The 55,203-nt window shown below is 63.7% G+C and carries 57 protein-coding genes (1 of these 57 only partly in view); 14 read left to right on the forward strand and 43 right to left on the reverse strand.

Annotation, left to right across the window (positions count from 1 at the left end; all coding sequences use genetic code 11):
- Positions 1–123: 123 nt before the first annotated feature.
- The 5 genes from NKH89_RS24125 to NKH89_RS24145 all read right to left on the reverse strand — a co-directional run bounded on the left by NKH89_RS24125 (position 124) and on the right by NKH89_RS24145 (position 5,845).
- Complete coding sequence (locus tag NKH89_RS24125) at positions 124–1,062, reverse strand: ABC transporter substrate-binding protein (RefSeq protein ID WP_023721388.1); 939 nt, start codon at positions 1,060–1,062, stop codon at positions 124–126.
- Between the two features lie 85 nt (positions 1,063–1,147).
- Positions 1,148–2,125, reverse strand: a complete 978-nt coding sequence (locus NKH89_RS24130) for an ABC transporter permease subunit (protein ID WP_502896313.1) — start codon at positions 2,123–2,125, stop codon at positions 1,148–1,150.
- 20 nt (positions 2,126–2,145) lie between these two features.
- A complete protein-coding gene (locus NKH89_RS24135) occupies positions 2,146–3,690 on the reverse strand; it encodes a sugar ABC transporter ATP-binding protein (RefSeq protein WP_352643719.1) in 1,545 nt (514 codons plus the stop codon).
- Positions 3,687–5,066 carry an FGGY-family carbohydrate kinase gene (locus NKH89_RS24140; protein ID WP_352910315.1) on the reverse strand — a complete coding sequence of 460 codons (1,380 nt, stop codon included), beginning with the start codon at positions 5,064–5,066 and terminating at the stop codon, positions 3,687–3,689. Before NKH89_RS24140 ends, NKH89_RS24135 begins: the two co-directional genes overlap by 4 nt.
- Positions 5,063–5,845 (reverse strand): DeoR/GlpR family DNA-binding transcription regulator, encoded by a 783-nt coding sequence (locus NKH89_RS24145; protein ID WP_023721392.1) that lies wholly within the window; start codon positions 5,843–5,845, stop codon positions 5,063–5,065. Before NKH89_RS24145 ends, NKH89_RS24140 begins: the two co-directional genes overlap by 4 nt.
- Before the next feature lie 229 nt (positions 5,846–6,074).
- On the opposite strand from NKH89_RS24145, the gene NKH89_RS24150 reads away from it, so the two are divergent.
- From NKH89_RS24150 to NKH89_RS24160, 3 genes are read left to right on the forward strand one after another with little or no spacing between them, the layout of a single operon-like run.
- Complete coding sequence (locus tag NKH89_RS24150; protein WP_352910317.1) at positions 6,075–7,118, forward strand: class II aldolase/adducin family protein; 1,044 nt, start codon at positions 6,075–6,077, stop codon at positions 7,116–7,118.
- A gap of 1 nt (position 7,119) precedes the next feature.
- The gene (locus NKH89_RS24155; RefSeq protein ID WP_352910320.1) at positions 7,120–8,421 is read left to right on the forward strand and encodes an FGGY-family carbohydrate kinase; all 1,302 of its coding nucleotides are present in this window, start codon (positions 7,120–7,122) and stop codon (positions 8,419–8,421) included.
- The gene (locus tag NKH89_RS24160; RefSeq protein ID WP_352910323.1) at positions 8,418–9,269 is read left to right on the forward strand and encodes a TIGR01459 family HAD-type hydrolase; all 852 of its coding nucleotides are present in this window, start codon (positions 8,418–8,420) and stop codon (positions 9,267–9,269) included. The genes NKH89_RS24155 and NKH89_RS24160 overlap by 4 nt, the downstream gene beginning before the upstream one ends.
- A 20-nt stretch (positions 9,270–9,289) precedes the next feature.
- Here NKH89_RS24160 and NKH89_RS24165 read toward each other — a convergent pair whose 3' ends face one another.
- From NKH89_RS24165 to NKH89_RS24175, 3 genes are all read right to left on the reverse strand, one after another.
- Positions 9,290–10,096, reverse strand: a complete 807-nt coding sequence (locus NKH89_RS24165; RefSeq protein ID WP_023721396.1) for an exodeoxyribonuclease III — start codon at positions 10,094–10,096, stop codon at positions 9,290–9,292.
- Between the two features lie 385 nt (positions 10,097–10,481).
- Positions 10,482–11,165, reverse strand: coding sequence for an outer membrane lipoprotein carrier protein LolA (locus tag NKH89_RS24170; protein ID WP_352481025.1), 684 nt, complete (start codon positions 11,163–11,165; stop codon positions 10,482–10,484).
- A gap of 133 nt (positions 11,166–11,298) precedes the next feature.
- On the reverse strand, positions 11,299–13,959 hold the full coding sequence (locus NKH89_RS24175; protein ID WP_352910326.1) for an FtsK/SpoIIIE family DNA translocase: 2,661 nt from the start codon (positions 13,957–13,959) through the stop codon (positions 11,299–11,301).
- A gap of 136 nt (positions 13,960–14,095) precedes the next feature.
- Here NKH89_RS24175 and NKH89_RS24180 point away from each other — a divergent pair, with 136 nt between their 5' ends.
- Entirely contained in the window at positions 14,096–14,311 is a 216-nt protein-coding gene (locus tag NKH89_RS24180; protein WP_352481027.1) for a hypothetical protein, read from the forward strand.
- A 65-nt stretch (positions 14,312–14,376) separates the two neighbouring features.
- Here NKH89_RS24180 and NKH89_RS24185 read toward each other — a convergent pair whose 3' ends face one another.
- The 3 genes from NKH89_RS24185 to tesB form a co-directional block, all read right to left on the reverse strand.
- The gene (locus tag NKH89_RS24185) at positions 14,377–15,798 is read right to left on the reverse strand and encodes an ammonium transporter (RefSeq protein WP_352481028.1); all 1,422 of its coding nucleotides are present in this window, start codon (positions 15,796–15,798) and stop codon (positions 14,377–14,379) included.
- Between the two features lie 31 nt (positions 15,799–15,829).
- A complete protein-coding gene (locus tag NKH89_RS24190) occupies positions 15,830–16,168 on the reverse strand; it encodes a P-II family nitrogen regulator (protein WP_023679755.1) in 339 nt (112 codons plus the stop codon).
- A 219-nt stretch (positions 16,169–16,387) separates the two neighbouring features.
- On the reverse strand, positions 16,388–17,263 hold the full coding sequence (gene tesB / locus NKH89_RS24195) for an acyl-CoA thioesterase II (RefSeq protein WP_023722686.1): 876 nt from the start codon (positions 17,261–17,263) through the stop codon (positions 16,388–16,390).
- Between the two features lie 100 nt (positions 17,264–17,363).
- Here tesB and NKH89_RS24200 point away from each other — a divergent pair, with 100 nt between their 5' ends.
- Entirely contained in the window at positions 17,364–18,608 is a 1,245-nt protein-coding gene (locus NKH89_RS24200; RefSeq protein WP_352910409.1) for a ubiquinone biosynthesis hydroxylase, read from the forward strand.
- A 187-nt stretch (positions 18,609–18,795) separates the two neighbouring features.
- On the opposite strand, the gene NKH89_RS24205 is transcribed toward NKH89_RS24200, so the two are convergent.
- From NKH89_RS24205 to NKH89_RS24215, 3 genes are all read right to left on the reverse strand, one after another.
- Positions 18,796–19,323 (reverse strand): hypothetical protein, encoded by a 528-nt coding sequence (locus NKH89_RS24205; RefSeq protein WP_352481029.1) that lies wholly within the window; start codon positions 19,321–19,323, stop codon positions 18,796–18,798.
- Positions 19,324–19,441: 118 nt separating this feature from the next.
- A complete protein-coding gene (locus tag NKH89_RS24210; RefSeq protein ID WP_031195230.1) occupies positions 19,442–19,798 on the reverse strand; it encodes a YciI family protein in 357 nt (118 codons plus the stop codon).
- A gap of 2 nt (positions 19,799–19,800) precedes the next feature.
- On the reverse strand, positions 19,801–20,037 hold the full coding sequence (locus tag NKH89_RS24215) for a hypothetical protein (RefSeq protein ID WP_352481030.1): 237 nt from the start codon (positions 20,035–20,037) through the stop codon (positions 19,801–19,803).
- 236 nt (positions 20,038–20,273) lie between these two features.
- Between NKH89_RS24215 and NKH89_RS24220 the strand changes: the two genes are divergently transcribed.
- Positions 20,274–20,699: an OsmC family protein gene (locus NKH89_RS24220; protein ID WP_031195232.1), complete on the forward strand. Its 426-nt coding sequence runs from the start codon at positions 20,274–20,276 to the stop codon at positions 20,697–20,699.
- 299 nt (positions 20,700–20,998) lie between these two features.
- On the opposite strand, the gene NKH89_RS24225 is transcribed toward NKH89_RS24220, so the two are convergent.
- The gene (locus NKH89_RS24225) at positions 20,999–21,958 is read right to left on the reverse strand and encodes a helix-turn-helix transcriptional regulator (RefSeq protein WP_352481031.1); all 960 of its coding nucleotides are present in this window, start codon (positions 21,956–21,958) and stop codon (positions 20,999–21,001) included.
- Positions 21,959–22,117: 159 nt separating this feature from the next.
- Here NKH89_RS24225 and NKH89_RS24230 point away from each other — a divergent pair, with 159 nt between their 5' ends.
- The 3 genes from NKH89_RS24230 to NKH89_RS24240 all read left to right on the forward strand — a co-directional run bounded on the left by NKH89_RS24230 (position 22,118) and on the right by NKH89_RS24240 (position 23,188).
- Complete coding sequence (locus NKH89_RS24230) at positions 22,118–22,288, forward strand: hypothetical protein (protein ID WP_352481032.1); 171 nt, start codon at positions 22,118–22,120, stop codon at positions 22,286–22,288.
- Entirely contained in the window at positions 22,285–22,638 is a 354-nt protein-coding gene (locus NKH89_RS24235; RefSeq protein ID WP_352481033.1) for a hypothetical protein, read from the forward strand. Before NKH89_RS24230 ends, NKH89_RS24235 begins: the two co-directional genes overlap by 4 nt.
- A 151-nt stretch (positions 22,639–22,789) precedes the next feature.
- Entirely contained in the window at positions 22,790–23,188 is a 399-nt protein-coding gene (locus NKH89_RS24240; RefSeq protein WP_352910331.1) for a hypothetical protein, read from the forward strand.
- A 9-nt stretch (positions 23,189–23,197) separates the two neighbouring features.
- On the opposite strand, the gene NKH89_RS24245 is transcribed toward NKH89_RS24240, so the two are convergent.
- From NKH89_RS24245 to NKH89_RS24280, 8 genes are all read right to left on the reverse strand, one after another.
- Positions 23,198–23,833, reverse strand: coding sequence for a YceH family protein (locus NKH89_RS24245; RefSeq protein WP_352481035.1), 636 nt, complete (start codon positions 23,831–23,833; stop codon positions 23,198–23,200).
- The gene (locus tag NKH89_RS24250) at positions 23,830–24,642 is read right to left on the reverse strand and encodes a nucleotidyltransferase domain-containing protein (protein WP_023722698.1); all 813 of its coding nucleotides are present in this window, start codon (positions 24,640–24,642) and stop codon (positions 23,830–23,832) included. The genes NKH89_RS24245 and NKH89_RS24250 overlap by 4 nt, the downstream gene beginning before the upstream one ends.
- A 6-nt stretch (positions 24,643–24,648) precedes the next feature.
- Complete coding sequence (locus NKH89_RS24255; protein ID WP_023722699.1) at positions 24,649–25,428, reverse strand: succinate dehydrogenase iron-sulfur subunit; 780 nt, start codon at positions 25,426–25,428, stop codon at positions 24,649–24,651.
- Positions 25,428–25,865 carry a DUF3052 family protein gene (locus tag NKH89_RS24260; RefSeq protein ID WP_352481036.1) on the reverse strand — a complete coding sequence of 146 codons (438 nt, stop codon included), beginning with the start codon at positions 25,863–25,865 and terminating at the stop codon, positions 25,428–25,430. The genes NKH89_RS24255 and NKH89_RS24260 overlap by 1 nt, the downstream gene beginning before the upstream one ends.
- Positions 25,866–25,867: 2 nt before the next feature.
- Positions 25,868–27,706: a succinate dehydrogenase flavoprotein subunit gene (sdhA, locus tag NKH89_RS24265; protein WP_352481037.1), complete on the reverse strand. Its 1,839-nt coding sequence runs from the start codon at positions 27,704–27,706 to the stop codon at positions 25,868–25,870.
- A gap of 3 nt (positions 27,707–27,709) precedes the next feature.
- Complete coding sequence (gene sdhD / locus NKH89_RS24270) at positions 27,710–28,105, reverse strand: succinate dehydrogenase, hydrophobic membrane anchor protein (RefSeq protein WP_352481038.1); 396 nt, start codon at positions 28,103–28,105, stop codon at positions 27,710–27,712.
- On the reverse strand, positions 28,102–28,527 hold the full coding sequence (gene sdhC / locus NKH89_RS24275; RefSeq protein WP_023722703.1) for a succinate dehydrogenase, cytochrome b556 subunit: 426 nt from the start codon (positions 28,525–28,527) through the stop codon (positions 28,102–28,104). Before sdhC ends, sdhD begins: the two co-directional genes overlap by 4 nt.
- Before the next feature lie 242 nt (positions 28,528–28,769).
- Positions 28,770–29,141, reverse strand: a complete 372-nt coding sequence (locus tag NKH89_RS24280) for a hypothetical protein (RefSeq protein WP_352481039.1) — start codon at positions 29,139–29,141, stop codon at positions 28,770–28,772.
- A gap of 251 nt (positions 29,142–29,392) precedes the next feature.
- Between NKH89_RS24280 and NKH89_RS24285 the strand changes: the two genes are divergently transcribed.
- Complete coding sequence (locus NKH89_RS24285) at positions 29,393–29,752, forward strand: hypothetical protein (RefSeq protein WP_031195239.1); 360 nt, start codon at positions 29,393–29,395, stop codon at positions 29,750–29,752.
- Here the strand turns inward: NKH89_RS24285 and NKH89_RS24290 are convergent.
- Both NKH89_RS24290 and NKH89_RS24295 read right to left on the reverse strand, forming a co-directional pair.
- Positions 29,736–30,956: a GGDEF domain-containing protein gene (locus tag NKH89_RS24290; RefSeq protein WP_352588038.1), complete on the reverse strand. Its 1,221-nt coding sequence runs from the start codon at positions 30,954–30,956 to the stop codon at positions 29,736–29,738. The genes NKH89_RS24285 and NKH89_RS24290 overlap by 17 nt on opposite strands.
- Positions 30,957–31,034: 78 nt before the next feature.
- Positions 31,035–32,231 carry a GGDEF domain-containing protein gene (locus NKH89_RS24295; protein WP_352494059.1) on the reverse strand — a complete coding sequence of 399 codons (1,197 nt, stop codon included), beginning with the start codon at positions 32,229–32,231 and terminating at the stop codon, positions 31,035–31,037.
- 161 nt (positions 32,232–32,392) lie between these two features.
- Between NKH89_RS24295 and NKH89_RS24300 the strand changes: the two genes are divergently transcribed.
- Positions 32,393–32,704, forward strand: a complete 312-nt coding sequence (locus tag NKH89_RS24300; RefSeq protein WP_023722708.1) for a hypothetical protein — start codon at positions 32,393–32,395, stop codon at positions 32,702–32,704.
- Positions 32,705–32,762: 58 nt separating this feature from the next.
- Here the strand turns inward: NKH89_RS24300 and leuC are convergent, their stop codons facing one another.
- The 5 genes from leuC to rplS form a co-directional block, all read right to left on the reverse strand.
- Entirely contained in the window at positions 32,763–34,172 is a 1,410-nt protein-coding gene (gene leuC / locus NKH89_RS24305) for a 3-isopropylmalate dehydratase large subunit (protein WP_023722709.1), read from the reverse strand.
- Between the two features lie 237 nt (positions 34,173–34,409).
- Positions 34,410–35,045 carry a class I SAM-dependent DNA methyltransferase gene (locus tag NKH89_RS24310; RefSeq protein ID WP_023722711.1) on the reverse strand — a complete coding sequence of 212 codons (636 nt, stop codon included), beginning with the start codon at positions 35,043–35,045 and terminating at the stop codon, positions 34,410–34,412.
- Positions 35,046–35,096: 51 nt separating this feature from the next.
- A complete protein-coding gene (locus NKH89_RS24315; RefSeq protein WP_023722712.1) occupies positions 35,097–35,912 on the reverse strand; it encodes an amino acid ABC transporter permease in 816 nt (271 codons plus the stop codon).
- Positions 35,913–35,988: 76 nt separating this feature from the next.
- On the reverse strand, positions 35,989–36,786 hold the full coding sequence (locus NKH89_RS24320; RefSeq protein ID WP_031195240.1) for a transporter substrate-binding domain-containing protein: 798 nt from the start codon (positions 36,784–36,786) through the stop codon (positions 35,989–35,991).
- Between the two features lie 258 nt (positions 36,787–37,044).
- The gene (gene rplS / locus NKH89_RS24325) at positions 37,045–37,584 is read right to left on the reverse strand and encodes a 50S ribosomal protein L19 (RefSeq protein ID WP_023722714.1); all 540 of its coding nucleotides are present in this window, start codon (positions 37,582–37,584) and stop codon (positions 37,045–37,047) included.
- A 367-nt stretch (positions 37,585–37,951) separates the two neighbouring features.
- Here rplS and NKH89_RS24330 point away from each other — a divergent pair, with 367 nt between their 5' ends.
- Positions 37,952–38,704 carry a sulfite exporter TauE/SafE family protein gene (locus NKH89_RS24330; RefSeq protein WP_023722715.1) on the forward strand — a complete coding sequence of 251 codons (753 nt, stop codon included), beginning with the start codon at positions 37,952–37,954 and terminating at the stop codon, positions 38,702–38,704.
- Here NKH89_RS24330 and trmD read toward each other — a convergent pair.
- A complete protein-coding gene (gene trmD / locus NKH89_RS24335; protein ID WP_031195242.1) occupies positions 38,686–39,384 on the reverse strand; it encodes a tRNA (guanosine(37)-N1)-methyltransferase TrmD in 699 nt (232 codons plus the stop codon). The two genes, NKH89_RS24330 and trmD, sit on opposite strands and share 19 nt — an antisense overlap.
- A complete protein-coding gene (rimM, locus tag NKH89_RS24340; protein WP_023722717.1) occupies positions 39,381–39,980 on the reverse strand; it encodes a ribosome maturation factor RimM in 600 nt (199 codons plus the stop codon). The genes trmD and rimM overlap by 4 nt, the downstream gene beginning before the upstream one ends.
- A 115-nt stretch (positions 39,981–40,095) precedes the next feature.
- On the opposite strand from rimM, the gene NKH89_RS24345 reads away from it, so the two are divergent.
- Together NKH89_RS24345 and NKH89_RS24350 are read left to right on the forward strand one after the other, a co-directional pair.
- Positions 40,096–41,034, forward strand: coding sequence for a tyrosine recombinase XerC (locus NKH89_RS24345; protein ID WP_036245843.1), 939 nt, complete (start codon positions 40,096–40,098; stop codon positions 41,032–41,034).
- 84 nt (positions 41,035–41,118) lie between these two features.
- Complete coding sequence (locus tag NKH89_RS24350) at positions 41,119–42,186, forward strand: TraB/GumN family protein (RefSeq protein ID WP_352910338.1); 1,068 nt, start codon at positions 41,119–41,121, stop codon at positions 42,184–42,186.
- A 1,029-nt stretch (positions 42,187–43,215) separates the two neighbouring features.
- Here the strand turns inward: NKH89_RS24350 and NKH89_RS24355 are convergent.
- The 11 genes from NKH89_RS24355 to sucC all read right to left on the reverse strand — a co-directional run.
- Complete coding sequence (locus NKH89_RS24355; protein ID WP_352910341.1) at positions 43,216–44,415, reverse strand: IS256 family transposase; 1,200 nt, start codon at positions 44,413–44,415, stop codon at positions 43,216–43,218.
- A 144-nt stretch (positions 44,416–44,559) separates the two neighbouring features.
- Positions 44,560–45,966: a dihydrolipoyl dehydrogenase gene (lpdA, locus tag NKH89_RS24360; RefSeq protein WP_352910344.1), complete on the reverse strand. Its 1,407-nt coding sequence runs from the start codon at positions 45,964–45,966 to the stop codon at positions 44,560–44,562.
- Between the two features lie 17 nt (positions 45,967–45,983).
- The gene (locus tag NKH89_RS24365) at positions 45,984–46,733 is read right to left on the reverse strand and encodes an SDR family oxidoreductase (protein ID WP_502896936.1); all 750 of its coding nucleotides are present in this window, start codon (positions 46,731–46,733) and stop codon (positions 45,984–45,986) included.
- Positions 46,730–47,257 (reverse strand): hypothetical protein, encoded by a 528-nt coding sequence (locus NKH89_RS24370; RefSeq protein WP_352910349.1) that lies wholly within the window; start codon positions 47,255–47,257, stop codon positions 46,730–46,732. The genes NKH89_RS24365 and NKH89_RS24370 overlap by 4 nt, the downstream gene beginning before the upstream one ends.
- A 22-nt stretch (positions 47,258–47,279) precedes the next feature.
- Positions 47,280–48,581, reverse strand: a complete 1,302-nt coding sequence (gene odhB / locus NKH89_RS24375) for a 2-oxoglutarate dehydrogenase complex dihydrolipoyllysine-residue succinyltransferase (RefSeq protein ID WP_352548534.1) — start codon at positions 48,579–48,581, stop codon at positions 47,280–47,282.
- A 48-nt stretch (positions 48,582–48,629) separates the two neighbouring features.
- Entirely contained in the window at positions 48,630–51,617 is a 2,988-nt protein-coding gene (locus NKH89_RS24380) for a 2-oxoglutarate dehydrogenase E1 component (protein WP_352910351.1), read from the reverse strand.
- A gap of 36 nt (positions 51,618–51,653) precedes the next feature.
- Positions 51,654–52,400 carry a hypothetical protein gene (locus tag NKH89_RS24385; RefSeq protein ID WP_023723112.1) on the reverse strand — a complete coding sequence of 249 codons (747 nt, stop codon included), beginning with the start codon at positions 52,398–52,400 and terminating at the stop codon, positions 51,654–51,656.
- Between the two features lie 41 nt (positions 52,401–52,441).
- Entirely contained in the window at positions 52,442–53,344 is a 903-nt protein-coding gene (sucD, locus tag NKH89_RS24390; protein WP_023723111.1) for a succinate--CoA ligase subunit alpha, read from the reverse strand.
- Between the two features lie 49 nt (positions 53,345–53,393).
- On the reverse strand, positions 53,394–53,765 hold the full coding sequence (locus NKH89_RS24395) for a cupin domain-containing protein (RefSeq protein ID WP_023723110.1): 372 nt from the start codon (positions 53,763–53,765) through the stop codon (positions 53,394–53,396).
- 18 nt (positions 53,766–53,783) lie between these two features.
- A complete protein-coding gene (locus tag NKH89_RS24400; protein WP_023723109.1) occupies positions 53,784–54,167 on the reverse strand; it encodes a hypothetical protein in 384 nt (127 codons plus the stop codon).
- Between the two features lie 18 nt (positions 54,168–54,185).
- Positions 54,186–55,203, reverse strand: the 3' portion of a protein-coding gene (gene sucC, locus NKH89_RS24405) for an ADP-forming succinate--CoA ligase subunit beta (protein ID WP_023723108.1). 176 nt of this gene lie beyond the right edge of the window; only the last 1,018 of its 1,194 coding nucleotides appear in the window; its start codon lies beyond the right edge, outside the window; the stop codon is at positions 54,186–54,188.

Consider the following 55,203-nt stretch of genomic DNA (forward strand, 5'->3'; position numbering starts at 1 on the left):
GTCCTGTTTTCTGGCGGTTTCTCCGACCTCACCCGCCCCAACTACCAAGGCTTTTTTCTAAACCCCTTCTCCACTACAACTCCGGGGGGGGGGGCCCGCCCGGCCCCACCAGGCTTGGGAGGTTTAGCGAGCTGCGGTCCAGCCCTTGTAATCCTTCAAATTGTCGGCCGTGATCAGCTTCGGGTCGAGCAGCACCGTCGGCTCGGCCGGCTTCTTGCCGGCAAGCAGGTCAGCCGCCATCGTCAGCGACTGGCCGGCCATCACATAGGGATCCTGCGAGGCCGAGGCCTTGATCATCGACGTGCCGGAAGCGAGTTCCTTCTCGATATCGGGCGCGCCGTCGACCGCCGTGAAGATGAACTCCGAGCGGTTGAGCTGCTTGGCCGCAAGCTGGGCGCCGATCGCCGTCGGATCGTTGATGGCGAACACCGCGTCGATCTTGTCGAAACGGGTCAGCAGCGACTGAAACACTTTCAAGCCGCCGTCACGTGAGCCTTCGGCGTTCTGGTCGTCTGAAAGGACCTTGATGTCGGGGTGTTTTGCCAGCACGTCCTTGCAGCCCTTGACCCTCTCCAGGATCGACGACGAGGCCGGGCCGTTGAGGATGACGTAGTCGCCCTTGCCGCCGGTATGGTCGACCAGATACTGGCACGCCTCTTCGCCGGCCTTGACATTGTTGGTCATCACGGTGACGTCGGCGCCCGGCGCCGAAACGTCAAAAGCGGCAACGACGATGCCGGCCGCCTGTGCCTTCTTCACCGCCGGTGCGATCGCCTTGGCATCGACGGCATTGAGCATGATGACGTCGACGCCGGCGGCGATGAAGGAATCGACCTGCGAGACCTGCTTGTTGAGATCGTAGTCGGCCGATACCGATGTCACCTGCACATTCGGGTTGATTTTCTTGGCCGCGTCCTCGATGCCCTTGATGGTGGCGACGAAGAACGGGTTGCCGAGCAGGCCGACCGAGATGCCGACCTTGTTCAGGTCCTTGGCCGATGCCGGCGCGATGACGGCGGCTGCAAGGGCGACGCCGCAGAGCAGTTTAGCGATGATCTTCATAGTTTTATTTTCCTCCTGATGCCCGCGCCTCTCACGGTGCGTTACACATGAAACCGGCTCGATGGACGCCGGCGACTAAGGGCCATCACGTTCTTGCTCCTGCCTGGAGCCGGTAACGGTCGAGGGCGACCGCCACGATGATGACCAATCCCTTGATGATGTACTGCCAGATGTCGGAAACACCGGCGAGGATGAGCCCATTTGACAGCACGGCGATGATCAGGCCGCCGATCAGCGTGCCCCAGATCGAGCCGACGCCGCCGACGAAGCTGGTGCCGCCGAGGATGACCGCGGCAATGGCGTCGAGTTCGTAGGACTGGCCGAGCTGCAGCCCGTTGGCGGCATAGAGCCGGGCCGCCGACATGGCGCCGCCAAGGCCGGCCAGAAGGCCGGAAACGCCGTAGACGAAGAGCAGCACCAGCGGCACCTTGATGCCGGTCAGTCTGGCGGCCTCGGCGTTGCCGCCGACGGCGTAGATCCAGGTGCCAAGCACGGTGCGCTTGAGCACCAGCCAGGACAGCACCACGACCGCCAGCGCGATGATGACCAGCCATGGAACGCCGAACAGCGAACCGTTGCCGATGAAGTCGAACGGCAGGTCCGAGTTGAACACCGTCGTGTCCTGGCCAAGCAACCGGGCGACGCCGCGCACGGCGGTCAGTGATCCCAGCGTGACGATGAAGGGCGGCAGCTTGATGTAGGCGATCAGCAGGCCGTTGATGACGCCGAAGCCGAGCCCGACGAGAATGGCCGCCGGCACGCCCAGCAGTCCCCAATCGGGCACCAGCGACACCATCACCGCCACCATCGCCGAGGCGGCAAGGATCGAGCCGACGGACAGGTCGATGCCGCCGGTCAGGATGACGAAGGTCATGCCGGCCGCCAACACGATGTTGATCGACGATTGCTGCATGACGATCAGCAGATTGGTCTGGGTGAAAAAGCGCGGGTTGATGAACTGGAAGCCGACCGCCAGCAGAATCAGGATCGGCAGCATGCCGAGCGCAGCGATGGCGGTGCGCCACCTTGTGCTCCTGCCCACCGCCCGGTCGTCCGCTTTCATCGTGTCGGCCACCTTGTCGGTCATCGCTGAGCCGCTCCCGTTGCAAGTTCCATGATCGCTTCCTGCCGCAGTGGCTCGCCCTCCGACGCCGTTACCTCGCCGGCAATGGTGCCGTCGCGCATCACCAGCACGCGGTCGGCGATGCCGATCACCTCCGGCAGTTCGCTGGAGATCATCAGGATGGCGATGCCTTTCTTGGCCAGATTGTCGATCAGCCGGTAGATTTCCGACTTCGCCCCGACGTCGACGCCGCGGGTCGGCTCATCGAGGATGACGACCTGCGGCTCTGTTTCCAGCAGGCGGGCGAGCAGCACCTTCTGCTGGTTGCCACCCGACAGCGAGCCGGCATTGGCCTGCACCGAGCTGGTGCGGATGGAGAGCTCGGACACCGCCTTGGCGGCGCGCTTTTCGGCAGCCGCGAAGTCGCGCAGACCGCCGGCCTTCGCGTCCCTTGCCAGCACGCCCATGCTGATGTTGTCGGAGATCGACATGTCGAGGAACAGGCCAAGTTGCTTGCGGTCCTCGGTCAGGTAGGCGATGCCGGCATCCAGCGCCTCGCTTGGCGAACCGATGGATATCGGTTTGCCGCCGAGCTCCAGCGTGCCCGATATGTGCCTGTCGGCGCCGAAGATCAGTCGTGCCAGTTCGGTGCGGCCCGAGCCGACCAGGCCGGCCAGCGCCAGCACCTCGCCTTTGTGGAGGTCGAAGGAGCAATTCCTTATGAAATTGCCGTCCGACATGCCGCGCACCGACAGCGCGACGGCGCGCTTGCTGTCCGGCGGGCGGTGATCCTTCTTGTAGAACGTCGACAGATCGCGTCCGACCATCATCGATACCAGGCGCGAGGCGTTCAGATCGGCGCGGTCGAGCGTGCCGACATAGCCGCTGTCGCGCAGCACGCTGACGCGGTCGGCGAGCTGGTAGACCTCTTCCATGCGGTGGCTGATGTAGATGATGGCGATACCTTGCGACTTCAGCGTCGCGATCACCTCGAACAGCCGGTCGGTCTCACGCGAGGTCAGCGAGGTGGTCGGCTCGTCCATGACGATGATGCGCGCATTGGTCGACAGCGCGCGGGCGATTTCGACCAACTGGCGTTCGCCGAGCGACAGGCTGCTGACCGGGGTGCGCGCTGAAAAAGTCACGCCGAGCCGCGCGATGATGTCGCTGGCGCGCCGGTTACACTGCTCGCGATCGACGATGCCGAACCGTCGCGGCTCGTTGCCGAGGAAAATGTTCTGCGCCACCGACAGATTGGGCGCCAGCGACAGCTCCTGGTAGATGACCGCAATGCCGGCGGCGCGTGCCTTGATCGGGTCGCCGGTGGCGGCCGGCATGCCGTCGATCAGGATTTCGCCGCCGGGATCCGGCCGGTAGGCACCGGACAGCACCTTCATCAGCGTCGACTTGCCGGCACCGTTCTCACCCATCAGCGCGTGCAGCTCGCCGGCATGGACGGTCAGCGACACATCGTGCAGGGCGCGGATCGGGCCGAATGTCTTCGAGATGTGGCGCATCTCCAGCACCGGCTGGCGCACCGTCTCGATCCGGGCGATGGCGCTCATCGCGCACCTCCCGCAGCTGCTCTGGGGGCACCCCGATCGGCGGCAAGGCCGCGCCAGTCGTTGCGGTAGCCGGCAAGGCCGCTGAAGCTTGCCGCATGCACCGCCTCCAGCGCCTCGGTGGCAAACTCGCGTCCGACGCTTTCGAAGGCAAGTGCTGCGGCACCGGTGGCGCTGCCCTCCAGCGTTGCGCCCTGCAGGAAGGCCTGCCCGGGACGCACTTGCGCCAGCAGCGCGGCAAGCAGCCCGCCATTGTTCAGGCCGCCGTCGACGATGACGGTATTATCGGAATGGATCAGCTCGAGGCACAAATCGACCATCAGCGCGACATAGAGCAGCGCCATGGCCGCGCGTTCGTCGGCGTTGGGCGTGCGCCCGACCAGTTCGCCGCGCCGGTGTGCCATCGGGCCGCCGGGCGCGAAGCTCGGCAGCGCCATGATGCCGGCGTCGATCACCCGCTGTATCGATGACGGCGCGATGGCGCCCTGCCAGCCGGCGCTGATCGTCGCGAATTCGCGGCCGCCCATGAAGCGGATGGTTGGCACCGGGCCGCCATCGACATCGACGTTGACCAGCATGTCGCGCTCGCCGTCGAGTGCGTCGAGAGGACAGTCCGGATTGAGAACGACGACCCAGGTGCCGGTCGAGACCACGGTCACCGGCCCGAGCTGCTGCCGGCGGTAGGCATGGAGCGCGGCATTGCTGTCGTGGACGCCATTATGGATGGCGACCGGCTTCGCGGCTCGGCCGAAGCGCTGCTCGCCGATCACCGCGCCGGCACGCTCGAAGGCGGGCATCTGGCCGCGCCAGCCCCCGCCATCGACCAGCGAGCTGAAATCGCGTTTGCGCGGCGCCCATAAATGCGAGTGGCAGCCGAGATAGGACACTTCCGATACCGGCCGGCCACCAAGGCGCCAGCTCCAGTATTGGGGGTAGCCGAGGATCGATTTCGCTGCGGCGAAGGCACCGGGCTCCACCTCCTTCAGCCACAACATGTGGCGGCCGTAGTTGAAGCCAAGCGGCAGGCGCGGCGAAAAGGTCTCGGCAAAATCCGGAATGCGGCGATCGATCTGCGCGGCGATCTCGGCTGGCGGTTCCTGCTCGTAATCGAGGATCGGATGCGTCAGCGCGGCGTCGTCGACCAACGCGAAGGTGCAGCCATGGCCGGATACCATCAGCCCTTCCACGCCATGCGTGTCGACGGCGTCATCGATGGCGCGGGCCGCCCAGTCGTACAGCGTTGCCTCGTCGAGCACGCTGAAGCCGTTTTTGCGGATCCAGTTCGGCTGGGTGCGGCGCTCGTCGAGGATGCGTCCGTCCTGGCCGAAGACGAACAGCTTCGAATTGGTCTTGCCGAAATCGAGGACGGCTACTTTCACTGGGCGCCTCCCGAGGAAGCGGCGATGCGCACCATGACGCCGGCATCTTCGAGCATGCGCGCGTCGGTGTCGGACAGGCCCTCATCGGTGACCAGCGTACCGATCCGCGACAGCGGCAGCGCCACGTTGCGGGCGTGGATCGACAGTTTGCGGCTGTCGGCCAGCACGACGATCTGGTCGGCGCAGAGGCTGAGCTCGACGATCGAGCGGACCAGCAGCGGGTGCGATTCCAGAAGGCCTTCCTGGCCGATGCCTTGCGCGCCGAGAAAGAACTTCGAGGCGTAGAACGGCACCGTCTGGGTCAGCGAATGGATGATACCCGGCTCGCGGTGCAGTTCGCCGCCGGCGACGGTCAGGCTGCAATGGCCGTGATCGCTGAGATAGGCCGCGAGCGGCATCGAGTTGGTGTAGAGCCGGATGTTGCGGTCGGCGAGCTTGACGCCGAGATGGAAGCAGGTCGAACCGCCATGCACGATGACCGCGTCGCCGTCGCGCACCATGGTGGCGGCGAGAGCGGCGATCTGCCGCTTGGCCTCGACGGCGAGGTCGCGGTTCTCGTCATAGGGCCTGGCATAGGCGACGCCAACTTGCGAAGCGCCATCGAGCGCCGAGATGCCGCCATAGACCTTGCGCGCTTCGCCGGCCTCGTCGATCTTGTCGATGTCGCGCCGCACCGTCGCCGCCGACACGCCAAGCCGCTCCTGCAGCTCGCGCACCGATGCGAAAGGCCGGTCTCGCAAAAGCTCGACAATCTGGCGCTGGCGGCCGGAGTCGCTCAACCCTTACCTCCCAATGCGCTTGCCTCCCAAGCCATTTTGCACGGCATTGCCATTTTGCACGGCAATTGGTGCAACTTACTCAACGGGCCTCGGATTGCAAGCGTGATTTGACGCGATAACATCACTGTTGACGTAACTTACTCGCATCTGCGATACCAGCGTCGGTCTTAGTCCCGGCAACGGGCCGTCCAAAGCCGTGGCCACGCGGCCGGTTTGTAGAGGAATTTCGATGACGATCAGTGCGGATGCGCAGGAATTGGCAGCGCTGCGGTCGCTTTCGGCCGTCATCGGCAGCGACCCGCATCTGACCCAGGCCGCCGGCGGCAATACCTCGCTGAAAGCCGGCGACACGCTCTGGATCAAGGCCTCCGGTACCTGGCTGAAGGACGCGCTTACCGCAGACATCATGGTGCCGGTCAGCATCCCGCCATTGCTTGAAGCCATCGAACGGCGCGACCCGGCCGCCGAACAGCCGCAGGCCTTTGCCATCGGCGCCCTCAATCCACGCGGCTTGCGCCCGTCGATCGAGACCACGGTGCATGCGCTGATGCCGCAGCGTATCGTCCTGCATGTCCACTGCGTCGAGACCATTTCGCTGGCCGTGCAGGCCGATTGCGAGGCCGAGGTCGCCAGGCGGCTCGATGGCCACCAATGGACCTATGTTCCTTATCGCCGGCCGGGGCTGCCGCTTGCCCAAGGGATCGCCGAGCGCTTGCGGCCAGGCGTAGACATCCTGATCCTCGGCAATCACGGTCTGGTCGTTGCAGCCGAGACCGTCGCCGCGGCCGACATGCTGCTGCGCCGCGTAACCCGGCTCCTGGCGCGGCCGCCGCGCCAGGTGGCTGAGCCGGACATTGCCGCACTGACGGCGCGCGCCGGCGGCAGCGGCTACAGACTGCCAGCCGACGTGGAGGCGCATGCGGTGGCGATCGACCCCGAAAGCTGCCGCATGGCTTCGGGTGGCAGCCTCTACCCCGACCACGTCATCTTTCTCGGCGAGGGTTCGGTCGTGGCGGGACCGGGCGAGGATGTGAAGCGCGTGATCGAGCGCTGCGGCGCCGCACCCGTGGCGTTCCTGTTTCCCGGCCTTGGCGTGCTGATGCGCGGCGACGCCGGCGCCGGCGCCGACGCCATGCAGCGCTGCCTCGCCGACGTGACGGCGCGGGTCGATGTCGCAGCGAAGCTGAATTATCTGACAGCGGCGGAGAATGACGAACTGATCAACTGGGACGCCGAAAAATATCGCCAGAAACTCAATGCCGGAGGCAGCTGACATGCCGCGTTCGTCAAGCCCGCTATCAACTGGCCCGCTTGCCATCGGCATCGACATCGGCACATCCGGCGCGCGCGCCGTCGCAATGCGCCCGGACTTTTCCATCGCCGCGCATTCCGCAATTGCCCTTGAGCGATTTGGGCTGAACGGCCGCGACCCCGCCGTATGGTGGGAGGCGGTCGGCGCGACGTTGGCGGAAGTGCTCAAATGTATCGATCGCGCGGCAGTGCTCTCGATCGCCGTCGACGGTACGTCGGGCACGCTGCTGCCGGTCGACGGCTCCGGGCGGCCGCTGGCCGAACCGCTGATGTACAACGACAAGGTCGCTGACGACATTATTCTGACTGCAATAGCCGGCGCGGCACCGGCAACGAGCGCTGCACTTGGGGCGACGTCCGGTCTCGCCAAGGCGCTGTCTTTCCAGCACCTGCCCGGCGTCGCCACTGTGCTGCACCAGGCCGACTGGATCGCCGGACAGTTTTCCGGCCGCTTCGATGTCAGTGACGAGAACAACGCGCTGAAAACCGGCTACGACGTCGAGGCCCGGCGCTGGCCGGACTGGATCGCGGCGACCGGCATGCGCATGGAATTCCTGCCCCGAATCGTGCGGCCGGGCGATGTCACGGGCACGCTCACCGCCAGCGCTGCGAAAATGTTCGGCCTGCCGCGCGACGTGGTTGTCGTCGCCGGCACCACCGATGGATGCGCGTCGTTCCTGGCGACCGGTGCGACTGCCGCGGGCGCCGGCGTCACCGCGCTCGGCTCATCGCTGACCATCAAGATCCTCTCCGACCGGCCGATCTCGGCGCCGCAATTCGGCATCTACAGCCATAGGCTGGGAGACACCTATCTGGCGGGCGGCGCCTCGAACTCCGGCGGCAAGGTGCTGGCCCAGCATTTCCCCGTCGCCCGCATTGTCGAGCTCAGCAAAAAGATCGACCCGGCGACCGAGACCGGCCTCGATTATTACCCGCTGCCGGCGCCGGGCGAACGCTTCCCCATAGCCGATCCGGCGCTGCCGCCCCGCCTCGAGCCGCGGCCCGCCGACGACGCCGATTATCTGAAAGCGATGTTCGAGGGTATTGCGGCGATCGAAGCGCTCGGCTATCGCCGGCTTGCCGAACTCGGCGCACCTCGGCTTACATCGGTCAGGAGCGTCGGCGGCGGTGCGGCCAATCCGGCCTGGACGGCGATCCGGCAGCGCAAGCTTGGCGTCGCTCTCGTGCCGGCTCTTTCGGAGGAGGCCGCCGCCGGCACGGCGCGGCTGGCGCTGATGGGCGCAGGCGCAGCGGGGCTTTTATGACGGCCAAGATAATTCAGCACCTCGACGGCATCGCCGCGCTGGCCGAGCGCTATCAGGTGTTCCTGCTCGACCAATTTGGTGTGCTGCACGACGGCACCAGCGCCTATCCAGGCGCTATCGAAGCCTTGTCGGCACTCAAGCGCGCCGGCAAGACCATCGTGCTGATCTCGAATTCCGGCAAGCGGGCGCAACCCAATGAGCGCCGCCTGCTGAAGCTCGGCTTCGCACCGGGAAGCTGGGACCATTTTGTCTCCTCCGGCGAGGTGGCGTGGCGCTCCTTCCACGAAATGGCGGCATCGAGGACCCTGCGCCCGCAGACAAAATGCCTGCTGATCAGCCGCGACAATGACCGTTCGGCTGTCGACGGCCTTCCCCTTGTCCTGGCCAAGGACGGCGACGATGCAGAACTGGTACTGATTTCCGCCAGCGAGGGCGATCGCTACGACCTCGATCATTATCGCCGGCTTCTTGGTCCGGCAGCGGCGCGCCAGGTGCCGTGCTTCTGCACCAACCCCGACAACATCATGCTGACTGCCGTCGGGCCTCGCTTCGGCGCCGGCCGGCTAGCCGATCTCTATGAGAACCTCGGCGGCAGCGTCACCCGCATCGGCAAGCCCTATCCGCAGATATTCGAGGCAGCGCTGGCGCTGGCGGGCAACCCGGAGCGCAGCAACGTGGTCTGCGTCGGCGACAGCGTCGAGCACGACATCGCCGGCGGCAACGGCGTCGGCGTCGCGACGACGCTGGTCCTGTCCGGCATATTGGCGGAGACACCTGATCTGGAGACTGTTTTCGCCACGCTGAACGCCCGCCCCGACTACATCGCGGATAGCTTCAGGTTTCGCTGAATTGTTAAGGCGAGACAAAGCTAATCGAGGTTGAAACGCCCGATCACCGGCACATGGTCGGAGGGCCGCTCCCAGCCGCGCGCCGGCCGCAGGATTTCATAGCCGGCAAACTGCGGCACCAGGTTTGGCGACGACCAGATATGGTCGAGGCGGCGGCCGCGATTTGACGCCTGCCAATCCTGTGCACGATAGCTCCACCAGGTGTAGAGCTTCTCCTCGTAAGGCACATTGAGCCGCATCAGGTCGACCCAGTCGCCGGCGAGCCGCATCGCTTCGAAATTTTCCGTCTCGACCGGCGTATGGCTGACGACGTTGAGCAGCTGCTTGTGCGACCAGACATCGTGCTCGAGCGGCGCGATGTTAAGATCGCCGACCAGGATCGAGCCGGAAACCTCGTCATGCTCGGCGCGGACGGCGTTCATCTCGGCAACAAAATCGAGCTTGTGCTTGAACTTCCGGTTGACGGCCGGGTCGGGCTCGTCGCCGCCGGCCGGCACGTAGAAATTGTGCAGCAGGATCGCCTTGCCGCCAGCCTTGACGGTGACCGACAGATGCCGGCTGTCGTCGATCTCGCAGAAGCGGCGCTTTTCGACCACCTCGATCGGCCGCCGTGCCACCGTCGCAACGCCGTGGTAGCCCTTCTGGCCATGGAAGGCGATGTGCTCGTAGCCAAGCTTGCGGAACGCCTTCTCCGGAAACAATTCGTCAGGAACCTTGGTTTCCTGCAGGCAGAGCACGTCCGGCGCCTGCTCGACCAGCAGACGCTCGACGATCGGCATGCGCAGCCGGACGGAGTTGATGTTCCAGGTAGCGACGGAAAACGGCATGTGGGGTTCCGGACAACGCAAGATCCGCCGGATGGCCCGACGGAAGTCAATCGCGGAAACTACTGCCAGCCGCGCACCGCAAAAACAAGCCGGCCGCGCCTTGGGGGGCGCGGCCCATGACTTTCCAGAAATATCAATACAGGAACCAAGCCCAAGGTGTGCTGAGATTCAGGTCAGGCCGAGTCGGAGTCGAAGACGGGCGCGAAGCGACCAGAATGGTGGATTCCGAGATCCGGAGCGGAGCGTACTTTTGGGTACGTGAGCACCGGCCTACGCCGGCCGTAGCCTTAACTGCCACGACCGCTCATGAGTGCTTTGGCCGGCGAAGGCCGGAAGCGCAGGAAACCGCCGTTGCAGGCCGGCATCACCTGAATATCGACACACCTTAGCGCGACTTGGTGTTCAGTTCCCGGTTGGCCGTATAGTCGATGGCAAAGGTGTCGGGCGCGAAACTGACGCCCTCCTTGGTGTTGAAGATCATCACCGTCGTGTCCTTGCCTTGCGCATCGGTGATGGTCCACTGCCGCAATTCATAGGATTTCGGATCGAACATCATGGTGATCTTCGAATTGCCGAACACCGATTTGTCGGCAAGCTGGATGGTGGTGAGATCGTTTTCTTCCTTGACGCTTCTGACGCGTCCGCCCGACAGATCGATCTTGTCGTCGAGCAGCAGCTTCAGCGGTGTCTTCGACAGCGGGTAGAGGTCGGAGGTCCGCAGCTTCTTGTTGAGGATGACCACCGACTTGCCGTCGGAAATCACCCTGAAATTCGAGGCGCCGTCATAGTTGAAGCGGATCTTGCCCGGCCGTTCCAGAAAGAACTTGCCGCCGGTCTGCTCGCCCTTGGGCCCGAACTGCACGAACTCGCCGCTCATCGATTTGACCGAGGAGAAATGATCGGCGATCTTCTGCGCCGTCGCCGGAACCGCTGCTTGCGCCGACGCCAGCAGCTGGAAGCCGGGCACGACGTTGACGGCCGCGGCACCGGCCAGGACCAGACCGAGGCCGAGCACCTGTCGGCGGGTTGGGGCGAAATCCCTGCTTGGGGCGAAAGATGCGTTTTTCATGCCGGTCACCATCATCTGATTGCTTGCTCGTTATATTGGTCTGCCCCCCCAGTTGGGCTTAAGTTTGGCGGGCGCGCAGCGCTCATCCGTTGCAACGCGCCGAGAGGTTCAAAGTTGCCGGCGCGGATGCGCTCTAGAACTTGTCGTCCTCCGTCGGCACCAGGATTTCGCGTTTTCCGGCATGGTTGGCCGGGCCGACAATGCCTTCCTTCTCCATCTTCTCGATGATCGAGGCGGCGCGGTTGTAGCCGATGCCGAGCCGGCGCTGGATGTAGCTGGTCGAGGCCTTACCGTCGCGCAGCACCACCGCGACCGCCTGGTCGTAGGGATCGTCGGAATCCTCGAAATTACCGCCATCGCCACTGCCGCCATTGCCTTTGCCCGACGGCTCATCATCATCCTTGTCGTCGTCCTCGGTGATGGCGTCGAGATATTCCGGCACGCCTTGCAATTTCAGATGCGCGACGATCCTCTCCACCTCGTCGTCGGAAACGAAGGGACCGTGCACGCGCTGGATGCGGCCGCCGCCGGCCATGTAGAGCATATCGCCCATTCCGAGCAGCTGTTCGGCGCCCTGCTCGCCCAGGATGGTGCGGCTGTCGATCTTCGATGTCACCTGGAAGGAGATGCGGGTCGGGAAGTTGGCCTTGATGGTGCCGGTGATGACGTCGACCGACGGCCGCTGCGTTGCCATGATGACATGGATGCCGGCGGCGCGCGCCATCTGCGCCAGGCGCTGCACTGCGCCTTCGATGTCCTTGCCGGCGACCATCATCAGATCGGCCATCTCGTCGATGATGACGACGATGTAGGGCATCGGCTCGAGGTCGAGGTTCTCCGTCTCGTAGATCGCTTCACCGGTCTGGCGGTCGAAGCCGGTCTGCACGGTGCGCGAGATTCTTTCGCCTTTTTTCTCGGCCTGCTGCACGCGCGCGTTGAAACCGTCGATGTTGCGGACGCCGACCTTCGACATTTTGCGGTAGCGGTCCTCCATCTCTCGCACGGTCCATTTCAGCGCCACCACCGCCTTCTTCGGATCGGTGACCACCGGCGTCAGAAGATGCGGGATGCCGTCATAGACCGAGAGTTCCAGCATTTTCGGATCGATCATGATCAGCCGGCAGTCCTGCGGCGTCAGCCGATAGAGCAGCGACAGGATCATGGTGTTGATGGCGACGGACTTGCCCGAGCCGGTGGTGCCGGCGACCAGCACGTGCGGCATCTTGGCGATGTCGACGATGACCGCCTCGCCATTGATGGTCTTGCCCAGCGCCAGCGCCAGCTTGGCCTTGGTGGTCTCGAAATCGCGGCTGGCCATGATCTCGCGCAAATAGACGGTCTCGCGCCTGGCGTTCGGCAATTCGATGCCGATGGCGTTGCGGCCAGGCACCACGGCGACACGGCAGGCGATGGCGCTCATCGAGCGGGCGATGTCGTCGGACAGGCCGATCACCCGCGACGATTTGATGCCGGGCGCGGGTTCCAGCTCGTAAAGCGTGACGACCGGACCCGGGCGCACATGGATGATTTCGCCCTTGACGCCGAAATCCTCCAGCACGCCCTCGAGCAGGCGGGCGTTCTGCTCCAGCGCGTCCTTCGACAGGCTGGCGTCGCGCACCACGTTCTTCGGTTCCGACAGGAAATGCAGTGACGGCATCTCGAATTTTTCCGAGCCGATCAGCGAGGTCTGCGCCTCGCGCTGGACCCGGGCGCCGGGTGCCGGCCGCGGCGCCGGCGCCTCGACGCGTGTCGCCGCATCGGAACGGAAGTTCTGCACCTTCGCCGTCGGCGCGGCGCGGCGTTGGCCGGCCGGCTCGGGCGCGAAATCCATGTCGTCGTCATTGTCGTCGTTATCGAAGACATCGGCATCGTCGGGGTCGATCGAGGCACTGCGGTCGTTGACCATGGCGGCGAAGAATTCCGGCTCGACGCGGGCGCGCCCGCCCGGGCTCATCCGCGCCTCGGCGAACTCGGCCGATTCGACCCGTTCTGCCGCCCGCCGCCAGGCGCTGGCCCGCGGCTCCATCTCCGGCTCGAAATCGTCGCGCTCGCGCCGGCGCGCGGCGCGGCGACGCAGATAGGCCCGCAGCGACAGCCACCAATGGGTGATGGCGCCAAGCGCCAATATGCCTTCGTCGCCCTCGTCCTCTTCATTGTCGAAAAGCAGGTCGTCCTGCGGATCGGCAGCAGTGTGCTGATCAAGCACGGCAAAGCCGTTCTTGCGTGAAATCAGCGCCGAACCATACAGAAACAGCCCCAGCGCCGGTGCTGCAAGGAGCACGGCAAGCACGCTGGCGACGAGGCCGGTCGGATAGCCGCCGATGACCAGGCCGGGAATGTTGAGCACCATGTCGCCAAAGACGCCGCCGAGGCCGGTCGGCAGCGGCCAGGTCTTGGGCGGCACCACGCAGCCGGCAATTGCCGCGCCAAGCAGCGAAAACCCGAACCAGGCCAGCGCCCGTTTCGGCAGCCGGTCGACGCCGCGCGCGGTAAACAGCAGAAATCCCCAGATCACCGCCGGCACCAGCGCCGCAACGGCGGCGAGTCCGAAGAACTGCATGGCAATGTCGGAAAAGACGGCGCCGGCATAACCCATTGCATTGGTGACGATATTATCGGTGGCGTGCGAGAAGCTCGGATCGGCGACGTTCCAGGTGGCAAGGGCGGCGACGCCGAAGCCAACCAGAGCAAACAGCCCGGCACCGACCAGCCGCCCGACCTGGCGCCTCGCGAACGCCCGGATGCCGTGCCCCGTATCGGCCAGCGCAAACGGTGCTGAAGCCCCTGAACGCATGCTCTTCCTCGTCTGTCGTTGCCCGGCCGGGCGCGGACGCGCAACACGGCAGATTCGGCTGTCAGACTAGCGGCGGGAAGGTTAAGGGCGCATTAACCATGGGCAGCCTGCGTCTGCGGAACGGGCGCAGGATGTCATGCCTGACTTCCTGTTCAAACGCGGCGGTGATCCTGCGACAGGCATTGGCAACCACGCTGACTCGGCGAAAATGGCGGGCACGCTGGAGCCGCTGCGGCAGATGTTTCATCGCCGCCGGCGGATCGAGCACCTTGATCAAGCGATCGTGATCGAGCCGTCACGGCCATCCGCGCACAAAAAGAGGCCCGGAAGATTTCCGGGCCTCAAGGCGTGAGCCCTTGCGGGAGCATCACGACGGGATGGGACGTCGCGAGGCGGCCGAGGCCGCCCCGGACGAGCTTACGGGTGATAGGCCACTTCGCCGTGCGAGGTGAGATCGAGCCCCTCGCGCTCTGCATCGGCTGTCGGACGCAGGCCGACGATCAGGTCGACGATCTTGTAGAGGATCGCGCTGCCGATACCCGACCACAGGATTGTCACCAGCACACCCTTGAACTGCGACATCAGCTGGGTGGCCGTGCCGGCGTAGCCGGCGGCGAAGTCGGCTGTCGAGTAATCGACGATGCCGGCGCCGCCGAGAGCGGGATTGACCAGGATACCGGTGCCGAGCGCGCCGATGATGCCGCCGATGCAGTGGATGCCGAAAACATCGAGGCTGTCGTCGTAGCCGAACTTGTTCTTCACCACCGAGACGAAGAAGTAGCAGACGCAAGTGGCGACGAGACCGAGCACGATGGCGCCCATCGGTCCGGCAAAGCCGGCGGCAGGTGTCACGGCGACGAGGCCGGTGACAGCACCCGAAACGGCGCCAAGCATGGATGCTTTGCCGCGCAGCAGCGTTTCAAGCACGATCCAGGTCACTGCCGCCGCCGCCGTGGCGACAAACGTATTGACCATGGCCAGCACGGCATAGGCGTTCGCTTCCAGGTTCGAACCGGCATTGAAGCCGAACCAGCCGACCCACAGCAGCGAGGCGCCGACCATGGTCAGCGTCATCGAGTGCGGCGCCATGACGTCCTTCTGGTAGCCGATACGCTTGCCGATCATCAGCGCGCCGACAAGGCCGGCAATGCCCGCATTGATGTGAACGACGGTGCCGCCGGCGAAGTCGATGGCGCCGAAGCCGAAGATGAGACCCGACGGATCGCTATAAGCGCTCGGGCCGCCCCAGAACCACACCATGTGAGCGATCGGGAAGTATACGAAGGTGACCCAGAGGATGGTGAAAAGGATCACGGCGGAGAACTTGATGCGTTCGGCGAAGGCGCCGACGATCAGGGCAGGCGTGATGCAGGCGAAGGTCATCTGGAAGAGGACGAACACCAGTTCGGGAATGGCCACGCCCTTGGTGAAGGTTTCGGACACCGTCGTCACGTCGACGCCGGCCAGAAACATCTTGGAAAGGCCACCGACGAAGGCGTTGCCGGGGGTGAAGGCCAGGCTGTAGCCGTAGAAAACCCAGACGATCATGACCACGCTGGTGATGGTGAAGACCTGCATCAGCACCGACAGCATATTCTTGGCGCGAACCAGGCCACCGTAGAAAAGGGCAAGGCCGGGAATGGTCATCAGCAGCACCAGAATGGTGGAGATCATCATCCACGTCGTGTCGCCCTTGTCGACGGTGAATGCCGGCGCCGCTGCCGGTGCTGCCGGAGCCGCTTCCTGAGCGAACGCAGCAACCGTGCCCAGTGCAGCGAGAGCGAGCGAACCCAAAACGGCCGCGCGTCCCGTTATCTTCAAGGTGGAAGGAATATTCATTGAACTCTCCATTGGAATACGTGTCCGCGGCTCAAAGCGCGTCGGTGTCTGTTTCGCCGGTGCGAATGCGCACCGCCTGGTCGATGCCGAAAACGAAGATCTTGCCGTCGCCGATCTGGCCGGTCTTGGCCGCCGCGGTGATGGCTTCGACGGCCTTGTCGACCATGTCGACGGCGACCGCGACTTCGATCTTGATCTTCGGCAGGAAGCTGACCGCGTATTCCGCTCCGCGATAGATTTCCGTGTGCCCCTTCTGACGTCCGTAGCCTTTTACTTCGGTGACGGTCAGGCCTTGGATGCCGACTGCGGTGAGCGCCTCGCGCACCTCGTCGAGCTTGAACGGCTTTATGATTGCCATCACGATCTTCATAAGGTTTCACCCTTTGCTGTTGCGGGTCCCCGCGTTTGCACGACTTCGCCGATCCCCATGAGAGCCGGAGAGTGCCCGCTAGGATTCAAGCTCCGTGCCAATTGCCGAAGCAGGGTGTTAAGCTGTTGTTAAACAAGGAAATCGGGAAGGTTTGTCGGCTGCCTGTTCACAGTCGCGGCAATGCAACTGATTAAAAAATAGGCAAATTTAAAAAAATGCCTACTCCGCAGGCGGCCGCTTCAGCCGGATGAGTCCTTCTTGGGCAACCGAGGCGATCAACGTGCCGTCGCGGGCAAACAGCGAGCCGCGGGTAAAGCCACGCGATCCTTGCGTTGACGGGCTGTCCTGCGTGTACAGCATCCAGTCGTCGAGCGGATGGCTGCGATGGAACCACATGGCGTGGTCGAGGCTCGCTGCCTGGATGTCGCGATCGAAAATGGCGCGGCCATGGGCAAAGGTCGAGGTGTCGAGCAGCGTCATGTCGGAGAGGTAAGCGAGCACGGCCGCCTGCGTGGCGCGGTCGGCCGGCACCGGGCCGGTGGTGCGGATCCAGATGTTCTGCTTCGGCTCGAGCTTTTCCCGGCTGGTGTAATGCTTCAGCATCACCGGCTTCATCTCGATCGGCCGGTCGCGCTCCCAATAGCGCTTGATGCCATCGGGCACGGCTTCGCCGAACTTGCCCAGCAATTCGCGCTGCGACAGCAATGTGTCGGGCGCCGGCACGTCCTGCGGCATCGGCACCTGATGTTCCAGGCCGACCTCATCCTGCTGGAATGAGGCTTCCAGCGAAAAGATCGCCTGGCCGTGCTGGATCGCGACGACGCGGCGCGTGGTGAAGGAGCCGCCGTCACGGATGCGGTCGACCTCGTAGATGATCGGCACCTTGGTGTCGCCCGGTCGCATGAAATAGCCATGCAGCGAGTGCACATGGCGCTCGGCCTCGACCGTTCGCTGCGCGGCGACAAGCGCCTGGGCGATGGTCTGGCCGCCGAAGATGCGCTGCCAGTCGAGCTTGGGGCTGCGACCGCGATACAGGTTGTGTTCCAGCTGCTCGAGGTCGAGAATGCCGAGAAGCTCGTCCATGGCTGCCGTCATCTTGACCTCGCCGCAAAATTACCATGGCGGTTTCCGACAGGAACAGCGGGCAGTCAAGGGCGGAATGCCCGGCGACAGTCAGGCTGCGAAAGGAATTGCCATGGTGGACAGCAAAAATTCGCTCGACGTTCTGGTCGCCGGCGCCGGCTATATCGGCCTGGCCGCCGCCGTGTCGCTGAAGCAGGCGCGGCCGAGCCTCGCCGTTGCCGTCGTCGACGCAGCACCCGCCGGCGTCTGGCAGAAGGACGGCCGCGCCTCGGCGATTGCAGCCGCCGCGTGCCGCATGCTCGACCAGCTCGGCGTCTGGAACGAGATCACGCCGGAGGCGCAGGCGATCACCGAAATGATCGTCACCGATTCGCGCACAACGGATCCGGTCCGTCCGGTGTTCCTCACCTTCGACGGCGAGGTCGCGCCCGGCGAACCCTTTGCGCATATGGTCGCCAACAAGGATTTGAACGGCGCCTTGCGCCGGCGCGCCGAACAGCTCGGCATCGGCATCATCGAGGGCGTCGCCGTCAGCGCCTTCGATACCAACGGCGCCGGCATCACCGTGCATCTTGCCGATGGCGCGACGCTTAAGGCGCGGCTGCTGGTCGCCGCCGACGGCGTCAACTCGAAGCTGCGCGACATGGCCGGCATCAAAACGGTGAAATGGGAGTATGGCCAGTCCGGCATCGTCTGCACGGTGGCGCATGAGCGGCCGCACAACGGCCGCGCCGAAGAGCATTTCCTTCCGGCCGGCCCCTTTGCCACGCTGCCACTCAAGCCGGGCAAGGACGGCACCAACCGTTCGTCGATCGTCTGGGTCGAACGGTCGCAGGATGCCGAAAAGCTGGTCGCGGGCGACACCCTGGTCCTGGAGTATGAGCTCGAGCATCGCTTTGGCCTCAAGCTCGGCGAAATCCATATCGCCGACAAGCCCCGCGCCTGGCCGCTCGGGCTGACCATTGCGCGCGCCTTCGTCGCGCCGCGCATCGCCTTGGCCGGCGACGCCGCCCACGGCATCCACCCGATCGCCGGCCAGGGCCTCAATCTGGGCTTCAAGGACGTGGCGGCACTTGCTGAGGTGGTGGTCGAGGCCGACCGGCTCGGCCAGGACATCGGCGCGCTCGACGTGCTTGAGCGCTACCAGCAATGGCGGCGCTTCGACACGGTGCAGATGGGCATCACCACCGATGTGCTGAACCGGCTGTTTTCCAACGATTTCGGCCCGCTGCGTACGTTGCGCGACGTCGGTCTTGGCCTTGTCGAACGCATGCCGCGGCTGAAGGGGTTCTTCATCCGCCAGGCGTCGGGTCTGTCCGGCGACACGCCGAAGCTGTTGAAGGGCGAGGCGATCTGATCCATCTCACAGACATGCCAGGATGTGTTGAGATTCAGGTCAGGCCGAGCCGGAGTCGAAGACGGGGCGCGAAGCGACCAACAGTGGCTTCCGAGAACCAGAGCGGAGCGTGCGTTTGGGTACGTGAGAATAGGAAGCGCAGGAAGCCACCCTTTGCAGGCCGGCATCACCTGAATATCAGCACACCCTAATTGACTTCAAAGCCCAGCTTCTGGCGCAGCCGGAGCATGCGCTGGTCGGAAATCTGCTGGCTTTGCACGCCGACTTCCGTGACACGGCTGACCATCTGCAGCAGATCGTTCCTTTCAGCCGCGTCGAGGCGTTCGCGCAGGAACGGTGCCAGCTTGTCGATGACGACCGTGGCGTCGTCGATTTGCGATGCCGCCCATTTGGCATAGATCACCGCTTCATCGGTCTGCTTTTTGTCGGCAATCTCCGAGATCACCGATCGAATGGCAGCTTCGCGTTGCGGCAGCACCGGACCATGTTCGGAAACGATGGCGGTGATCAGCGTCGCCGCCGCCACGACCGGATCGTCGATCGCCGTCAACGGCGAGAGCGCCGCCTGCTTGCGCAGTTTCTTGCGGCGGACATTGCCCTGGACGCGGCCAACGACGTCGGCAACCTCACGCGCCGCGTCGTTCATGGTCTTCAGCCGGTACCACCAGAACGCCGCTGCCCCCAGCAGGCCGATTGCAGCAATCAATATATGCATGCCCAAGATCCCCCAATCTCGGGCGACGATAAGAGAAGTGTTGCTTCGCTTCAACACGCAAAAGTTGCGTCAATCGAAGAAAACAAAAGCCTGCGCCAGTCGCCGGCCGCCGACATCTCTACGACCCCGGCACATTGTAGATCGCCCGCACCTCGATCGTGCCGATTTCTGCCAGCGGAATGCCGCCGGCGATCTCCAGCGCCTCGTCGACGTCCCCGGCCTCGATCATGACGAAACCGAGCAACTGCTCCTTGGTCTCGGCGAAGGGGCCGTCCGTGACCAGCCGCTTGCCTTTGCGCCGGCGCACGGTTTTCGACGTCTGCACCGATTGCAGCGCCTGCGCGATGATCAGCCGGCCGCTTTGTGCCACCGACCTGTCATAGGCCAGCGAATCGGCGTCGAGCTTGGCCAGCCTCGCAGGCGTCATTGCGTAGAGATCTTTTTCTTCACCGTAGACCAGGCAAACGTATTTCATCTTTACCTCCATTCCTGGGTTGAAGCGGCAGCCGAGGCTAGGGAAATCTCGGCCGCGCCTTTGCCCGCTGTATGATCGAGCCCCGCTGCATAATCCAGAAAGGACACCGCAATCCCGATAATGGCAATCGCCGCAAGCAGCCGGCCGAAGCCGGAAGGCGGCACGCGCGACCAGTCGGCTTGTTGTTCACCGGCCCTGTGGCTGGTGTTTGTCCAGTGAGCAGAAAATAGATTGTTCATGTGGTCCTCCATCCGGCCACCAATTCCATGGCCGCCCGCAGGACGGCCGGGACAGGGGAAAGTCGACATTTTTGCACGCGTATTTTTTTGAATTTTTTGCCCGAGCGATTTTTTGCCTGACCATGATGTGTCACGCTGCCGCCGATACGAAAGCGCGGGTGGCCTTCGCTCCAGCGCGCGCTATAGTCGACTGGATGCCGATCACGGGCTCAATCACGACAATCAAGGAGGAATTGATGGACCGCACCGCCAACGCCGTTTGGAAAGGCACTTTCAAGGAAGGCAAAGGCACGCTCGAAACCCAGAGCGGGACGCTGAAAGGTACGCCCTATTCTGCCAAGATGCGTTTTGAGGACGAGAGCGGCAAATCCGGCACCAACCCGGAAGAGCTGATCGCCGCCGCCCATGCCGGCTGCTACGCCATGCAGCTTTCGCATTTCCTCGCCGAGAACGGCACTCCGGCTGCCGAGCTCGACGCCAAGGCCGTGGTAACGCTGGTCCCCGGCACCGGCATCACCGGCAGCGCGATCACGCTGGTCGGCAAGGTGCCGGGCATCGATGCCGCCAAGTTCAAGGAACTGGCCGAAAAGGCCAAGGCCGAATGCCCAGTCTCGAAAGCGCTCGGCGCCATCAAAGTATCGCTCGACGCCAGGCTCGGGTGAGTCTGCATCGAACAGCCGGTCGATGATTGGCGACAGCATAGCGGCCATCCAATCTCCCTTGCGGGGGGCTGGCAGGATAGAGGGAAGATCGCGGCTTTATTCCAGCTTGGGTTGCTCGCCCCACGACAGTGGGAGAGGTGTCTCGGCGAAGCCGAGACGGAGAGGGGAACCGCGCTCTATGAAGCCCCCTCTCCGGCCGTTTCGCGGCCACCCCGCTTCGCGGTGGGCGAGGAACCCAGTCTTGAGAGGTCGGGGGCCTCGCCCCACGGGCTCCCATCATGCCCGGGCGTGACCCAATGTCAGTTCTTTAAGGCCGCAGCGCGCACGTCCGACGGCGTCGCGTCATAGCGCCGCCGGAACGCCCGGTTGAAATAGGAAAGGTCGTTGAAGCCGACCTCGAAGGCGATTGCAGTGATGCTGCGGCCGGCATGAGAAGGATCGCCTAGCATGCGATGCGCGCGCACTAACCGCTGGCGCAGCATGAAGTCCGACAGCGACGTGCCTTCGCTCTCGAACAGCTTTCGCACATAGCGGGCGCAGAGATGGTGGCGGGCGGCGATGTCTTCGGCGGACAGCTCGCCGTGCCCGCCATGGGCGACGATATCGGCCTTGATGGCGCGCAATCGCGCCACCCGCACGCCGCGGCCACGCGCGATTTCGGCGGCATCCCTGGTCGCCCCCATGGCAAGCGCGGCAAGGTCGAAAATGTGAGTCGCGGCCAGCTGCCAGGTTTCCGGCGTCAGCGCATCGTCTGCATCCTGGATCGACTGGACATAGTCGAGCAGCAGCCGCATCGCCCCGCTCGTGGTCGGCAACGGCTGCATAAGCACCGAAGCCGGATCGCCGATCAGCGGCGAAAGCTGCCTCAGCGAGAAGCTCATATTGACGAAGCGCATGCCGCCGGGCTGGATGAGGTTGAGGCCGACCTCTTCGCCGCTCATCATCAGCGCCCGGCCGTTGCCGATCGGTTCCTCGCGGCCGCGATGCTTCATGACGCTCGCGCCATCGAGCGCCGCCAACAGGATGAGGTCGTCGCTGTCGATCAGCGGCATCGAGTGATGCGCCCGGAATTCCGAGGAGGTGCCGGTGGCAATGCCGAGGCCGGGCAGCGCACGCACCTTCATGTCGACATGCGTCGGTGCGAGCGGATCGAGATCGACCTTGAGGACCGTGCGGCCGTAGACCTGGCGCATCACCTCGACGCGATCCTGCTCCGGAAACGCGTCCGTCATCAGCCTGAATGAGGTCGTCGCATTCATCGGCATCCCCCAGCCCGAGAGCGCGCTGATATGCGCCGAGCCCCCTGAAACGTCAATACAGGGCCGTTTAGGCCGTTTTTAGGGCCGTCTCGTCCAAGCCGGCTTGTCTCCATCGGACGTAGTTTGCAGCCCGTTTCCAAAACCGGAAATCCATCGGCAATGACCACAGGGGGTTCGATGTATCACCTGCAACTGTTCAGGACGCTGTCGGCGCTCGCCTCGGCGGGCTTTAATCCGCGCGTCTATCTCCTGTCGCTTGCGCTCGGAAAAACCGCCACCCATGATCGCGACCTAAAGCTGCCACCACGCATCGGGGAGCGTCAGCCATGAGCCTGCGATATGCCTTTTTGGCGGCGCCGATGCTGTGCCTTGGCCTTTCCGGCTGCGTCGGCCTCAATCCGATTTCCGCGGCTGTCGGCCTCGGCGGCATGGCGGCGGCAAACTCCATCGGCATGGCGCAATCGGGTGTCATCAGCCCGCAGGAGCAGGCGAAATATGCCGGCATGTCCTGTGCCGAGTTGCGGCAACAGGCCGCCGGCTACGAGGAGGCCAGGAACCATGGGCCTTCGCCGAAGAAATATGGCGGCATGGCACCGCCTGGCAAAACAGCGATCGTCAACAATGTCATAGCCACGCGGCTTGCCCATCTGCACAAGCTTATCGCGAGCAAGGGATGCTGACCGGCTCCTCACCCGCGCGCCTGGCGGTTTTTGTCACACTGGCGGGCCTGACCGGTTGCCTGGCCGTCGGCCCGGCCGATGCCGCCGGCCAAGGCAAGGGGCAGACAGCCCGTTCGCGCCAGGGCTCGATACCACCAGCACTTGTCGGCAAATGGGGTGCAAATGGGGCTTTGCAGTCGCCAGCGGCGATTATTGCACGACGCTCGGCCACTGTGCGCCGGGCAGCGGCGGCAGCATCTCCTTCACCTTCGGCGCCAACGGGCGCACGCAATATGCGCTGTTCGAATCCTCGCTGGTCGACGGCTGCGGCCAGATCCAGTCGCTGACGGTGAAGACGGGCACGACGACCGTGCACGGCTCGACGCTGGTCTTCACGCCTAAGGCCGGAACCTACAAATCCGTCAATGGCTGCCGGCCCGATCTGACCGGCACCTGGAAGTTCGGCGCCGGCGACCTGAAGCCGGTCTCGCTGAGTTGGCAGCTGAATGGCCGGCAGTTGCGGCTGGTCGATCCGGGGGGCGAGGCGAGCGGCGTCTACAGCAGGAGGTGAGGTCGCGATTCAGTGCCCCTCCCCGGTCAGCGCGTCGAGGCGGGCGCGCAATGCCGCGACCTCCTGCTCGAGGGCCTGCACGCGCATTTCCAGATCCGAGGCCGGCAAGGGCAATTGCTGGGGCGCCGCGGCAGCCGACAGCTGCACCGGCCCGCTGAGCAGTTGGACATAACGGTCCTCGCGCTGGCCCGGGCCGCGGTCGATCTGCTGCACCAGCGGCGGCCTGCGGCCGATCAGCAGATCGAGATTGCCGCGGAGCTCGTCGATCGACGGCAGCCGCGCCATGCGCTCGCTTCGTGCCAGCAATTCATAAGCCGTCTGCGGGCCGCGCAGCAGCAACAGGCCGAGCAGCGTGATCTGCGCCGAGGTCAGGGAAAAGCGCTGCGCCACGACATGCTCGTAGCGCTCGACGCGCGACGCGAACACCTGCCTGACCAGGCCCTTCTGCTCCAGCTGGCCAAGCGCCCGCCTGACCTCGGCCAGCTCGACCGACATCACCGGCTCGCGCGCCGTCTTCTGGTTGGCCGCGGCAAGTGCCGCATTGAGCGTCAGCGGATAGACGTCGGGCGTCAGCTCCTTCTTCTCGATCAGGCAGCCGAGCACACGCGCCTCGATGGGGGAGAGGATGGGAAGCTCATCGCTCATTGAAGTTCAGCCTCCCGGCGGTAAAAGTCGGTTGCAAGGACACGGTTTCGCGCCTGGCGGGCTTCATCCCGGATCACGCCGGCAAGGTTCATTTCGTGGTGACCATAGCGCGCCTCAAGATAGCGCGCGATCGCCGTCGGGATGAGACCGGTCCCCATTTCCCGCGTCTGGCTTTTGCGGTCGATCAGGCTGCGGATTTCATCGCTTGCCTGCGCTGGCATCTCGATCTGGTCGATGCACTCGCCAAGGTTCATCGGCGGTAGACCGGCGAGGCCGCGCTGCTCCATCCAGTCCAACGCGACCAGTGGTCGAATGAGATAGAACAGCTTCTTCAGCTTCACCTCGCCGGAAAAGCTGCCGATCTTGGCAACATGTGAACGCGCCAGGCCGAGATAGTGACGCGCTACTTTTGCCGGATCGACGATCTCGGCAAGCAGGTCGAGAAGGCGCCGCCGAAATCCCGTGACCTCTTCGTAGACGATTGATGATTTTGCCCATTCGACGATGACGGCATTGCCGCCGAGCCCGAGCAGCAAGGCCTTGCGCAGATCCCAGCCACCGGCATCGATCTCGCCTTCGATGGGAAATTCGATCACGTCGCGTGCCTGTTCCAACACAAGGTGATCCGATGCCGGCCTGACATAGACGAAACGGCAGTCATAGTCGCTGTCGGGAGACGGGAACCCCCAGGCGCGGCTGCCGCTTTCGATGGCGAACAGGATCGTCACGCCTTGCGTTCGCACGACATCGAGTCGCGCCCGGATCGCCGCGACGGCGTCAGATGAAAAATCGGCAGGTAGCTGCTTCATCTGCTGCTAAACCCGTCGCTCCACCATCATCTTCTTGATCTCGGCGATCGCCTTGGCCGGGTTGAGCCCTTTGGGGCAGGTCTGGGCGCAGTTCATGATCGTGTGACAGCGATAGAGCCGGAACGGGTCTTCGAGATTGTCGAGCCGCTCGCCCGTTGCCTCGTCCCTGGAATCGATCAGCCAGCGATAGGCCTGCAGCAGCGTCGCCGGGCCGAGATAGCGCTCGCCGTTCCACCAGTAGCTCGGGCAGGAGGTCGAGCAGCAGGCGCACAATATGCACTCGTAGAGCCCGTCGAGCTTTTCGCGGTCCTCATGGCTCTGCAGCCATTCCTTGGCCGGCTCGGGCGACACCGTCTTCAACCACGGCTCGATCGAGGCGTGCTGGGCGTAGAAATTGGTGAGGTCGGGCACAAGGTCCTTGACCACTTGCATGTGCGGCAGCGGGTAGACCTTGATCGCGCCGGAAATGTCGTCGCAGCCCTTGGTGCAGGCCAGCGTGTTCGACCCGTCGATGTTCATGGCGCAGGAGCCGCAAATGCCTTCGCGGCAGGAACGGCGCAGCGTCAGCGTCGGGTCGATCTTGTTCTTGATCCAGAGCAGCGCGTCGAGCACCATCGGCCCGCAATCGTCCATGTCGACGAAATACGTGTCCATGCGCGGGTTCTCGTCATCGTCCGGCGACCAACGGTAGATGCGGTATTCGCGCAGGTTGGTCGCGCCCTCCGGCTTCGGCCAGGTTTTTCCGGCCATGATCTTCGAGTTTTTCGGAAGCGTGAGTTCGACCATTACCTCAGGTCCTTTCGGATGACGAGCTTCAGCCCGGACCAGATCTCGTTTATCGCGGCGACCTTGACGTCGACGAGGTCGAGCTTCAGCGCCTCGGAACGAATAACGTCCTCGCTGACGTCGGTCGGCACTTTCGATGCCTTCTTTGGCCACGACACCCAAACCATGCCGTGCCGCTTAATCGCCGCTTCTACGTCGCCAAGACGGTCCTCGATTTCGACACGCCGCCGGGCGAAAGCATGCACGGCATCGTATTTCTCATGAACGCCTGAAATCGCTGACCAGTTGGCCAGCCGGTCGAGCTCGGCAAAGTCCACTGCTTCGGCAAGGTCGTCCAGCTCGGGCGGCAAGGCGACGAAGGCGGCAATCATCCCGTCCTTCAGGCCGAGCTTGGCCGGAAGGGGCGTGCCGGAATATCCAGCTGCCGCCAGCGCCATGATCAATACACCCTGGCCTTCGGCGCAATCTTGGCCGGGTTGATGCCGCCGTCTGCTTCCTTAAGCAGCGTCTCGGTGTGCACCGGCCGGTAGCTGAGCGCTACCTCGCCGGCCTCGTTGAGCCGGGCCAGCGTATGCTTGCGCCAGTTCGCGTCGTCGCGGGCCGAAAAGTCCTCCCGCGCGTGCGCCCCGCGGCTTTCCTTGCGCGCTTCGGCGCCATAGACGGTGGTGATGGCGTTGGCCATCAGGTTTTCCAGCTCCAGCGTCTCGACCAGGTCGGAGTTCCAGATCATCGAGCGGTCGAACACCTTGACGTCGCCGAGTTCACCCCAGATCTGCGAAATGCGCCTGCAGCCGCTTTCCAACGATTCCTGGGTGCGGAACACCGCCGCGTCCTCCTGCATCGCCTTCTGCATCTTTTCGCGCAAAACCGCTGTCGGCGTCGAACCGTTGGCGTGGCGCAGCCGGTCGAAGCGGTCCATGATCTTTTCGACCGAGGCTTCGTTGGGCGACGGGATCGCGACGTTGCGGTCGATCACCTGGCCGGCCCGGATCGCCGCCGCACGGCCGAACACCACCAGGTCGATCAGCGAATTCGAACCCAGCCGGTTGGCGCCGTGCACCGAGGCGCAGCCGGCCTCGCCGACGGCCATCAGCCCGGGCAACACCTGGTCCGGGTTCAGGGCGGTCGGGTTGAGCACCTCGCCCCAGTAATTGGTCGGCACGCCGCCCATATTGTAATGGACGGTCGGCAGCACCGGGATCGGTTCCTTGGTCAGGTCGACGCCGGCAAAGATCTTTGCCGATTCCGAAATGCCAGGCAGCCGCTCGTGCAGCACGGCCGGATCGAGATGGTCGAGATGCAGGAAGATGTGGTCCTTCTTCGGGCCGACACCACGGCCTTCGCGGATCTCCAGCGTCATGCAACGTGAGACCACGTCGCGCGAAGCAAGGTCCTTAGCCGACGGCGCATAGCGCTCCATGAAGCGCTCGCCTTCGGAATTGACGAGATAGCCGCCCTCGCCGCGCGCGCCCTCGGTGATCAGGCAGCCGGCGCCGTAGATGCCGGTCGGGTGGAACTGCACGAACTCCATGTCCTGCAGCGCCAGGCCGGCGCGTGCGGCCATGCCGCCGCCATCGCCGGTGCAGGTATGCGCCGAGGTGGCCGAGAAATAGGCGCGGCCATAGCCGCCGGTCGCCAGCACCACCATCTTGGCCGAAAAACGGTGGATGGTGCCGTCGTCGAGGTTCCAGGCGACGACGCCGGTGCAGGTGCCGTCCGGCTCCATGATCAGGTCGAGCGCGAAATACTCGATGAAGAACTGCGCATTGTGCTTCAGCGACTGGCCGTAGAGCGTGTGCAGCATGGCATGGCCGGTGCGGTCGGCGGCCGCACAGGTGCGCTGCACCGGCGGCCCCTCGCCGAAATTCATCATCATGCCGCCGAACGGGCGCTGGTAGATTTTCCCGTCCTCGGTGCGGCTGAAGGGCACACCGTAATGTTCGAGTTCGTAGACCGCCGCCGGCGCCTCGCGCACCATGTATTCCTGCGCGTCGGTATCGCCCAGCCAATCCGAGCCCTTGACCGTGTCGAAGAGATGCCACTGCCAGTTGTCGGGGCCCATATTGGCGAGCGAGGCGGCGATGCCGCCCTGAGCGGCGACCGTGTGCGAGCGCGTCGGGAACACCTTGGTGATACAGGCGGTGCGCAGGCCCTGCTCGGCCATGCCGAGCGTGGCGCGCAGGCCGGCACCGCCGGCGCCGACGACCACGACGTCGAATTTGTGGTCGACATAGCTATAGGCGGAAGCCGTATTGGCGTTCTTCGCGTCCTTGGCCAAAAATCAGCCTCCAAATGCCAGTTTAAGCAGGGCGAAGACCGAGGCGACGCCGACGACTACGGGAAAGAATGTGTTGAGCGCGAGCAACGCCAGCCTGGTGCCCTCGCCATGCACATAGTCTTCGATGATCGCCTGCATGCCGAGCCGCATGTGGTAGAGCACCGACAGCAGCACCAGCGCCAGCACCAGTGCCACGAACGGATTGGCAAGTGCGGCGCGCACCTCGAGATAGCTGGCGCCGTTGAGTGCGATCAGGAAGCCGACGAAGAACAGGACCAGCGGGATGTTGGAGATCGCCGTCAGCCGCTGGCGCCAGAAATGGCCGGTGCCCTCGCGGGCCGAACCGAGGCCGCGGACCCTGGCCAGCGGCGTGCGCATATCGGTGTTTTTGCCGGTCATGTCAGGCTCCCCCGCGCCATGTAGCCGGCGATCCAGATCAGCAGCGTCAGCGTGACCGAGCCGGCCAGCGTCGCCCAGGCGATCCTCGAGGCCGTATGCTTTTCCAGCCCGGCCCCCGTGTCCCAGATAAGATGGCGCACGCCGCCCAGCATGTGGTGCATCAGCGCCCAGCTGTAGCCGAACAGCACCAGCCGCCCGAGCCACGAGCCGAAGGCCCAGTTGACGGCATTGAAGGTCGCCTCCGAACTCGCCGCCGCCATCAGCCACAGCGCGACCAGCAGCGTGCCGAAATAGAGCGCCCCGCCGGTGATGCGGTGGACGATCGACATCGTCATGGTGATCGGCGGCCGATAGACGGTCAGATGCGGCGAAAGCGGCCGTTCACGTCTGGTAAATTCGCGGGTGGCTGGTGATTTGCTCATGGCTCCCCCAGTTCGGCGTCTCTGGAGCCTCAGGTGGAAATGCGGCATTACCGCTTCCGGTTGCGACTTCGGACAGCCGGTTTCTAATGCTCTTTTTGCACCGCGTCAAAGCCGGAAAACCGTTTTGAAAACGTAATTTAGTCTGATGAAAACGAAGGTTTCAGCTTCAATCGATTAGGGCTGTGGCCTTGAGCCGGCACAATGTCGCTGCACTGCAAAATATGGCTGCCGCGCCGGGTCGATCAGCGTGTACAGGCCACCGGTGAGGCGCCGCCCTTCATCACCAATGCGTCGCGCCCGTCGATCACAATTGCGTCATGCGCCTCGCCGTACCGGCTGGTCTGATTGGCGGGTGAGGCCGGCAGCTCGGAGCTGGTGCCGTCCGGGCCGAGCACACGCACCGACGTGCCGAGATTCTCGATGGTCATCATGCTCCCGTCGGCGCATTTGTAGGTCGCCGTGCGCGGCTGCGGTGTCGATTCGGTTGGAGTGATCGCGACAGAAGCGGCCACTGTATTCCCGAGCTTGGGCGCACTGGTCTGCGGCGTGCAGGCGGCGGCAGCCAGCAGCGAGGAGACGGCCAGCGCTATTCGAAACGTGCGGCGTAATCTCATATGCTGCTTCCCCGCGCCTCGAAACCGGCCGCGATGCCCCGGCAAGCCGCCGGATTTCATGCTTTTTGAGTCGCGCTCGATGCCGGCGATGGTGGGAACAAGCATGGCCGAATGATGGCCGGTGGCCGCTCGAATATTAACCATGTTTTCCGAGACCTCGCGGCGGCGGCGGTTGCCCTCTTAACAAAGGTTAATAAAAGGTTAATTTCTGATTCGAGGAGGCTTGCCTCTCAGCAATGGAGCAGCTCGCCATGCATTCGAATTCAGCAAGATCGTGCCTTCGTGGGTTCCTATTGGCGGCGCTCGCCGTCGGCATCGCCGCACCGGCATTCGCCGGAACGCGCCACCACGACCGCGTCTATGCCGATTCCTTCGGCAACCTAGTCATCGAAAGCGCCGCTGGCTACAAGCGCATCCTCGTCGGCGAGGGCAAGCTGGCCAAGGAATTGTCCGACTACACCAGCGCCGGCCAGCCCGAGGTGATCTATGAAAACGACTCGGATGAGGTCCGAAACGGCGACTGCTACAGGCCGCCGGTTTTCGTGAAGGGCCGCAGCTATATGTACGGCCTCTCCGACGGCGAGATGCCGGAGCTCAGCCCGTGCCGCTGACGGCCGCGCTGCCGTTTGTCGCCGGCGCCGGCTGGGCAGCAGCCGGCCCGGCCGAGACACGCACGCAATCGCGGCCGCTGCCCTTCGCCTGATAGAGCGCTTTGTCGGCGCGCCGCAGCAGGTCGGAAAAGCTTTCGCCCGGACCAAGCTCGGCAATGCCGAAGCTGGCGCTGCAGCGATGATCCGCCGGCAGGCAGTCGATGGGCGTGGCACCGAAGGCGGTACGCGTGCCCTCGGCAAAGAGCCGGGCGGCGGCTAGATTGGTCCCCGGCAGGAAAATAGCGAATTCCTCGCCGCCGATCCGGCCGGCGACATGATGGTCGGCCGCGGCATCGCGGAGAAAACCGGCAAAGGTCTCGATGACCCGATCGCCGGACGCGTGGCCGTACGTATCGTTGATGCGCTTGAAATGGTCGAGATCGGCAATGACCAGTGCCGCCGAGACAGCCCGCCGCATGGCGTCGCGCAGTGCGATCTCGGCATGGCGCTCGAAGCCGCCACGGTTGAGCAGCCGTGAAAGCGTATCGGTTTCCGATTTCGACGTCGCCTCGGCGAGCACGTCGCGGACCAGGATAGCCAACGTCACCAGCGCAAGCGCCAGGCCGAACACGGTGCCGATAGACTGCGACACCAACGCGTAGCTGGTCTGCGCATAAGATTGCGGGTTGGCGCCCCAGCCGCCAAGCGTATGGGCGATGAAGGGTTTGCTGGCGAACTGCAAGGTGCTGGCTGCCAGGACAGCCATCAGCATATAGTCGAGCCGCTCGCGTCTTTGCCTGGACGACAAGACGATCGTCAGCCCGGTGAATTGCATGGCCGCATAGGGAAACTGGTAGGCCGCCATGCGCACAAAGGATTGACGTTGCAGGTCCTGTACGACGTAGACCGCCACGGTGGCGAAGACCAGGAAGAAGAGCATCGGCGGCCAAGGGCGCGAAACGCCGTATTTATGGGCAAGCCCGCCATTGAAGGCGACGGTAGCGCCAAGGAAAGCGGCAAAGGCTGCAACAACCAGCGGTCGTGCATTGTCGAAGGCAGGGATGCTGAATTCGATGGCGAAATAGGCCATGCCCAGTACATAGCCGAACGCAAGCCAGCGCGCCGACACCCGTCCTGCGCCATAGACGGCGATCGTCATGAAGGCCGCCGCCAGCAGCCCGGCAACGAACAGGTTGATCACCAGGATGAAATTGGCGCTGCCCATTGCGTTTTTGGCACTCCCCGCCGAACAGCAAACCACCGAGGCGCGAAAAAGACGTTAATTCGAGGCCGCCGCTGACGCTCAGCCGGCACTGGTCCGATCGGGAAAGAACACCGTTTCAGGCCGCTGATAGGACAGGCACACGCTGTCGCGGCCATTTCTCTTGGCTTTGTAGAGCGCTTCGTCGGCACGGCGCATCAGCGGGTCCAGCCCTTCGTCGCCCGTACGGGCGGCCACGCCGAAGCTCGCGGTCACTCTTGTGTCGGGCGGAAGCCCGTCGATTCTGCCCGCCGAATAGAGCGTGCGAATGGCTTCGGCAAACAGTCTTGCCGCGCCAAGGTCACTGAGCGGCAAGAGCACGGCGAACTCCTCGCCGCCGATGCGGCCGGCAACGCCGCGCGTGCCTGCAGCCGATAGAAGCTTGGCGGCGAAGTCGGCGATGACGCGATCCCCGGCCGCGTGGCCATGCTGATCATTGAGCGCCTTGAAATGATCGAGATCGGCCAACACCAGCGCAACCGGCAATCGCGCCGTGGCACAGTGCTGCAGGACAAGCATGGCGCGCTCCTCGAAGCCACGGCGGTTGAGCAGGCCCGACAGCGGGTCCGTCAGGGTTTCGGTCTTCAGGGCCTTCATCACATCGAGCGCGGCGGCGCCGAACAGGCAAAGCGCGATAAGCAGCGACAGCAGCGCATGCGACAGCAGTGCCGTCGTCCAATAGGACGAGGAGTAAAGCCCTTCATAGCTGGCAAATGGACCATGCGCGATGACGACGGCAAGGGTCCGCACCAGGAAGTTCAGGCCGGAAAGCAGCGACAGCACGAACAGGATCATTTCCGTCGGGCCGTTGTTGCGCACCACGCGCAGCTCGGCGGCGACAACCAGGCTGATGCCGCCGAAGCTGAAATTGATGGCAAGGATCCGCCAGGTGATATCCGGCCGGGCAAAGAGAAACCATGAGACCGCGGCAAGGCCGCCGGCCGCCAGAATGCCGATCGCTGGATACGGCACGCGCCGCCCGTAGCGCGCGATGACCGCGCCGGCGAGACAGCAGGTCGCGAAGGTGAAGCATAGGATGGACATGAGCTTGGTCGGCGCCATACCGACCGGCAGCGTGAAATACTGGAGCAGGAAGCCTGCGGCCGAGGCCGAGTAGCCCGCCGCCAGCACGATCAGATAGGGACGGTGGCGCTGATAGAACCACAGCACGAGAAATGCCGCGCCGAGTGTGAGGGCGATGCCTGGATTGAGCAGCGCTATGAGCAGGCCGGTGTCCAAGCGCTGTAAGTTCCCCTCGCTTCCCCTGAGGAGACATTAGAGCGGAAGCCCAAACAAGCGGTTAAGCGAAGGCGAATATACGACGGATTCATCGGTGAAGCTGCTGGACGGAACCGGGAACGGCGGGCGGCGTTTCACGACGGCAACCAGGAGACGCTCCGATGGCCGACACGATCATGCTGACGGATCACGATGCAATTCGCTCATGGGCCGCGGCGCGCGCCGGCTTTCCGGCGATCGTCGACGTGTCGCCTGAAGCCGGAACCCAGGCCATGCTGAGGCTGGTCTTCGGCCAGCACGCCTACCAGGATCAGGACGAGGCCGAACGCCCGATCAATGCCGGCGGCTATGAACTGGTCGAATGGGACGAATGGTTCAAGCTCTTCGACGAGCGCCAACTGGCGCTGGTCGTCGCAAAGGACCAACCCGGCCGCCGTGAGGGATTCCACGAATTCGTCAGGCGCCCCAGCTGAAGAAATGCCCGAACCGCACTGCGGCTCGGGCAACTCATATCCGACTGCGTGCCCTGCGCTATTTCCACTCGCGGATATCGACGAAATGGCCGGCGATCGCTGCTGCTGCCGCCATTGCCGGCGACACCAGATGGGTGCGGCCCTTGAAGCCTTGGCGGCCCTCGAAATTGCGGTTCGAGGTCGAGGCGCAGCGCTCATGCGGCTTCAGCCGGTCGTCGTTCATGGCAAGGCACATCGAGCAGCCCGGCTCGCGCCAGTCGAAACCGGCGGCGACAAAGATCTTGTCGAGACCTTCGGCCTCGGCCTGTTCCTTGACCAGGCCGGAGCCCGGCACGATCATCGCACTGACCCGCGGATTGACCTTTTTGCCCTCGATCACCTTGGCGGCGGCGCGCAGATCCTCGATGCGGCCATTGGTGCAGGAGCCGATGAAGACGCGATCGAGTTCGATATCGGTGATCTTGGTGCCCGGCGTCAGGCCCATATAGTCGAGCGCGCGTTGCTTGGAGGTGCGCTTGTTCTCATCAGTGATGTCGTCCGGGTTCGGCACGATGCCCTGGACCGAAACGACGTCCTCGGGCGAGGAGCCCCAGGAGACGATCGGCGGCAGCTTTGCCGCGTCGAGCACGACCACCTTGTCGAAATGCGCGCCTTCGTCGGACTGCAGCGTCTTCCAATAGGCGAGCGCGGCATCCCAGGCTTCGCCCTTGGGGGCGCGCGGCTTGTCCTTGACATAGGCGAAGGTGGTCTCGTCGGGCGCGATCAGGCCGGCGCGGGCGCCGGCTTCGATCGACATGTTGCAGATCGTCATGCGGCCTTCCATCGACAGCGCACGGATCGCTTCGCCGGCATATTCGATGACATAGCCGGTGCCGCCGGCCGTGCCGATTTCGCCGATGATGGCAAGGATGATGTCCTTGGCGGTGACGCCTTCCGGCAGCGCGCCGTCGACACGCACCAGCATGTTCTTTGCCTTGCGCTGGATCAGCGTCTGCGTCGCCAGCACATGCTCGACTTCCGAGGTGCCGATGCCATGCGCCAGCGCGCCGAACGCGCCATGCGTCGAGGTGTGGCTGTCGCCGCAGACGATGGTCATGCCGGGCAGCGTAAAGCCTTGCTCCGGCCCGATGATGTGGACGATGCCCTGGCGGATGTCCTTCTCGGAATAGTATTCGATACCGAAATCCTTGGCGTTTTTGGCGAGCGCCTCGACCTGGATGCGGCTTTCCTCGTTCTTGATTCCAAACTTGCGTTCCGGCGAGGTCGACACATTGTGATCGACCACGGCCAGCGTCTTTTCCGGATGCCGAACCTTGCGGCCGGTCATGCGCAGGCCTTCGAAAGCCTGCGGGCTGGTGACTTCGTGGACGAGGTGGCGGTCGATGTAGAGCAGGCAGGTGCCGTCGTCCTGGCGGTCGACCACATGGTCGTCGAAAATCTTGTCGTAGAGGGTGCGCGGTGCGCTCATTTGCGTAAATCCGTCGATTTAAAAAAAGGAAAAGGACGCCGGTCGGCCCGGCGAGTCTGCCTTAGCTAAGTCGGCTGGTCAGCGCCCCGCAGACGCGCGCCGAAAATCGCGACGGCAGGCGTTTTCTGTCCTGCAGCACGAAACCCTTATAGGCCGGATCGCCAAAAAGCTCTTCCATGGCGCTGCTCTTATCAATGTTTTGGCTTTTCAGCAATCGTGGCGGCCTTCGCAGGCGCTTCACAGCACCTCGAACACAAACGTCTTCACCAGCGCGTCGGGCTCGGCGATCGCATAGCAGCGGAACCATGGGCTCTCCTCGACCGGCCGCCATTTTTTCGCCTGCTCCAGTTCGTCAAACACGGCTTGAAACCCGCCGCTTTCAAATACCTGGTCACGGACGGTGAAGATGGCGTGGCCGCCCTTCCTGGTGATGCGTACCAGTTCACGCAGGCCGGACGCCGGCGCGTGGCTGATGGTGAACACGCCGGTCGAGAAGAAGGCGCGAAAATACCCGTCCGCCCAGGGCAATGGCCCGCCGAGCATCGCCTGTTTCAGCTCGCTGTAGGCCTGCCGGCTGCCGGCGATTTTCAGCATGTCCTGCGACAGGTCGAGCCCGGCAATATGGTGGTAGCCGAGTGCCTTCAGGGACGGCCCCGACAGGCCGGTGCCGCAGCCGGCGTCCAGCAGCGGCCCTTCGCCTGACGGCACGTGGCGCGCCACCCAGGCGGCGATCAGGAACGGCAGGAGATAGCCGAGCGCCGCGGTTTCGCTGTCATAGGTCGCAGCCCATTGCGCATAGGCTTTGGCGAGCGCCTCAGGCGTGTCGGCCGTGTAGACTGCTTCCAGCGCCGCATTGGCTTTGTCGATGATCATGGTTCTCCCCGGTCGCATTCGTTCGATGGTAGCGCCGTTTTCGCCTGCCTTCTATTCCCCATGCTGGTGCCGCAGCCGCTTCTCCAGCGCCCGCAACGCCAGCGACAGACCGACGGTCAGGATGAGATAGATATAGGCGACGATCGAATAGGTTTCGAAGAAGCGGAACGAACCGGCGGCGTAGATCTTGCCCATCTGGGTGATGTCGGCGACGCCGAGCACCGAGACCAGCGAGGAATCCTTGACCATGGCGACGAAATCATTGCCGAGCGGCGGCAGGATGGTGCGGATCGCCTGCGGAAAGACGATCAGCCGGAAGCGCTGCGTGCGCGTCAGCCCGAGCGCCTTCGCCGCCTCGATCTGACCCTTCTCGACCGCCTGGATGCCGGCGCGGAAGACCTCCGAGATGAAAGCGGAATAGCCGATGGTCAGCGCCATGATGGCGCGCCATAGCAGCGACACGTCGCGTACCAGCAGCTCACCGAACAGGCCGGCGCTTTGCAGCGGCGCCGTCAGCGCGTTCCATGCCGCGACGAAGGCCGGCGCGCCAGCAAAGGCGATCCAGAACAACAGCACTAGGATCGGCACGCCGCGGATGATCTCGACGTAGAAGCGGGCGATCTGGCTGAGCCAGCGTGAGCCCGACAGCCCCATCAGCGCCACGCCAAGCCCGATGGCGCAAGCCAGCGTGAAGGCGACCACGGTGACGAAGATGGTGACGCCGATGCCCTTGGCGACGGTCGCGAACACCTGGGCATAGAGGTCGCTGGCGGCGATGAAGATGGCGGCGGCCAAGGCGATCGTCACTGCCACGGCAAGCCACCACGGGAAGTCGGATTTGGCGGAGGCTGGGGGCGCCGGCGGCATCAAGCAATACCGGTGACAGAGTCGCCCAGAGTCAGCACGAGTTCCCGCGCATCACCCGGCACCCGCGACAAAAGTCCTACTGCCCCATCTTGTAGTCGAGGAACCACTTCTTGTTGAGCGCGTCGAGCGTGCCGTCGGCCTTGAGCGCGGCGATTGCCGCGTTGACCGGCTTCACCAGGTCGGAGCCCTTGGGGAAAATGAAGCCGAAATCCTCGGTGCCGAGTGGGCCGCCGATCAGCTTAAGGCCGCCATTGGACGCATCGACATAGCCCTTGCCGGCAGTGCCGTCGGTGAGCACGACGTCGACGTCGCCGGACTTCAGCGCCTGCACCGTCGCGCCGAATGTCTCGAACAGCTTGATGCGCGGATTCTGTTCATTGCCGTCGAGGACGCTGTAGACCGCGGTGTAGAACGGCGTGGTACCGGCCTGCGCGCCGATCAGCCCGTCCTTGAAGGCAGCGAACGTCTTGGCATCGCTGAAGCGCTTCTCGTCGCCGCGCACCAGCATGAACTGTTCCGAGCGCATATACGGGTCGGAGAAATCGACCTTCTGCTTGCGGTCGTCCTTGATGGTGATGCCGGTCATGCCAATGTTGTACTGGTTGTCGGAAACCGCCTGGATCATCGCGTCCCAGGAAGTATTCTGGTACTCGACCTTGAAATTCAGCCGCTTGGCGATCTCGTTCATCGCGTCATATTCCCAGCCGATCTGCTTGCCGGTCTTGGCATCGATGAACTGCAGCGGCGGATAGGCGTTTTCCGTCACCACCACCACTTTCTTGCCGCCGAGGTCGGGCAACACCTGCGCCATAGCCGCGACAGGCACAAGAAGGCAAGCCAGCAGGCCGGCCAGCAGCAGTTTCGAATTGATCATGACTATGCTCCCCAGGAACTGAACCGCCTCGATCGGCCGAGGCATGCAGGAAAATCCGGCGCCGACTTTAGCTTTCCGCAGGCGCCTTGCAAGCCGCTCCGATGCGCCGCTCGGCACGAAAATGGATTTCCGATGCTTTCAACGACGGCATTACGGAACGATCCGTATCGATTGCGGGACTGGCAAAATCGAATCCACCTCGCGAAACAAAAAGGCGGCCGAAGCCGCCTTTCCGAAAACATGGGTTTTGAAGACGCCTTATTCGGCGGCAGCTGTTTCCGCGGCCTTGGCTGCCTCGTCGGCGGCCTTCTTCTCGGCGGCGTCCTGCGCTGCCTTCTCGGCGGCCAGCGCCTGGGCGGCGGCCACCTTCTCGGCCTCGATGCGCGCCTTCTCGGCGTTCAGCGCATCGCGCTCTTCGTCGTTCAGCTTGCGGGCGCGCACGCCGGTGTTTTCCGAAATACGGGCCGATTTGCCGCGACGATCGCGCAGGTAATACAGCTTGGCGCGACGCACCTTGCCGCGGCGCACGATCTCGACGCCCTCGACCATCGGCGAATAGACCGGGAACACACGCTCCACGCCTTCGCCGTAGGAGATCTTGCGAACGGTGAAGCTCTCCTGGAAACCGGCGCCGGCGCGGGCGATGACGACGCCCTCATAGGCCTGGACACGGGTGCGGGTGCCTTCGGTCACGCGGACCTGGACGCGCACGGTGTCGCCGGGCTGGAATTCGGGAAGCTTGCGCTTGGCTTCGATCTTGGCGGCCTGCTCGGCCTCGAGCTGACGGAGGATATCCATCTCATAAATCCACTTCTTGTTCTTCCGACAGTCAGAGCGTCCGACACTCGCCTTGCAGTCGCATCGACCGCTCGGCTATGCCCTTCGTTCGAGAACGTCTGTTCGAGAACATCGGGCAGGGGCGACTACACCGTCATTGTTGACGGGCCAGAAGATCGCTCTTGGCAGATTTTCTTCCGGTTCGGCGCGCACATACAGCTATTTCGGCGCTTTGTCACGCCTTCGCTGTTTCTTTTTTGGCGCTGCTTCTTTTGACTGGCGCCCGCTGTGGCAATCCCATGATCGCTTGTGGTCCAGGGGGTTGCGCCCGCGCGTCAAGCTTTCTAAGCCGGAAGATAAGCATTTTCCTCCAGCGACGACACCCCTCATGCCAATCTTGGACGCGGTCCTGCTCTTTCTCGCCGGCTTTCTATCAGGCGCGGTCAACGCAGTTGCCGGCGGCGGCACGTTCATAACCTTTGGCGCCATGACCCTGGCCGGCCTGCCGCCGATCGTCGCCAATGCGACATCGTCGGTGACGCAATTTCCTGGCTACATCACCTCGACGCTCGCCTATTGGCACGACATCAAGCATTTCTGGCGCGGCGCACTGCTGCTCAGCCTCATTTCGGCTTTCGGTGCGCTGTCTGGCGCGCTCATCCTTCTAGGGCTCGACAACCCGTCGTTCCGCGCCTTGGTGCCGTGGCTGCTGCTGGCGGCGACGGCGTTGTTCGCTGCCGGGCCATGGCTGAAGCCGGCGCCCAAGCCGGAGCATGAGGCCGCGGTGGGTTCGCTGGTCGGATCGCTGGCGCAGTTCGCCACTGCCGTCTATGGCGGCTTCTTCGGCGCGGGCATGGGCGTCATGATGCTGGCGACGCTCGGCCTCACCCAGTCCGGCGACTATCACCGGCTGAACGCACTGAAGAACATGCTGGCCGTTGTCATAGCTGCGGTCGCCATCCTGGTCTTTGTCTCCGGCGGCGTCATCGCCTGGCTGCAGGCGATCATCATGATCCCAGGCGGCGCGCTGGGCGGCTATGCCGGCGTCTGGATCGCCAGGCGCGTGCCACAGAACGCGGTGCGCGGCTTCGTCATCGCGGTCGGCCTGTTCCTGGCGTTTTACTATTTCGACAAGGGCTGAGCGGCCAAAAGATCAGGCCTTCGCTCTTTCGTCAGCTTTTCCGCCTCGGCCCGCCGCCAGGCGGCGATCTTCTTGTGATTGCCCGAAATCAGCACTTCGGGGATCGGCCGGCCCTCGAACTCCTGCGGCCGCGTGTAGTGCGGATGTTCGAGCAGGCCGTTCTCAAAGCTCTCTTCGTCGCCCGACACCGCATTGCCCATGACACCGGGCAGCAGCCGCACCACGGCGTCTAACAGCACAAGTGCCGCCGGCTCGCCGCCGGACAGGATGAAGTCGCCGATCGAGACTTCCTCGAGGCCTCGCGATTCGATGACCCGCTGGTCGACGCCTTCGAAGCGGCCGCAGACAATCACCGCACCCGGCCCGCCGGCGAGCTCGCGCACACGGCGCTGCGTCAGCGGCTTGCCGCGCGGGCTCATTAGCAGTTTTGGACGCAGATCGCCCGGCGGCGAGGCATGGTCGATGGCGCTGGCCAGCACGTCCGCCCGCATCACCATCCCGGCGCCACCGCCGGCCGGTGTGTCATCGACAGTACGGTGACGATCGCTGGCAAAGTCGCGGATCTGGATCGCCTTGAGCGACCAAATGCCGGTCTCCAGCGCGCGTCCGGCCAGCGACAGGCCGAGCGCGCCGGGAAACATCTCGGGATAGAGCGTCAGCACCGAAGCGGAAAAACTCACCGGTTGCCTCCGGCGTCCCGCGGCCCGCGCGGCCTGCCTTTGGGGTCGAAGCTGTCGCGGCCGGCAGGCTCGCCGTCCTCGTCCTCGACCAACCCTGCGGCGGCCGGATCGATGCGGACAAAGCCGCCGGCGATCGACACTTCCGGAACGGCGGCCTGCGTGAACGGGATGAGCACGCCTTTGCGCCCCGCCAGCGTCACGTCGAGAATGTCGCCGCCGCCGAAATTATGCACGGCGACGACCTTTCCGATGACCGCACCAGTGTCATCCTTGACCTCCAGCCCGACGAGGTCGGCATGGTAGAATTCATCCTCTTCGCCCTCGTCCGGCAACACCGAACGGTCGACGAACAATTCGGTGCCGGCAAGCGCCTCCGCGGCATTGCGATCGCTGACGCCTTTGAAACGCACCACCACCACCGTGTTGGCAGGCCTGATATCGACGATCTGGAAGGCGCGGCCATCCCTGGCGTAGAGCGGACCGTAATCGGCCAGCGCCAGCGGGTCGCCGGTAAAGCTCTTGACGCGCAATTCGCCCTTGATGCCATGCGCGGCACCGATCACGGCCATCTGGACGGGGTTTTGCGGCTTGCTCATCTGCGGAAAATCCTTTGCCTTGCTCTAACCCCAGCCCGTCGTCATTTCAATGATGCCGCTCTTCACCGCTTCCTAACCCGCGTGCCGGAAGATGGCGGAGAACTGGAAGAGCGCAATGCAGGAATTCCTCATACCGGCAAAACCCGATCTACAGGCGGCGCGCGAGGCCTGGCTGAAGATGCTGGCGCGCGAACGACGGCTGTCGCCCGAAACCGTCGAGGCCTATGAGCGCGACACGCGCCAGTTCCTGCATTTCCTGACCGGCCATTGCGGCGGCTCGCCCGGCATTTCCGACATCGCCGATCTGCGCCCCGCCGATCTGCGCGGCTTTCTCGCTGCCCGCCGTACCGAGGGCGCCGGCGCCCGCACGCTCGGGCGCGGCCTAGCCGGCATCCGCTCGCTGCTGCGTTTCCTGGAACGGCGCGGCCTCGCCAATGCGGCAGGTGCGGCAGCCTTGCGCGCGCCGCGGCAGCCGAAATCGCTGCCCAAGCCGCTGACCGCAAGCGATGCAAAACACGTCGTCTCGGTGGAAGGCCAACTGGCGGAGGAGCCGTGGATCGCCGCGCGCAACGCCGCCGTGCTGACCCTGCTCTATGGGTCCGGCTTGCGCATTTCCGAGGCGCTCGGCCTGTCGGGCGCCGATCTGTCCTCGCCTGGTGAGACCGTGCTGCGCGTCACCGGCAAGGGCGGCAAGACGCGGTTGGTGCCGGTGCTGCCGGTGGCGCTGCGGGCGATTGCCGAATACCGCCGCTTGTGTCCCTATCATCTCGATCCCAAGGGCGTGCTGTTTCGCGGTGCCCGCGGCGGCCCGCTGAACCCGGCAATCGTTCAGCGCGACATGGCCAAGCTGCGCTCGGCGCTCAACCTGCCCGACACGGCGACGCCGCATGCGCTGCGCCATTCCTTTGCAACGCATCTGCTTGGGCGCGGCGGCGACCTGCGCACCATCCAGGAGTTGCTCGGCCACGCCAGCCTGTCGACAACCCAGATATACACCGGTGTCGACACCGCCAGGCTGCTCGAGATTTACGAAGCAGCTCATCCGCGTGCGTGATGGATGCTTGATTGGTGGCCATCTCGCAACAATTTTGATGCGCCGATTAACCGTTTTGCCGCTTTTTGCGCCTAGAACCGCAGCATGAAACGCCTCATCGCCATCGCCGACCGCGCGACCCATGTGTCGCTGAAGCTGCTTGTCGCGCTCAACGCCCTGTTTTTCCTCTCCTTCCTCATCATCGCGCTGCTCGCCGCAGGCAAGGCACGCGCCGAGATCCCGGTCTGCGCCGGTACCGATATGCTGGGCGCGCTGCAAAAGGACGACCCGGCCACCTACCGCAAGATCGAGGCGGACGCGGCAGTGACGCCGAACGGCAAGGGCCTGCTGTGGAAGCTCGAAAAATCAGGCGAAAAACCGTCTTTCCTGTTCGGCACCATGCACGTTACCGACCCGCGCGTCACCACGCTGCCGCCCGCCGCGCAGAAGGCATTCGATGCGGCTGGCACCGTCATCATCGAGACCACCGAAGTGCTCGACAAGCAGAAGATGATGGCCGCACTGCTGAAAGAGCCGGATCTGATGATGTTCACCGACAAGACGACGCTTTCGTCGCTGCTGTCGCCGCAGGATGCGGCGGTGGTCAACAAGGCGCTCGATGCGCGTGGCATCCCGGCAGCGACCGTCGCCAAGATGAAGCCCTGGTTGCTGTCGGCGATGGTGGCGCTGCCTGCATGCGAAGTCGCCCGCCAAGCTGGCGGCGCACCGGTGCTCGACGTCAAGCTTGCCAAGGACGCCGAGGCTTCGGGCAAATCAGTCGAGGGGCTGGAGACAATCGCCGACCAGTTGCGCGCCATGGCTTCGCTGCCGATCGCCTTTCACCTGAAGGGGCTGGTCGATACGCTGAAGCTTGGCGACAAGGTGAACGACGTCAACGAAACCATGATCGTGCTTTACCGGCGTGGCGACACTGGCATGTACGTACCGCTGTTTCGGGCCGTCATCCCCGAACAGGTCGACGACCAATCGGGTTACGCCGAATTCGAGCAGACCATGATCACCAGCCGCAACAAGGTGATGGTCGATCGGGCAGCGCCGATCCTCGCCCACGGCAATGTCTTCATGGCGGTCGGCGCCATGCACCTTCCCGGCGCGCAAGGCTTGGTCGAGGGTTTCCGCAAGACCGGCTACACGGTGACCGCCGTCAACTGAACAACACGGCGGAGTTGCACACCGAATCATTGCCGTGGCGCGACGGCGGACCACCCGCGCTTCGTGCCAAGAAACTGAAAAAGGTTCGGTTTGGCTCGATCGAACCCATTTTGCGGTGGAAATGCATGCCTGCAAGCGATTCCGGATCAGAATTGCCCTGTTTTCGGCGTTTTCAACGCCTAATGTGAAACCGATTCAACGATTGTACGTTGATGGCTATTACTTGATGTTTTTCATCCACGGAGGACACTTTTATGGCGAACACACCCAATCCGAACGACCCATTCACCTCACCGGGTACCGCACGGCCACGCGGCGGCGGCAGCGGCTGGCTGATTGCCCTGGTCGTCGTTATCCTGGCAATTGTCGCCTATTATGTTTTTGGAAGACGTAGCGAGGCACCTGCGCCTGCCGAACCGCCCGCAGCCAGCACACCGGCTCCGGCTCCAGCACCTGCCGAGCCGATGAAGCCAGCCGAACCGGCTCCTGCGCCAGCTCCGGCAACACCCGCTCCGGCTCCCGCTCCGGCAGAACCTGCACCCGCGCCAGCCCCGGCCCCGGCCCCGGCACCAGCACCGGCCCCTCAGTAATCAGACTGCCGACTTAATATATGAACGGCCCGCTGAAAGGCGGGCCGTTTTGTTTTTGGGAACAGCCGTCGATGGCTTCGTCATCCCAGGGCGGAGCGAACGCGAAGCGGAGCGCAGACCCTGGGATCCATGCCGTGACATCCGCCGAAGAATGCAGTGGTGCAGAATCACCGGTTACCAGCCGATGCGAAGAGGCACTCGATTCTGGTTCGCCGGAACACTGCCGCTTAGGTAACGGCATGGATCCCAGGGTCTCCGCGACATCGCTCCGCTCCTGCTCCGCCCTGGGATGACGAATCGCGGATGTTTCAGCCAATCTCTAAGCTTTGCGAAGTTGTGTGCGTCAAGTTCTGCAAAAATGGCGTGGCAGTAGCTGTGACGTCGGCGTGTCCGCCGCGCAGCCCCCGTGTTTAGCGGAGCGGCGGACACACGGCGGTGCTCAGGCGGCCAATGCTCTCAGGCTCTCCTTCTTGTGCTCGCGCAGATGATCCATGTTGAGATAGCGGGTCGCCTCGAGCCAGTTCTCGTGGATCTCGACCGCCAATGCCCGAACCAGCCGCAGGCAGCTCCGCGGGTTGGGGAAGATGCGAACGACCAGGGTGCGCCGCTTGATCTCCTGGTTCAGCCGCTCCAGCATGTTCGTCGACTTCATGTGCTTGTGGTGGGCAAGCGGCAGCCGATAGAAGCTCAGCGTCTCCTCGATGTTGTCTTCCACCCAGTTGACCAGCTTCGGGTATTTGGCCTGCCATTTGGCGATCCACTGCGCCAGGTCGCGTTTGACCTCGGCAAGGTCGCGCCGGTCGTAGAACCATCTGAGCTCCATCAGGCAATCGTCGTCGACCTTGCGCGGCACGTAGTCGAGCGCGTTTCTGAGGAAGTGCACGTAGCAGCGCTGCCAGACCGCTTCGGGCAGCACTTCGCGGATTGCCGCCCTGAGCCCCGGATGGTCGTCGGAGACGACGAACTCGACGCCGGCGAGCCCGCGATTCTTGAGCCCCGTCACGAACTCGCGCCAGCTCGAATGGCTCTCCCGGTTGGCCAGCTCCACGCCCAGGACCTGGCGCCGGCCCTCCCAATCCACGCCGATCGCCACCAGCACCGCCTGGCTGGCGATCACGCCCGCCTCGCGAGCCCGTTCATAGCGCGCGTCCAAGATGAGATACGGATAGCTTTCCTCGAGCCGCTGCGTGAAGAACGCCTTGAGCGCCTCATCCAGCCGCATCGTCGCCTCGCTCACCGTCGAGGCCGAGAAAGAGTGGCCGCACAATTCCTCCCTCACCGCCTTCACCTTGCGGGTCGAAACGCCTTGTACGTACATCTCGACCAGCGCCGACACCAAGGCCTTCTCCGAACGCTGATAGCGCTCAAACAACTCCGTCGAGAACCGGCCCGTCCGATCCTGCGGAACGCGAAGTTCCAGCACCCCAACCCGCGTCACCAGCTTGCGCTCGTAATACCCGGACCGGTAACTCACCCGCTCCGCCGTCCGCTCGCCTTTCTCGGCCCCGATCGCCTCCGTCATCTCGGCTTCCAGAGCCTCCTGCACGACAGTCTGCAATACCTGGCGAAAGCCGTCCTCATCCGACAGCAGCAACGCTTTCAACTCGCCCCTGCTCAGTTTAACTTCTCGATTGGTCATGGCACTTCCCCTTCCACGGGAATCGGTGATTGCAACGTCACCACCGTGCCATGGCCGCTCGCCCTTCAGAGCAAGCGCCGTTCTCTCTCCAAAACTTTTTGCAGAACCTTCAGGACACTATCCTTTGCGATTCACCGCGTTTGCTCAGATATGGATGGGCTTGAAGAACGTCGCCAATGCCGCCTCCTTGACCGCCTCCGACATTGTCGGATGGGCGTGACAGGTGCGGGCTAGGTCTTCCGACGAGCCGCCAAATTCCATCAGCACCGCCGCCTCGTGGATCATCTCGCCGGCGCCGAAGCCGACGATGTGGACGCCGAGCACGCGGTCGCTGGCCTTGTCGGCCAGGATTTTCACAAAGCCGTCGGTGTGCAGCATGGCGCGCGCCCGGCCATTGGCGCTGAACGGGAATTTTCCCGCCTTGTAGTCGACGCCGGCCTTCTTCAATTCTTCTTCGGTCTTGCCGACCGAAGCGATTTCCGGCGTGGTGTAGACGACGCTCGGAATCACGTCATAGTTCACATGCCCGGCCTGGCCGGCAATGGTTTCGGCCACCGCCACGCCCTCGTCCTCGGCCTTGTGGGCGAGCATCGGGCCGGCGATGACATCGCCGATGGCGTAGATACCGGGGACGTTGGTCCTGAGATGGCCGTCGGTCTTGACCCAGCCGCGCTCGTCGACGTCGACGCCTGCCTCCTTAAGCCCGAGAGCGTCCGAATAGGCCCGTCGTCCCGTCGCGATCAGCACGGCGTCGGCCTCGATCGTCTCGGCCGCCCCGCCTTTGACTGGCTCGAAGGTGACCGTCGCTCCCTTCTTGGCCTTGGCGACGCCGGTCACCTTGGCGCCCAGCCTGAACTCAAAGCCCTGCTTCGACAGCAGGCGCTGGAACTGCTTGGAGACCTCGCCATCCATGCCGCCCAGGATGGTGTCGAGGAACTCGACCACGGTGACCTTGGCGCCGAGCCGCGCCCATACCGAGCCGAGCTCCAGACCGATGACACCGCCGCCGACCACCACCAGATGGCCCGGCACCTTGTCCAGCGACAGCGCGCCGGTCGACGAGATGATCACCTTCTCGTCGAAATCGACCTTGACGCCGGGAATGCCGGCGACGTCGGAGCCGGTGGCGATGACGATGTTCTTGGTCTCGATCTCCTCGACCTTGCCGTCATCGGAGGTCACCGACACCTTGCCGGCCGCAACTACCTTGCCGGTGCCACGAAAACTGTCGATCTTGTTCTTCTTGAACAGGAAGGCGACGCCATTGACGTTGGCCGTCACGGTCGCATCCTTGTGTGCCATCATCTTCCCAAGGTTGAGCTTGGGCGCGCCGATCTCGACGCCAAGCGCATCGAAGGAATGGCCGGCCTCGGCAAACATCTCGGACGCATGCAGCAGCGCCTTCGACGGGATGCAGCCGATGTTGAGGCAGGTGCCGCCGAAGGTCGGATTCTTTTCGACCACCGCCGTCTTCAGGCCGAGCTGCGCCGCCTTGATGGCGCAGACATAGCCGCCCGGTCCCGATCCGATGATAACGACGTCATAGGCCATGATACTGTCCCTTTGCTTTAGCGGCCGCCGCCGACTTCCAGATTGGCGCCTGTCGTGTAGGACGCCTCGTCCGACACCAGCCAGAGAATTGCGGCTGCGACTTCCTCGGCGGTGCCGGCGCGCTGCATGGGCACCACCTTGCGCATTCTCTCGGCGCGATCCGGCTGCCCGCCGGAGGCATGAATTTCGGTGTCGATGATGCCCGGGCTGACGGCGTTGACACGGACGCCTTCCTCGGCCACTTCCCGCGCCAGGCCGACAGTGAAGGCGTTGATCGCGTTCTTGGAGGCTGCGTAGTCGATATATTGACCTGCCCCGCCAAGCCTTGCCGCGATCGAAGACAAATTGACGATGGCGCCGCCCTTGCCGCCATTTCTGGTCGACATGCGCTTCACCGCTTCGCGTGCGCAAAGCATCGGCCCAATCACATTGATCCGCATCATGCGCTCGAGCCGCGCGAACGACATCTCGTCGACCCGTGACAGGCTGTCGACGACACCGGCATTGTTGACCAGCGCATCAAGCCCGCCGAAGCGGTCTTCGACCGCCTCGAACATGGCCAGCACATCCGTCTCGCTGCCGACATCGGCCTTGAGGGCAAAGGCTTCTCCGCCGCCGGCCTCGATGTCGGCGACCACCGTTTCGGCCGCTTTTGCATTCGACGCGTAATTGACCGCAATGCGGTAGCCGGCCTTGGCGGCAAGCCTGCATGTAGCGGCGCCAATGCCGCGGCTGCCGCCGGTCACCAGCAGGATTTTTCCGCTCATTCCTGACATCCTTTCAGGGCAAAGACGTCCCAGGGCACCTTGGAAAAGCCGTTGGCGCCATAGGCCGCCGACATCTGCAACGACGCTCCCAGATCGGGAAGGATCAGCTTCTTCGGCGCATCCTTTCCTTCGCCCGGCAGCAACGCGATGTTGCCCTGGTCGTCGGCCGTATAGATGACCCCCTCCCACACGGTGCAAGCGGCGAGCTCGTCGCCGGTGACGTCGCCGGCCGGGCATTTGTACATCAGTGAGCCATGCGGCCGCGCCACGCCCTCCGTCCACATGACGATGCCGTCGAGCACGACGCCCTTGTCGAGCACCATCTTGAAACTGTTGGTGACGGCGGCCGATTCGCCGGTTGGCCTGAAATCGATCTCGGCTGCGTTTTCAGTGTCGCCGTAGACGGCCAGTTCGAGCGGGCAGGCGGCAAGCGCAGCGGAGACCGTCTGCACGCCGAGTGCGGAGATCGTGACAAACAAACCGGACCGGAAACGAGAGGAACCCATCCGGTGGCGCAGATCCATTCTCCGGCTCACTCGGGCCGCCCTAGAGGTCGAGCACCAGCCGCTCGGGATCCTCCAGGCTTTCCTTGACCCGCACCAGGAACGTCACCGCTTCCTTGCCGTCGACGATGCGGTGATCGTAGGACAGCGCCAGATACATCATCGGCCGGATGACGATCTGGCCGCCGACCACCACCGGCCGCTCCTGGATCTTGTGCATGCCCAAAATGCCCGACTGCGGCGCATTGAGGATCGGCGTCGACATCAGCGACCCGTAAACGCCACCGTTGGAAATCGTAAACGTGCCGCCTTGCATATCCGCAACCGATAGCTTGCCGTCGCGCGCCGCAAGCCCGAGCCTGCCGATGTCCTTCTCGATTTCGGCGATGGACATCTGGTCGGCATTGCGCACGACCGGCACGACAAGGCCTTTTTCGGTACCAACGGCGACGCCGATATGGGCGTAGTTCTTGAAGATGATGTCGGTGCCGTCGATCTCGGCGTTGACGGACGGGATCTCCTTCAGCGCATGGGTGACGGCCTTGGTGAAGAAACCCATGAAGCCGAGCTTCACACCGTGCTTCTTCTCGAACACGTCCTTGTATTTGCTCCTCAGCGCCATCACCGCGCTCATGTCGACCTCGTTGAAGGTGGTCAGCATCGCGGCGGTCGATTGCGCTTCCTTGAGGCGGCGCGCGATGGTCTGGCGCAGCTTGGTCATGCGCACGCGCTCCTCGCGCGACGCATCGTCGGCCGAGGACGGCGCGCGCGCGGCGACAGGTGCCGGCACAGGTGCTGCCTTTGGCATTTCGGCCGGCTGCGACGGCGCGCCCCTGGCGATCAGGTCGAGCACGTCGCCTTTCAGCACCTGGCCGCGCTTGCCCGAGCCCGAGACCTGGTCGACCGCAAGATTGTGCTCGGCCAGCAGCTTTGCCGCCGACGGCGCCGGCGGCATTGTGCGTGTCTCAATCGCGCCGGCGTCGCCGGCGATCTTGGCCGTCTCGGCCGCGGCCTGCTGGACGCTCGAGGCCGCGGTCGGAGCCGAGGCCTGCGACACCGCGTCCGGCTTCGCTGCCGGAGCGGCGGCAGCATTGGCTGCTGCGCCGGCGCCTGCCGAAATCGTGCCGAGCAGCGCCCCGACGCCAACCGTCTCGCCTTCCTTGACGGCGATCTCGCTGAGCGTGCCCGCGGCGGCGGCCGGCACTTCCACCGTCACCTTGTCGGTTTCGAGTTCGACCAGCGGCTCATCGGCGGCGATCGCGTCGCCGACCTTCTTGAACCATTTGCCGATGGTCGCCTCGGTGACGGATTCACCAAGTGTCGGGACGCGGATTTCGGTTGCCATTGTGCCTGTCCGTTTCTTTCGGTTCTATTTTATCCGCCCAGTTCTGTTCTATTCACCAAGCGCGTCGTCGAGCAAGGCGGCAAGCTGGGCGAGATGCTTCGACATCAATCCGGTCGCCGGCGAGGCGGCGGCCGGCCGGCCGGTATAGCGCACCCGCTGGTGCTTGGCGTCGATATGCGCCAGCACCCATTCGAGATACGGATCGATGAACGACCAGGCGCCCATGTTCTTGGGCTCCTCCTGGCACCACACCATCTCGGCATTGCGGAAGCGCGACAGTTCGGTGATCAGCGCCTTGGCCGGGAACGGATAGAGCTGCTCGACGCGCAGCAGGTAGACGTCGTTGATGCCGCGCTTCTCGCGCTCTTCGTAGAGGTCGTAGTAGACCTTGCCCGAACAGAGCACGACACGGCGGATCTTCGAATCCTTGGTGAGCTTGATGGCCTGGCCCGACAGCAGCTGGGCGTCGTCCCACAACAGCCGGTGAAAGGCGCTTTCGCCCGACATTTCCGGCAGCGTCGACACCGCCCGCTTGTGGCGCAGCAGCGACTTCGGCGTCATCAGGATCAGCGGCTTGCGGAAGTCCCGCTTCAATTGCCGGCGCAAGATGTGGAAGTAGTTGGCCGGCGTCGTGACGTTGGCGACCTGCATGTTGTCTTCCGCGCAAAGCTGCAGGAAGCGCTCGAGCCGGGCCGACGAATGCTCCGGCCCCTGGCCTTCATAGCCGTGCGGCAGCAGGCAGACGAGGCCCGACATTCTGAGCCACTTGCGCTCGCCCGACGAGATGAACTGGTCGAATACCACCTGGGCGCCATTGGCGAAGTCGCCGAACTGCGCTTCCCACAGCGTCAGCGCCTTCGGCTCAGCCAGCGAGTAGCCATATTCAAAGCCGAGCACGGCCTCTTCCGACAGCATCGAGTTGATGACCTCGAACCCGGCCTGCGCCGCCGACAGATTGTTGAGTGGGATGTAGCGGGTCTCGTCGCGCTGGTCGTAGAGCACGGAATGGCGCTGCGAGAAGGTGCCGCGCTCCGAATCCTGTCCGGACAGCCGGATCGGATTGCCGTCGAGCAGGATGGCGCCGAAGGCCAGCGCCTCGGCCGTCGACCAGTCGATGCCTTCGCCCGATTCGATCGCCTGGCGGCGGTTGTCGAGGAAGCGGATGATCGTCTTGTGTGCCTCGAAATCCTTCGGCACCTCGGTCAGCTTCTTGCCGATCTCCTTCAGCGTCTTGACCGGTACCGCGGTCTTGCCGCGCCGCTGTTCGTCCTGGTTGTCGGCCGAGCGCAGGCCGGACCAGGCGCCGTCCAGCCAGTCCGCCTTGTTCGGCTTATAGTGCTGGCCGACCTCGAATTCCTGCTCGAGATGCGCCCGCCAGTCGGCCTTCATCTTTTCGAGCTCGGCCTGGCTGATATGGCCTTCGGCGATCAGCCGGTCGGCATAGATCTGCATGGTCGTCTTCTGGTTGCGGATCTTGCGATACATGATCGGCTGGGTGAAGGCCGGCTCATCGCCCTCATTGTGGCCGAAGCGGCGGTAGCAGAACATGTCCACCACGACAGGCTTGTGGAACTTCATGCGGAATTCGATCGCCACCTTGGTGGCATGGACCACGGCTTCCGGATCGTCGCCATTGACGTGGAAGATCGGCGCCTCGATCATCTTGGCCACGTCGGACGGATAGGGCGACGAACGCGAAAAGCGCGGGTTGGTGGTGAAGCCGATCTGGTTGTTGATGATGAAATGCAGCGTGCCGGCGACGCGGTGGCCACGCAGGCCAGACAGGCCGAGGATTTCGGCAATCACGCCCTGGCCGGCAAAGGCCGCATCGCCATGCAGCAGCAGCGGCAGCACCTTGGCGCGCTCTTCCAGCGGCACGATCTCCTCGCGGCTGCGGCCAAACAGATAGTCCTGCTTGGCGCGCGCCTTGCCCATAACCACCGGATCGACGATTTCCAGATGCGATGGGTTGGCGGTCAGCGACAGATGCACCTTGTTGCCGTCGAACTCGCGGTCGGATGAGGCACCGAGATGGTACTTCACGTCGCCCGAGCCTTCGACCTCGTCGGGCGCGGCCGAGCCGCCCTTGAACTCGTGGAAAATGGCGCGGTGCGGCTTGGCCATCACCTGCGACAAAACGTTCAGCCGGCCGCGATGCGCCATGCCGAGCACGATCTCCTTCATGCCGAGCTGGCCGCCGCGCTTGACGATCTGCTCCAGCGCCGGGATCAGCGACTCGCCGCCATCGAGGCCGAAGCGCTTGGTTCCCTTGTACTTGACGTCGATGAACTGCTCGAAGCCTTCGGCCTCGACCAGCTTTTGCAGGATCGCCTTCTTGCCGGTGGCGGTGAAGGAGATCTCCTTGTCGGCGCCCTCGATGCGCGCCTGGATCCAGGCCTTCTCCTCGGGATCGGAGATATGCATGAATTCGACGCCGAGCGTCGAGCAATAGGTCCGGGTCAGGATGTCGAGCATCTGCCGGATGGTGCCGAATTCCAGCCCGAGCACATTGTCGAGGAAGATCGGCCGGTCGTAATCGGCTTCGGTGAAGCCGTAATTCTCCGGCGACAGCTCGTTATAATCCTCGAGCGGCTTGGCAATGCCGAGCGGATCGAGATTGGCATGCAGGTGGCCGCGCATGCGAAAGGCGCGGATCATCATGATGGCGCGGACGGAATCGCGCGTCGCCTGATGCACGTCGGCGTCGGAAAGCGCTGCGCCGTTGCCGGCTGCTCGGTCCTTCACCTTCTTTTCGATGTGCTTTTCGACCAGGCCCCAATTGCCGTCCAGCGCCGAGACAAGCTCGCCGTTGGCCTGCATCGGCCAGGAGGGCTTGGCCCATGAGGCGCCCTTGGCATTCTTGCGCACGTCGCCAGCGTCGTCCTTCAGCGCCGCGAAAAAGTCCTGCCATTCGGGATCGACCGACGCGGGATCGTCCTCATAAGCGGCATAAAGCGCGTCGATATAGTCGGCATTGCCGCCATAGAGAAACGAGGTAAGCGAAAACTGGTCGTTGGTTTGATCTTGTCGTGCCATTTTGCCTAGCGGAGTGCTACTCCGTTCTCCCTATCCCTAATGCGCTACCACGCGGCTAAGCCGCCACATGCCAAAAGGGTTCGTATACAGATTGTGTTCCCCGTCTGGCTGCTGCGTCTCCACACTCAAACGATATCGCGGTGCGCCTGCTTCCAGTCCAAACGTCTGACCGGCCAAAAGCTCGGGGCTTTCGTAAAGTTGATACATGTTGAAGCCGCGAAGCAGCTTGACGGCAGACTGAAATTCGTCACCTGAAACGATAGAATCCCAAAGCCCCAAATTACGCATGCCGCAGCTGTAGGTCGTCGTGCCATCCGAGACAGAATCCAGAACCATCAGTCCATAGATCTCAACAAAATCACCGCTTGTGCGTTCAAGCCATTGATCGGCTGAGAATGCCTTGCCGGCCGTTTCGACCTTCACGCCAAGACCGCCGGCCTTGATCAGATGGGCTGCCGCTTTTGCGACGGAAATCGACGTTTCCTTCGTTTGTGGGGATGTGGAAAGCAGGTAGACGACGCTCCTATGCGAGGCGATTTTGTCGATGACATCCTTACCGAGCTCGTTGACGAGGCCAGCGCTAGCGAAGGCTCTCGTCATGTCCTCGTCGCGGTCGCAGAAATCAAACTCGAACGCAGCTTTGCTCGGGCCGTGCATCACGATCATCCCCGCAGCCACATAATCAGCTGAAGGCATCGACGCCTCTGCAACGGCGCGCACAAAGGCCGACCTGCCTTCCCAAGGGCCGGGTATGCATAGGATGATGCGCTTCTCGTCTTCCATGTCCTGCTCATCGACATTCGAAAGCTCGACTGCTCACTTTCTTAACCCTTGATCGCCTCGACCAGTGTCGTACCGAGCCGTGCTGGCGACGGCGATACCTTGATGCCGGCCGATTCCATCGCCGCGATCTTGTCTTCCGCGCCGCCCTTGCCGCCCGAGATGACCGCGCCCGCATGGCCCATGGTGCGGCCCGCCGGCGCCGTGCGCCCGGCGATGAAGCCCGCCATCGGCTTGCTGCGGCCACGCTTTGCCTCATCCTTGAGGAACTGCGCGGCGTCTTCCTCGGCCGAGCCGCCGATCTCACCGATCATGATGATCGACTTGGTCTCATCGTCGGCAAGGAACATCTCCAGCACGTCGATGAACTCCGTGCCTTTGACCGGATCGCCGCCAATGCCGACGGCGGTGGTCTGGCCGAGACCGACATTGGTGGTCTGGAACACCGCCTCATAGGTAAGCGTTCCCGAGCGCGAAACAACGCCGACCGAGCCCTTGCGGAAGATGTTGCCGGGCATGATACCGATCTTGCATTGGTCGGGGGTCAGCACGCCGGGGCAGTTCGGCCCGATCAGCCGCGATTTCGAGCGGTCGAGCCTCGCCTTGACCTTGATCATGTCCATCACCGGTATGCCCTCGGTGATGCAGACGATCAGCGGGATCTCGGCCTGGATCGCTTCCAGGATCGCTTCGGCGGCACCCGCCGGCGGCACGTAGACGACCGAAGCGTTGGCGCCGGTCTTCGCCTTGCCTTCGGCTACGGTGGCGAAGATCGGCAGTGCCTCGCCCTTGGCGCCGGTCCAGATCTCGCCGCCCTTCTTGGGATGGATGCCGCCGACCATTTTCGTGCCGTGATAGGCCAGCGCCTGTTCGGTGTGGAACGTGCCGGTCTTGCCGGTCAGGCCCTGCACCAGCACCTTGGTGTTCTTGTCGACGAGAATGGACATGGTGGTCCTTTTCAAAAACCGTTGATCGGGGAAGGCCGCGCGCTCATCGTCACAACCGCTTCAGCTCGGCGACGGTCAGGTCGCTCTTGGCGTTGCCGGTGTTGAGCGTCGTCGCCGGCTCGAACATCAGCACCACAGGTTCTTCGCTCAGCGAGCGCGGCCGGTGCTCGACGGCGCGCGGCACGACGATGAACTCGCCGCTGGAAAGCTCCACCGTGCCGTCGCGGAAATCGATGGCGATGCGGCCGCGCAGCACCAGGAAGGCCTCGTCTTCATTGTCGTGCGCGTGCCAGTCGAAGACGTCGCCGAACTTGGCGATCTTGACCTGGCTGTCGTTCACGTCGCCGGCAATATGCGGATCGAAGACCTTCTTGATCTTCGTATCCGCCGCCTCGACGAGGTTTATCTTGTGCGGAGGCACAGGCTCATTCCTTTTCCGTCATCGGGCATCGGCAGCGTGCTGTTCATCAATCTCATCCCGCAGGAAACGGTCAGGTGCATGTCCGAGATCATTCTCTTTGCCATACATCCAGGCTCTCATTTTCATCGTAGGTTTGAACGGGCTCTTTCCTGCTCCGACGACGACGTACCACTCGCGCCCAATCTCATCTGACACCTGATAAAGCCAGAAACGTCGATAATTATCGGTCTCCTCAGCGACTACGCCCCGCACTTTGTAGTGCATCGGTTTTTCGTCCAGCTTCCAATGATAGTGGCACTCCCAAAGGTATTGTTCGATTTCCTCGACCGAATAGGGGCTGCGGTCGGGCAGCTGGTCCAAGCTCTGAACCTCTTCTTCCCAGTGAATGGGGAAGCTACCCAACGCAACGCTCCTAGTTTCTCAGTGTTTCACCGCCGCCACGATCTTCTTGGCCGCATCGTCGAGATCATCGGCCGACACTACGTTCAGCCCGCTGTCGTTGATGATCTTCTTGCCGAGCTCGGCATTGGTTCCTTCCAGCCGCACAACCAGCGGCACTTGCAGGCCGACCTCCTTGACCGCGGCGATGACGCCCTCAGCGATGATGTCGCACTTCATGATGCCGCCGAAGATATTGATCAGAATGCCTTTGACCGCTGGATCCTTGGTGATGATCTTGAACGCCGCCGTCACTTTTTCCTTAGACGCGCCGCCGCCGACATCGAGGAAGTTGGCCGGCTCGGCGCCGTAGAGCTTGATGATGTCCATCGTCGCCATGGCAAGGCCGGCGCCGTTGACCATGCAGCCGATATTACCGTCGAGCGCGACATAGGCCAGGTCGTATTTCGACGCCTCGATCTCCTTCTCGTCCTCTTCGGTGGTGTCGCGCAATTCGAGCACGTCCGGGTGGCGGAACAGCGCATTGTTGTCGAACGACACTTTTGCGTCGAGCACGCGCAGCCGGCCGCTCTTCATGACGATCAGCGGGTTGATCTCGAGCAGGCTCATGTCCTTCTCGACAAACGCCTTGTAGAGGATCGGAAACAGCGTGCCACCATCTTTGGCGGCGTCGCCGTCGAGCCTCAGTGCGGCGTTGAGCGTGTTCACATCGTCGGCCGTCACGCCCTTTTCCGGGTCGATGGCGACGGTGATGATCTTTTCCGGCGTGTCGTGGGCGACCGCCTCGATGTCCATGCCGCCCTCGGTCGAGACGACGAAGGCGACGCGCCCGACCGAGCGGTCGACCAGGATCGACAGATAGAGCTCGCGCTCGATGTCAGCGCCGTCCTCGATGTAGAGCCGGTTGACCTGCTTGCCGGCCGGGCCGGTCTGCTTGGTGACCAGCGTATGGCCGAGCATCTCCTTGGCGTTGGCGACGACCTCGGCCACCGACTTCGCCAGCCTGACGCCGCCCTTCGCATCGGCGCCGAGCTCCGTG

This window comes from Mesorhizobium sp. M0923, from assembly GCF_040319365.1.
Lineage (GTDB): Bacteria > Pseudomonadota > Alphaproteobacteria > Rhizobiales > Rhizobiaceae > Mesorhizobium.

Bases quoted from the DNA above. Each gene is read 5' to 3' on its own strand.
- lpdA (WP_352910344.1), bottom strand. From the start codon at position 45,966: ATGGCCTATGACGTCGTTATCATCGGATCGGGACCGGGCGGCTATGTC.
- odhB (WP_352548534.1), bottom strand. From the start codon at position 48,581: ATGGCAACCGAAATCCGCGTCCCGACACTTGGTGAATCCGTCACCGAG.
- NKH89_RS24345 (WP_036245843.1), top strand. From the start codon at position 40,096: ATGCAGGAATTCCTCATACCGGCAAAACCCGATCTACAGGCGGCGCGC.
- NKH89_RS24185 (WP_352481028.1), bottom strand. From the start codon at position 15,798: ATGAATATTCCTTCCACCTTGAAGATAACGGGACGCGCGGCCGTTTTG.
- tesB (WP_023722686.1), bottom strand. From the start codon at position 17,263: ATGACGGCAGCCATGGACGAGCTTCTCGGCATTCTCGACCTCGAGCAG.
- NKH89_RS24285 (WP_031195239.1), top strand. From the start codon at position 29,393: ATGCATTCGAATTCAGCAAGATCGTGCCTTCGTGGGTTCCTATTGGCG.
- NKH89_RS24135 (WP_352643719.1), bottom strand. From the start codon at position 3,690: ATGAGCGCCATCGCCCGGATCGAGACGGTGCGCCAGCCGGTGCTGGAG.
- NKH89_RS24205 (WP_352481029.1), bottom strand. From the start codon at position 19,323: ATGCATATATTGATTGCTGCAATCGGCCTGCTGGGGGCAGCGGCGTTC.
- NKH89_RS24330 (WP_023722715.1), top strand. From the start codon at position 37,952: ATGCCAATCTTGGACGCGGTCCTGCTCTTTCTCGCCGGCTTTCTATCA.
- NKH89_RS24235 (WP_352481033.1), top strand. From the start codon at position 22,285: ATGAGCCTGCGATATGCCTTTTTGGCGGCGCCGATGCTGTGCCTTGGC.
- NKH89_RS24170 (WP_352481025.1), bottom strand. From the start codon at position 11,165: ATGAAAAACGCATCTTTCGCCCCAAGCAGGGATTTCGCCCCAACCCGC.
- NKH89_RS24200 (WP_352910409.1), top strand. From the start codon at position 17,364: ATGGTGGACAGCAAAAATTCGCTCGACGTTCTGGTCGCCGGCGCCGGC.
- NKH89_RS24255 (WP_023722699.1), bottom strand. From the start codon at position 25,428: ATGGTCGAACTCACGCTTCCGAAAAACTCGAAGATCATGGCCGGAAAA.
- rplS (WP_023722714.1), bottom strand. From the start codon at position 37,584: ATGGATATCCTCCGTCAGCTCGAGGCCGAGCAGGCCGCCAAGATCGAA.
- NKH89_RS24245 (WP_352481035.1), bottom strand. From the start codon at position 23,833: ATGAGCGATGAGCTTCCCATCCTCTCCCCCATCGAGGCGCGTGTGCTC.
- NKH89_RS24315 (WP_023722712.1), bottom strand. From the start codon at position 35,912: ATGCCGCCGGCGCCCCCAGCCTCCGCCAAATCCGACTTCCCGTGGTGG.
- NKH89_RS24165 (WP_023721396.1), bottom strand. From the start codon at position 10,096: ATGCCGTTTTCCGTCGCTACCTGGAACATCAACTCCGTCCGGCTGCGC.
- NKH89_RS24225 (WP_352481031.1), bottom strand. From the start codon at position 21,958: ATGAATGCGACGACCTCATTCAGGCTGATGACGGACGCGTTTCCGGAG.
- NKH89_RS24175 (WP_352910326.1), bottom strand. From the start codon at position 13,959: ATGCGTTCAGGGGCTTCAGCACCGTTTGCGCTGGCCGATACGGGGCAC.
- sucD (WP_023723111.1), bottom strand. From the start codon at position 53,344: ATGTCCATTCTCGTCGACAAGAACACCAAGGTGCTGGTGCAGGGCCTG.
- NKH89_RS24260 (WP_352481036.1), bottom strand. From the start codon at position 25,865: ATGGCGCTGGCGGCAGCTGGATATTCCGGCACGCCCCTTCCGGCCAAG.
- NKH89_RS24320 (WP_031195240.1), bottom strand. From the start codon at position 36,786: ATGATCAATTCGAAACTGCTGCTGGCCGGCCTGCTGGCTTGCCTTCTT.
- NKH89_RS24215 (WP_352481030.1), bottom strand. From the start codon at position 20,037: ATGAACAATCTATTTTCTGCTCACTGGACAAACACCAGCCACAGGGCC.
- NKH89_RS24290 (WP_352588038.1), bottom strand. From the start codon at position 30,956: ATGGGCAGCGCCAATTTCATCCTGGTGATCAACCTGTTCGTTGCCGGG.
- leuC (WP_023722709.1), bottom strand. From the start codon at position 34,172: ATGAGCGCACCGCGCACCCTCTACGACAAGATTTTCGACGACCATGTG.
- NKH89_RS24355 (WP_352910341.1), bottom strand. From the start codon at position 44,415: ATGACCAATCGAGAAGTTAAACTGAGCAGGGGCGAGTTGAAAGCGTTG.
- NKH89_RS24380 (WP_352910351.1), bottom strand. From the start codon at position 51,617: ATGGCACGACAAGATCAAACCAACGACCAGTTTTCGCTTACCTCGTTT.
- NKH89_RS24220 (WP_031195232.1), top strand. From the start codon at position 20,274: ATGGACCGCACCGCCAACGCCGTTTGGAAAGGCACTTTCAAGGAAGGC.
- NKH89_RS24300 (WP_023722708.1), top strand. From the start codon at position 32,393: ATGGCCGACACGATCATGCTGACGGATCACGATGCAATTCGCTCATGG.
- NKH89_RS24210 (WP_031195230.1), bottom strand. From the start codon at position 19,798: ATGAAATACGTTTGCCTGGTCTACGGTGAAGAAAAAGATCTCTACGCA.
- NKH89_RS24190 (WP_023679755.1), bottom strand. From the start codon at position 16,168: ATGAAGATCGTGATGGCAATCATAAAGCCGTTCAAGCTCGACGAGGTG.
- NKH89_RS24180 (WP_352481027.1), top strand. From the start codon at position 14,096: ATGCCTGACTTCCTGTTCAAACGCGGCGGTGATCCTGCGACAGGCATT.
- rimM (WP_023722717.1), bottom strand. From the start codon at position 39,980: ATGAGCAAGCCGCAAAACCCCGTCCAGATGGCCGTGATCGGTGCCGCG.
- NKH89_RS24155 (WP_352910320.1), top strand. From the start codon at position 7,120: ATGCCGCGTTCGTCAAGCCCGCTATCAACTGGCCCGCTTGCCATCGGC.
- NKH89_RS24125 (WP_023721388.1), bottom strand. From the start codon at position 1,062: ATGAAGATCATCGCTAAACTGCTCTGCGGCGTCGCCCTTGCAGCCGCC.
- NKH89_RS24365 (WP_502896936.1), bottom strand. From the start codon at position 46,733: ATGAGCGGAAAAATCCTGCTGGTGACCGGCGGCAGCCGCGGCATTGGC.
- NKH89_RS24350 (WP_352910338.1), top strand. From the start codon at position 41,119: ATGAAACGCCTCATCGCCATCGCCGACCGCGCGACCCATGTGTCGCTG.
- sdhD (WP_352481038.1), bottom strand. From the start codon at position 28,105: ATGACCGGCAAAAACACCGATATGCGCACGCCGCTGGCCAGGGTCCGC.
- NKH89_RS24160 (WP_352910323.1), top strand. From the start codon at position 8,418: ATGACGGCCAAGATAATTCAGCACCTCGACGGCATCGCCGCGCTGGCC.
- NKH89_RS24370 (WP_352910349.1), bottom strand. From the start codon at position 47,257: ATGGATCTGCGCCACCGGATGGGTTCCTCTCGTTTCCGGTCCGGTTTG.
- NKH89_RS24230 (WP_352481032.1), top strand. From the start codon at position 22,118: ATGACCACAGGGGGTTCGATGTATCACCTGCAACTGTTCAGGACGCTG.
- NKH89_RS24240 (WP_352910331.1), top strand. From the start codon at position 22,790: ATGGGGTGCAAATGGGGCTTTGCAGTCGCCAGCGGCGATTATTGCACG.
- NKH89_RS24130 (WP_502896313.1), bottom strand. From the start codon at position 2,125: ATGAAAGCGGACGACCGGGCGGTGGGCAGGAGCACAAGGTGGCGCACC.
- NKH89_RS24310 (WP_023722711.1), bottom strand. From the start codon at position 35,045: ATGATCATCGACAAAGCCAATGCGGCGCTGGAAGCAGTCTACACGGCC.
- NKH89_RS24150 (WP_352910317.1), top strand. From the start codon at position 6,075: ATGACGATCAGTGCGGATGCGCAGGAATTGGCAGCGCTGCGGTCGCTT.
- NKH89_RS24250 (WP_023722698.1), bottom strand. From the start codon at position 24,642: ATGAAGCAGCTACCTGCCGATTTTTCATCTGACGCCGTCGCGGCGATC.
- NKH89_RS24385 (WP_023723112.1), bottom strand. From the start codon at position 52,400: ATGGAAGACGAGAAGCGCATCATCCTATGCATACCCGGCCCTTGGGAA.
- NKH89_RS24280 (WP_352481039.1), bottom strand. From the start codon at position 29,141: ATGAGATTACGCCGCACGTTTCGAATAGCGCTGGCCGTCTCCTCGCTG.
- sdhC (WP_023722703.1), bottom strand. From the start codon at position 28,527: ATGAGCAAATCACCAGCCACCCGCGAATTTACCAGACGTGAACGGCCG.